Consider the following 57,671-nt stretch of genomic DNA (forward strand, 5'->3'; position numbering starts at 1 on the left):
AAAACACTCGACTGGGACACCCCCGCCGAACGCCTCACTACACTCCTCACCCACACCAACTAACCACCCGCGTTGCAACCACCCCTCGAATCCGCCCTGCTTCCGTGAGGGTTCCCTTCACGGACGGTTGCCGAGGAGACCCTAGTGTCCGGTGATGATCCGATGGGTGGTCGTCAGGTGCTTGCCGATCGCCGCCACCGCGCGGGGCGCGTCGCCTGCGTCCACGGCCGACAGGATCTCCCGGTGTTCCGCCACCACCTCCGCCTGCCGGCCGCGCGCCGTCAGCACCGCGGCCAGCCCCGAACGCAGCTGCCGGGTCCGCAGTCCCCGGTACGCCTTGGCGATCAGCGAGTTTCCCGCCGCCTCGACCAGTGCCGTGTGGAAAAGCACGTCCTGCGCGAGGAATTCGTCGGGCTCGGACCGGTCGACCAGCTTCTCCTGTACGGAAATCGCCTCGTGCATGTCCGGTACCGGGGCGCGATCCTGCTCGATCACGACGCGGGCGGCGTGCGTTTCGAGCAGCTCGCGGAAGGTCATCAGCTCCGCGATGTCGCGGCCGGTCAGCGGCGCCAGGTACGCCCCACGGCGAGGGATCAGCTCGACCAGGTCCTCGGCGGCCAGGATCAGCAGCGCCTCGCGCACCGGCGTCCGGGACACGCCGACCTTCGCCGCGATTTCCCGTTCGTCCATGAACTGGCCGACCGACGCCGGGTTGGAAATCACCGAATCCCGTACGTAGGCGTAAACCTTGTCGCGCTCGCTCATCACTGCCCTCCGAGGTGGATACCGCCGGTATATCACGCACGGCGACCGCACCGGCACCGTCGACGCTTGCAACATTTCCTGATATGTTGCATGACATGAAGAGCAAGGAATGGCTGCTGGTGTCGCGGCCGGTCGGCGAACCGGTCGCGGCGGACTTCGAGCTGCGGGAGGTCGACGTCCGCGAGCCGGGGCCGGGTGAGGTCGTGGTGCGCAACGAGTGGATGTCGGTGGACCCGGGGATGCGGGGGCGGATGCGCGGCGTGCGCACGTACATCGCGCCGTTCGAGCTCGGCGAGCCGATGGAGGCCGGCGCGACCGGGACCGTCGTGGCGTCGAACGCGGATTCCGTACCGGTCGGCGCGACGGTGCAGCACGTTCTCGGCTGGCGCGAGTACGCCGTGCTGCCCGCGGACCAGGTCCGGATCGTGCCGGAGACGCTCGATGACCCGTCCGACATCCTCAGCGCCGTCGGCCTCACCGGGTACACCGCTTACCTCGCGCTTGCCGAAATCGCGCCGGTGAAACCGGGTTCGGTCGTGTTCGTGTCCGGGGCCGCAGGCGCGGTCGGTACCACGGCCGCCGGAATCGCTCGGCAGCTCGGCGCCGCGACGGTGATCGGGTCGGCGGGCGGGCCGGAGAAATGCCGGATCCTCGTCGAGGAACTGGGTTACGACCACGCCATCGACTACCGCGCCGGTACGTTGAAACAGGATCTCGCCGCCGCCGCACCGGACGGGATCGACATCTACCTCGACAACGTCGGCGGCGAACACCTCCAAGTCGCCATCGGCGCCATGCGGCCCCACGGCCGGATCGCGCTGTGCGGCGCGGTTTCGCAGTACAACGCCGTCGAACCGCAGCCGGGGCCGAACAATCTCGCGGCCGCAGTGGGAAAACGGCTGGGGCTGCAGGGTTTCATCGTCTATGATCACCTCGCCGGGTACGACGACTACTTCACCAAAGCCTCCGGCTGGGTACGCGACGGCCTGCTCGCCAACCGCAAAACCGTGGTGGACGGCATCGAAAACGCGACCGGCGCGTTCATCGGCCAGCTGCGCGGCGACAACGTCGGCAAGATGCTGGTGCGGATCTCCGCGCCTGCCTAGGTGTGCAGCAAGGCGGCGATCGCGGCCCGGACCTTGTCCGGGTCGGGTTCCTCGCCGATGATCATGTCCGCGTACACGAACGATTCGATGATCCGGACGATCAGGTACGCGAGGTCGTGCAGCGCCATCGGATGGGTCAGCTGCTCCTCCTCCAGCAGCCGCTCGAACCAGCTCACGACGTATCCCTGCATCGGGCTCGCCCGCGAGGTCAGCAGCCGCAGCGACCGTTCGGCCTCCCGGCGCACGAAAGTGTGAAAGAAGTCCGCCTCGACGAGCGTCCGGGCATACTCACCCGCGACGTCCGCGATCCGCGCGCCGCCGGAACCCGCCGCCTTGTCCACGGCGAGCTTGAGCGTGGGGTCGGTGAGCGAGATGAGGATGTCGACCACCAGCTTGTCGCGGTTGCCGACCCAGCGGAACAGCGTGCTGCGGTCCACCCCGAGATCGGCCGCGAGCACTTGCATGTCGATCCGCTCGCCCGCGACGAACCGGCGCCGCGCGAGCCGGAACGCGGTGGTCGCGCCGGGGCGGTCGTCCGTGGACTTCGGCGTGTTCATGTCCGGCATCCTAGTGATCCCTTCCGGAGCAGGGGGTTGCCATTACCCGGCCGAGAGTGCACCATTTTGGTAAACGTTGCATCTGCCGGGAGTGCCAGTGTCGAATGTGGTCAGTGCCGTGTGGGAACACGAGCCGGGGAAAATCGCTGTCCGGGCCGGGGGAACGGCACTGTCCTATCGGGACCTCACCGCCCGGGCCGGGGCTTTCGGCGAGCTGCTCACCGAGCGGGGCATCCGGCCGGGTGACCGGGTTCTCCTCGTCGCGCCGACCGGGCTCGAGTTCACCGTCGCGTACCTCGGCGCGCTCGCCGTCGGCGCCACCGTGGTCACGGTGAACCCGCTGTGCGCGGTACCCGAATTCGAGTACTTTCTCACTGATTCCGGCTGCAGTCTCGTTGTCACGCAAGAGGATTGCGCCGAACGCCCGGGGAAGGCAGCGGAAAAAACCGGGGTCGGCGTGCTCGTGATCCCTGCAGATCTCGGCAGCGCAAGGGATTTCCGGCCACTCCCCCGCGCGGACACCGACGTCGCCGTGCTGCTCTACACGTCGGGTACCACCGGACGGCCGAAGGGCGCGATGCTGACGCACGGCAACATTGCCGCGGCAGTGACGGCCTACCACGAGCTCCTCACGATCACCAGCGCCGAGCGGTTCGGCACCGCGCTGCCGCTCTTCCACGTCTTCGGTCAGGTGGCGGTCCTGATGTCGGCGTTGCGGGCGGGCGCCTCGGTTTCGCTGGTCACGAAGTTCTCCGGCGAGGCGCTGCTGGACCTGGCCGCGGAGCACCGCCTGACCATCCTGTGCGGCGTACCCACGATGTGGATCGGAATGCTGCACGCAACATCGGCGGCGGAGCTGTCCGACCTTCGGCTCGCGGCGTCGGGCGGGGCCGGGTTGCCGGCGGAAGTCGCCCGGACGTTCGAAGACCGGTTCGGAGTCACCGTGCTCGACGGGTACGGGCTGAGCGAAACCGCGTCGGCCGGATCGTTCGCGCGGCCGGGCCGTCCGGCAAAGGAAGGCAGCGCGGGACAACCGTTGCCCGGGCTCACGATTCGCGTCCTCGATGACGACGGCGACCCGGTGCCGGTCGGCGAAGTCGGCGAGGTGACCATCAGCGGACCGGTGGTGTTCGCCGGATACTGGGGCCGCGAGAGTAACGGAAACGTCGTGCACACCGGCGACCTCGGCCGGATGGACGACGACGGCTACCTCTGGATCGTCGACCGCAAGAAAGACCTGATCATCCGCGGCGGCTACAACGTGTACCCGCGGGAGATCGAGGAACAGCTCTACGCGTACCCGGGGGTGCAGGAGGCCGCGGTGGTCGGCGTCCCCGACGCGCGGCTGGGTGAGGAAATCGCCGCGGTGGTCGTACCGGCCGCCAATGCTCGGATCGATCCCGCCGAGCTGCGCGGCTGGCTGGCGGAACGGGTGGCCGCGTACAAGGTGCCGCGGCTGTACCAGCTGGTCGAGGAGCTTCCCCGCGGTTCGACGGGGAAGCTCCTCAAACGCGAGATCGACCGGGACGCGGTGGCCCGGAACGCCGTGCGGGCGCGGTGAATCAGCCAACAGCGCGGTGGATGGCGTCGAAGTACGCGGCGGTGCGGTCAGAGCCGACGAGGCCCGGGCCCATGGCGTTCATCGTGTAGCCGACCGTCATCCGGCGGTCCGGGTACATCGCGACCGCCGAACCGCCCCAGCCGCACCAGAAACAGACCTTCTCGCGGGGAATGAACGGCACCGTTTCCGGTTGCGGCAGACCGAATCCGAGGCCCCAGCGCAACGGGACGCCGAGGACGAGGTCGACCCCGTCGGCGTGCACGTCGAAAATCCGCTCGACGGTTTCGGGCCGCAGCAACCGGACCCCGCCCGCCACGCCACCGCGCGACACCGCCGACATGAGCCGGATCAGCCCGCGTGCGTTGGTGTGCGCGTTGACCGCGCCCATGTCCGCGCGCCGCCAGGCCTCGTCGTTCGCCTTGGTTGCGTCGGTCGGCGCGGTCGAGAACGTCTTGACCATCGGCGAATCCGGGTCCATTTGCGAGAAATCGACCGCGTCCCCTGGCGGCGGCAGAATCTCCGCGCGCCGCTGGTCATCGGCCGGGGCAAGGCCGATCTGAACGTCCGCGCCCGTCGGCTCGGCGAGCTCGGTCCGCACGAACTCCCGCAGCGGCCGCCCGGTGATCCGCCGGACGACCTCGCCGACCAGATGCCCCTGGTTGCTCGCGTGGTACCCGGACGCGGTACCCGGCGGCCACCACGGCGCCTGCCGGGCGAGCGCGGCGGTCGAGCGGTCCCAGTCGTAGTACTCCTCGATCGACCAGGGCTTTTCCCAGCTCGACACCCCGGACGTGTGGCTCATCAGGTGCGCGACGGTGACGTCTTCCTTGCCGTTCTGCGCGAACTCCGGCCAGTACCGGGCGACCGGCGCGGCGGGGTCGAGCAGGCCCCGGTCGATGAGCACCAGCGCAGCGAGGCTGGTGATGGTCTTGCTGACCGACCACACGTTGACCACGGTGTCGCGCTCCCACGGCCGGGTACGCGCGGCGTCGGCATGCCCACCCCAGAGGTCGACGACGGTCTCCCCATCGAGGTCGACCGCAAGCGACGCCCCGACCTCCTGCCCGCTGGCGAGGTGCTTCTCGAAGACGTCGCGCACGGGAGCAAACCGATCGTCGACGTGGCCCTGCACGGCATCCGGCATGTGTCCTCCTTGAGCGAACCCCCGGCCGGATCTACTGTGCAACGAATTCGAGAATGATGCAAGGGTCAGCGGCGAAGACTGACCGGCGGCACAGTGGCCCCCCGCAGCGTGAGTGCATCGATCGTCTCCGGGCGGTACCGCAGCGCCGGCAGACGATCCTCAAGAGAAGGCACCGGCGACTCGGTACCGAAGAAAAACGCCCACTCGTGCTCAGCCGAGCCGAAATACACCGGCGCCGGGAAGACCTCCGTGAACCGCCGCCAGCACTTCACCAGCGTCGAGTTGCGCCACAGGGTCGGGCAGCCACCCTGGTACGCGACCACCCCGCCGGGAGTCAGCAAAGCCCGGCACGAACGCAGGAAATCCGCACCGTACAAGCGGTTGTGCTGCGCCTCGGTACCGTCCTGTTCGTCCGGCAGATCGACCAGGACGATGTCGTACTTCTCCGCGCAAGTGCGGACGTATTCCCAGCCGTCGGTGTAATGCACCCGGATCGGGCCGTCGCCGCGTTCAGCGCGGACCAGTTCCTCGGGAGAGTAGCCATAGGGAAGATGCTCGGCGCACAGCCGAACCGCGGCGGTGTCGATGTCCACGTGGTCCACCGAAGCGCCTGCAGCGGCAGCGATCTGGCACACCACACCTTCACTCGACCCGACCACCAGCACGCGGTCCACAGTGGACGCCAGCAGCAGCGCGGGAACCAGCAACGCCTCGTGGTACACGAGCTGGCTGAACTCGGTACTCTGCCGTTCGTTGTCACAGAAAAGCGAAATCCCCTGCGCGGTCTTGCCGATCACCAGATGCTGGTACGGCGTATGGGTGTCCACCAGCACGTCCGACACTTGCCACACCCTGGTCAGCCCAGCGCCGACGGGTTCCTCGATGTTCAACCGTCTTCCTGTCCTCTGTGGATGGTGGTGATCCGCGAAACGCTGGCCCCGAGCAGGTCGCGCAACAGCTGCACGGCCAGTTCCGGGTCAGCCCGGCGGCCGCAGGTGAACACGTCCACGAAGACCGACCCGCGTTCCGGGTACGAATGGATCGAAGCATGCGACTCCGAAAGCAACGCAACCACCGTGACACCATGCGGCTCGAATTGCTTGGACGTGATCTCGCATACCGTCGCGCCTGCCTTGTCCAGCGCGCGTTCCAAGCTCTCGCACAGGAAAGCTTCGTCGTCGAGCAGGTCGGGCCGCACGCCGGAGAACTCGGCCAGCACGTGCCGTCCGGCGAATTCGCCTACCCCGCCGGATTCTCCGCCGACGAAGTAAGTCCGAAGTGGAGGGAAGCCGTTGAACGACACCGAAGAATAGCTTTGCGTATAAGCACCAGCGCTCAGCAAGTCCACGTGATCTCCGGCCCGCAGCGCCAGCGGTAACCGATACGGAGTGCGTTGGTACAGCACATCGTCGCCGTCGCAAGTCGGTCCGGCGATGATCACGGGGCCGTCGGGAGTGCCGTCGTACGCGGTTTCCAGGCGGTACGCGATGGCCTCGTTTTCCGTCTCGGCCAGCCCGCCGTACCGCCCGATGTCCAGGTATACCCAGCGCTTCTCGTCCGCCGCGGATTTCCGCGACACCAGCACGACCTCGCTCCGGATCACTCCCGCGTCGGCAACCAACGCACGCCCCGGTTCGAACGACAGCTCCGGCGCGACCGGGAAATGCCGCCGGACCGACGCGCGAATGGCTGCCGCATAATCGGCCAGCGGCGGCGGATCGACCAAGTACCTCCCCGGCAATCCGCCCCCGATGTTCAATCCCCGCAACGAAACCCCCCGCTCGGCCACCAGACCGCCGACCCGGGCAGCGAGCGCGATCCCGGCATCCCACGCCTGCGGGTCGAGATGCTGGGACCCGACGTGAAACGCGACCCCCTCCGGATCCAGCCCGAGCGCGGCAGCCCGGACCAGCAGGTCCACCGCCATCTCGGGCGCACACCCGAACTTGCGCCCGAACGGCGTCTGCGAACCGGAACTGTCCACGAGAATCCGGCACGACACCGTCGCCCCCGGCGCGTGCACAGCGATGTTCTCGAGGTCCTCGACGCTGTCGAAAGTGAACCGGCGCACCCCGACGCGATGCGCGAAGGCGATGTCCCGCGCCTTCTTCACCGTGTTGCCGTACGAGAGCACCGCCGGGTCCGCACCCGCACCCAGGCAGAGCTCGATCTCCTCGCGCCCGGCGACGTCGAAACCCGCACCTGCGCGCACCAGCAGCCGCACGACCTCCGGCGCCGGATTCGCCTTCACCGCGTAGTACATCCGCGCCTCGGGCAGGGCATTCCGCAGCCGGACACAGTTTTCCCGCACCGCGTCGAGGTCGATGACCAGACACGGGGTCGGCGGGCTTCGGTCGTCCAGGAACGCACGGCTGGCTTCGGTCACGACGCCCAAGTATAGGTTCGCTCCCGATCAGGACATCCCGGACACCGCCAGCGGGTCATAACCCTCGGTGGCGAACAGGCCGTGCAGCTGGCGACGGCGGACCCCGGTGTTGCTGCCCTCGATGATCGGGTACGCGAGCGCGTCGGCCAGGTACCGCAGGATCGGGAAGCGCTCGTCGTACGCCGTCACGCCGACGATCTTCACCAGGTCGTTCACCACGCTGACCCCGGTTTCCGAGCCGAACACCTTGGCGTGCAAGGCCAATTCGGGCGCGGCCGGGTCCTGCGCGAGCACCGCGTCGAGCGCCCGCCACGACAGCAGCCGGACCGCCTCGATCTTGCCTTTGGTGTCGGCGAGCACATCCGAAACCGCCTGATGCTCGATGATCGGCACCGCTCCCCCGCGCTTCTCGGCGACGGCGAAGCGATACGCGATATCCCACGCCTGCCGCATCGCCGCCACCGCGAAACTGCCGATCGACGCCCCGCTCGCAAAGAATGCGTTACGCGTCAACCGCGCACCGTCACCTTCCGAACCGAGCAGGTTCGCCTTCGGCACGCGGACGTCGGTCAGCTTGACCCGGGTGGTGAGGCAGCCTTTCAGGCCGTGCAGGTCGTAGTACTCCTCGACCTCGAGATGCCCGGCGAGCTGTGCCCGCTCGGCCACGATCAGTGAGATCCCGCTGGGAGTGCGGCAGACGATGGTCATGAGGTCAGGACCGTCCCCGTCCCAGCCGGACAGGTGCGACGCCCACGCCTTACGCCCATTGATCACCCACTCGTCGCCGTCCGGCACCGCGGTCGTGAGCAGGCCCGCAGCCGGCGGCGGGGCGTCGAAGTTCGCGCTGCCTTCCGGTTCGCTGTACGCCATCGCGGCGACCGGCGCGCCCGCGTCGGCCAGGAACGGCGCGACGAACCGCTGGATCTGCTCGGGCGTGCCCACCTCGTACACCGGCGCCAGCGCAATCAGCGGACCGGCGAACGAGATGGTGAAGTCCGGCGATTCGGCCGCCCATTCCTCCACGAAAATCGCCGCGTCGATGCCGCTGGACGCGGCACCGCCGAACGGGACCGGGATGAGGCCGCGGAGGAATCCCGCCGCGACAGCCTTCTCGAAGGTCGGGCGCAGCAGGTCGGCGCGGGCTTTCGGGTCGGCTTCCGCCCGCACGCGCGCCATCAATCCGGGGAACTCGCTCCGCGCGAACCCGCGGACAGCCTGCTTCAGCTGCTCTTGCTCGGGGGTGAGGGTGAACGAAACAGTCACGGTGGTCCTCTTTCCAGGCCGGGGTTCTCCCCAGAATCCCGCCGGACCGGCCCGGCCACCAGACCCGTTGTGCTCAGCTGCTGTGCATTTCGCGCCTTCGATACTCATGCGGGCTGACGCCGTGATGGCGCCGGAACGCGCGGGCGAACGAACTCGGGTCCGGCATTCCCACCGCCTCCCCCACGTTCGCCACGGGACGCCGCGGGTCGGCCAGCAGCTCGGCCGCCTCCTCCAGCCGCAGCCGCCGGACGGTGGCGGCGAAAGTCTCGTCGCTCCCGGCGAAGATCTTGTGCAGGGACCGCGGCGAGATGGCGAACTCGGCACACACGCTGTCCACCGACAACTCGTCCGCGAGATGCTCCCGGACGTACGCCAGCACGATCGTCCGGCTGACCGGGCCCGCGATCTCCTCCGCCAACGGCATCGCCGTGAGCGCGGCGGCGACCGCGGACCCGAACGCCTGCTCCAGTTCCCGTGCAGCCCCGATCGGTGCCGAGGTGTTCCACAACGCGGTCATCAGCGCGACCGCCGCCGACCCGACCCCGGTCCCGCGGATCGGCACCCCCAGCTCGGGGCGGTACCCGGCCAGCTTGCGGTCGAGGTCCCGGTGCGGCACGCGGAACGACAGCATCCGCCAGGAGCGGTCGAAATCGAGGTAGTACGGCCGGGTCGTGTCGAGGACAACGAACTGCCCCGGCTCGACGAGCGAGTCCTTACCGCTGTGCTGCACCCGGCACCTACCGTCAACCTGCAGGTTCACGAAGTAGAACGGGTCCGCGGTGGCCGCGACCTCCTTCGGCCCGTGCCGCGTCAGCTGCGCTTGGGAGGAGATGAGCGCCCGGTTCATCGCCACCATCGGCCGGGTCTCGACGGTGGCCGGGAAATCCGGCCGGACCTCGCCGAGCACCGGCGTGAGCGGGACGAACGCCTGGCAGATCACCTCGTGCCAGTACCCGAACTGCTCCCGGCCGGGCACGGCGGCGGTGTCCCATTGCGTCATCCCGCTCACCTCCCGCCACTCCAGGATAAGGCGCTTACCAGGTCACCGGGAGCCGGTGGACGCCGTAGATGTTCTGGTGGTCCGGCCGCAGCGGGACCTCCCCGGCAGGCACCGCGAGCCGCAGCGCCGGGAACCGTGTGACGAGCGCCGGGAACGCCACCCGCATTTCCACCCTGGCCAGCTGCTGCCCGAGGCACTGGTGGATGCCGTGCCCGAAGCCGACGTGCCCGGCCGCGTGCCGGGTGACGTCGAGCGCGTCCGGGTCGGCGAACCGCGCCGGGTCCCGGTTGGCGGCCTGCAGCGACACCGTCACCGACTCCCCCGCCTTGATCACCTGCCCGCCGATTTCGACGTCCTCCAGCGCGGCCCGCATCCCGGTGTGCGCGATGGTCAGGTACCGCATCAGCTCCTCGACGGCCTGGTCCGCGATTCCCGGATCATCCCGGAGCGTGGCGAGCTGGGCCGGGTTGTTCAGCAGCGCGAATGCGCCCAGCGCCAGCATGTTCGCCGTCGTGTCGAGACCGGCGGCCAGCAGGAAGGTGCCCAGCCCGGTCAACTCCTCGTCGGTGAGGTCGCTGCCGGTGAGGTCGCTGAGCAGGTCGTCGGTCGGCTCAGCGCGTTTGGCCGAGACGAGCTGGGCGACGTAATCCTGGAGTGCCATGTACGCGGCGAACCGCTCTTCCTCGGGCAGGTCCACCCGCGTGGTCGCGGCAGCCTGGTCCTGGAAGGAATCGCGATCCTCGTACGGCACCCCGAGCAGCTCGCAGATCGTGACCGCCGGAATGGGATGGGCGAAGGCCTGCACGAGGTCCGCGTCCGGGCCCTGCCGTTCCATCCGGTCGAGGTACTCCGCCGCGATCTGCTCGACCCGCTCGGTGAGCAGCCGCATCCGGCGGACGGTGAACTTGCCGGTGAGCAGTTTCCGGTACCGCGTGTGCTCCGGCGCGTCCATCCCGGTCATGTCGCCGACCGGGGCGGGCGGCAGCTCGGGCACGTTTTCCATCCCGGGCAAGGGATAGTGCGCCAGCTCGTACCGCGAGCTGAACCGCTGGTCGGCGAGCACCGCGCGGGTCTGCTCGTACCCGGTGACGAGCCAGCCCACGTGCCCGTCCGGATAGGTCATCCGGACCAGCGGGTGCTGCTCGCGGATTTCGGTGAGCTCCCGCGGCGGGTCGAACGGGCAGCCGTTCGGACGGGCGAGCGGAAGACTGTCGAGAATCGGTTCCATTACGCACGCCCCTTTCAGCGGGAGTACTCGCGGTTGAAGAGCTTCTTCGACCAGAGGTAGCCGCCCAGCGCGATCAGCGCGCACCAGCCGAGCGCGAACCACAGGTTGCTGCCGAGCGGCTTGTCCATCAGCAGCGCGCGCAGGGTTTCGATGATCGGCGTGAACGGCTGGTACTCGGCGAACCACCGCAGCCCGGCGGGCATCGAGTCGGTGGGGACGAACCCGCTGCCGAAGAACGGCAGGAACAGCAGCGGCATCGGGATGTTGCTCGCGGTTTCGACGCTCTTGCTCACCTGGCCGAGCGCGACGCACAGCCACACGAGCGCAAACGTCACCAGCGCCAGGAATCCGGCCGTGGCAAACCAGCCGCCGACACTGGCCTGCGGACGGAAGCCGACCAGCAAGGCCACGCCGACCACGATGCTCAGGCTGAACAACCCTTGCAGCACACTGCCGAGCACGTGTCCGGTGAGCACCGAAACGCGGGCGATATGCATGGTGCGGAACCGGGCGATGACGCCTTCGGTGAGGTCCATCGCGACCGAGATCGCGGTGCCCTGCACGGTGGCGGTGATGGTCATGAAGATGATCGCCGGGGCGACGTAGTTGACGTACTCGCTGCGTCCGCCACCTGCCCCGCCGAGGCCGGCGCCGAGCGTGCCGCCGAAGACGTAGACGAACAACAGCAGGAACACCACCGGCATCCCGACGAGCATCACGGTGAGCGACGGGTACCGCAGCATGTGTTTCAGGTTGCGGCGCAACATGGTCACCGAATCGCGCAGTGGGTGGAACCGCAGATCCGGGGCGGTCAGGGTACTCATGACGTGGTCACCTTCTGGTCGGTGTCGGTGTCGGTGCCGGCAGGGCTGCCGGTGAGAGCCAGGAAGACGTCGTCGAGGTCGGGGGTGTGCACGGACAGCTCGTCGACCTCGATGGCCTGCTGGTCGAGCCGGTCGATCAGCGATTTGAGCGAATGCAGGCTGCCGTCGCTTGGCACCCGCAGGGCGAGCGTGTCGTTCTCGCGCGACGCGTGGCCCAGTGCGAGCATTGCGGTGTCGAGGTGCTCGGCGTCGGCGAAACGCAGCCGGACGTGCCCGCCGGGGATGCGCCGCTTGAGCTCCTCGGCAGTGCCCTCGGCGACGATCTTGCCGTGGTCGAGCACCGCGATACGGTCGGCGAGCTCGTCGGCCTCGTCGAGGTACTGCGTGGTGAGGAAAATCGTGACGCCGGACGCCACCAGGTCACGCACGATCTGCCACATCGCGCGGCGGCTGCGCGGGTCGAGCCCGGTGGTCGGCTCGTCGAGGAAGATCACCTGCGGGCTGCCGACCAGGGTCAACGCCAGGTCGAGCCGCCGCCGCATGCCGCCGGAGTACGTCGACACGGGCTTCTTCGCGGCTTCGACGAGATCGAACTGCTCGAGCAGCTGCCGGGTGCGGCTGCGCCGTTCAGCACGGCCGAGATGGTGCAGATCCGCCATCAGCAGCAGGTTTTCCTCGCCGGTGAGCAGATTGTCGACCGCGGAGAACTGGCCGGTGACGCCGATCGACGCCCGCACCGCGTCGGCTTCCCCGGCGACGTCGTACCCGGCGACCTGCCCGGTACCGGAATCGCCGTTGATCAACGTGGACAGGATTTTCACGGTGGTGGTCTTGCCCGCGCCGTTCGCGCCGAGCAGCGAGAAGACCGTGCCACGCGGGACGGTGAGGTCGATCCCGTCGAGCACGACGTGGTCGCCGAACGACTTCCGCAGTCCGCGGACCGCGATCGCCGGCGCGGAATGGTTGCTGGTCATGGGTTTTCTCCAGGTTCAGGAACGGTGGATGGTGATGTCGCCGTAAGAAGTGCGGCCGCGGACCTCGACGGTTTCGTCGGACGCGCCGGGGCTGCCCGCGGTGTCCAGCTGGTTGTGGACGTGCCCGAAGCTCGTGTTCACCTCGAGCCACGCGGCGGTGCCCTCGGCGATGCCGACGTTCAGGTCACCCATCGACGTCGCGAGCACGACCGAGCCGCGGACGACCTCGCCCACCCGGATGGCGCCGTTGGACGACTTCGCGTCGACTCCGGCCCCGGCGCGCCCGACGGTGATGTCGCCGTTGGCCGAGCGCACCCGCACGTCGCCGGTGGCCGCGTCGACCGTGGTGTCCCCGTTGGAGTTCTTGACCACCACGGTGCCCTCGACCTCGCCGAGCCGGACCTTCCCGGACCCGGTCGAGATGTCGGCGCTGCCCGCGACGGTGTCGGCGGTGATGTGCCCGGCGGAGGTGTCGACGCGCAGCGTGCCGGTGCGGGCGAGCCGGACGTTCCCGGCGGAGGTCTTGAACTGGCTGTCCCCCAGCCGTCCTTCGCTGCGGAAGTCGCCCGCCTGCAGGTCACCGGACACGCGAGACCCGGCGGGGAGGCTGATCGAAACGTCGACCGACCTGGTCTTGCGCGAGAAGTCGAACGCGCGCTGCCGCGGCCCGATGACGTGCAGCGTGCCATTGGTGTAGTCGACGCGGACTTGCTGCGCTGCCTTCACGTCGGACTCGTCGGATTCGTCGCTGGGCCGGACCTCGACGACCGTGTCAGTACGGTCCCCCGCGACGATCCGCACGCGCCCGGCACCGAGCTCGACGGTGGCGGAAATCGGTTCTGATGTCTCGAAATTGGGCATGGTTGTCCCCTCAGTTCTGGTACGTGGTTTTGGTGGCTAGCGGACCCAGCCGGTGAAGCGCTGTTTGCTGCGCTTGCCACTGTCGGAAGGTTCGGTGCGCTGATCGCGATCGGACCGCTGCAGTGCTCCTGCGGCCGCGCGGACGAGCCACGCGTTGACGGACCGGCCCTCCTTGGCCGCGGCCTCCTCGACCGCGGCTTTGAGCTGCTCGGGCAACCGCACGTTGATCCGCGCGGACGGCCCGTCTTCGGCAATCAGCAGCTCACTGTCGGGCGCGGCCGGGCTTTCTTCCGTGGCCGGGGCCGCTTCCGCGGACGGCGTGTTCACCACGAAGCTCGGGTCGCGTCCGCGCAACCGCAGCTCGACCGAACCCGGGGCAAGGTCCCGGGTGATTTCGTCGGCGGCCCCGGAGAGCGCGTCGAGCAAGGTCATCCGGATCGCCGATTCGAGCGATCCGGTCAGGCGCTCGACCAGTTCGCGCCCCTCTTCACCGCCGGTTTCGGCCAGGGTGGCGAACTCCCGGCCGAGGTTGCTCACATACGAGGTCAAGTCCATGGCACCACTATGGCACACGGTTGGCACCATGGCAAGCCATGTTGGCTCAACTTGGCACCACGATAGCTCATTGAGGTGAGAATCAACAGGTCAGAGCGTGGTGCCAGAGTGGCCCGGGTAGCATCAGCCGATGCAGGCCGAGGACCAGATCACCGGCTTCATCGACAAGTTCGCCCCCGCGAAGCGGGAGCGCATCCGCGCCTGCCGGGCACGGCTGGCCGCGCGGTTCCCGGACGCGGTGCAGCTCGTCTACGACAACTACAACTTCTTCGTCATCGGCTTCGGCCCCACCGATCGGACGTCCGACGCGGTGTTCTCGCTGGCCTGCCACAAGAACGGGATCAACCTGTTCTTCCTCCAGCGCGGCCCGGAACTGCCGGATCCGGCCGGGATGCTGCGCGGCAGCGGGAAGGTCGTCCGCCACTTGCCGGTATCCGCGCCCGAAGACCTTGATGCGCCCGAGGTGACGGCGTTGATCGAAGCCGCCCTCGCGATTGCCCGAATTCCCCTGGACGCGAGCGCTGGGCGGCAGGTGATCGTGAAGTCGGTGTCGGAGAAGCAGCGGCCGCGACGGTAGGCTATTTCGCCACGTTGACCAGCGGAAGGTCGACCGCCGCGCGGAAGTGCGGGCATTCGTCGAGTGCGCCTTCGTGGCGGCAGGTCATCAGGTGGTCGAGGTACGCGCGCGCCGTGAGCAGGTCCGACACCTGCGCCTCGATTGCCTCGATCCGGGCGGTCACCGTGGCCCGCCAGTCCCGGGGCTTGCCGTCGCCGTTCAGCAGGGCGGCGATGTCGTCGAGGCTCAGCCGTCCCATTGCACGCCAGGTGCGGATCAGCGCGATGCGGTACAGCTGGTCGGTGTCGTAATACCGGCGCCCCGACCTGCGGTACGGCTCGATCAGGCCGCAGCTTTCCCAGTAGTGCAGGGTCGAGACGGGTACCCCCAGGCTCGCCGCCACCTCGCCGATCGAGTGCAACTCCATTCCGCTATTGCACCTCAGCGCGGTCGCCGATGCAAGGTTAGGCTAACCTATTCTCTCGGGAACCGTTCGTCCAGCCAGCGGCCCATTTCCGCCCCGGCCAAGGTGGCGCCGGAGGTCATGCCGTCGTGGAGGGGGGCGCCGAAGTGCCGTCCGGGCACCCGGACGTGGGTCACGTCGCCGGCGCCGCTGATCTCGCTGAACCGCTTGGCGTCGGCCGGAAAACAGGCCTGATCACCGGTGAGTTCGACGAGCTGGGTCGGCACCGTGACGTCCGGCAGGCAGGCGGCCAGATCGGCGTTGCCGGAGATCGCCGACCACGTCGACAGCCACGAATCCGGGGTCGTCAGGCGGCCGAAACCGAGGACCCCGTAGTTGGTGAGGTCCGGGCGGCGGCCGAACAGCGAACCGTACGGGCGGTCGTTCGGGTCGAGCGACAAGTCGACCGAACGCAGGTCCGCGTCGGTGCGGTAGACGGTGAGGACGCCGGTGGCCAAGGCCGTCCGACGGTCCGCCGGATCGTTGGTTTCGCGGTAGCGGCGACGGGCGGCTGCGGATTCCGCCGCGAGTTCGCGCGCTCGGGCGTCGATCCGCGCGATGCGGTCGTACTGCGCCTGTCGGTACTCGGCGATGAACTCCTCGTCGTACTTCGAGGATCCCGGCGGTTCGGCGAACCCGTTACCCGGGTGGTACGGGTCGAGTTCTTGCGTGGCCGAGCGCGGATCTCGCTCATCGACGACCGACGGGTCGATCAGCCGCAGCAACAGGGCGCCCTGCCCAGGGTGCGGGGCCATCATGAGGAAACCGTCCGCCATCGGCATTTCCGCCTTGCCGAGCTCGACCGGCTTGCCGCTGGGTGCGCGGCTGAGGCGCTGCTCCGGGGTCCGCGCGGCTTGCTGGAGGTAGAAGGCGCCCAGCGCGGCACCGCCGGAGTGTCCGATGAGGACTACGTGCGCGAAACCCTTGTCGCGTAAGTAAACGTGTCCGGCAGCCAGGTCCAGGAGGGCTTGCTCGTGCAGCAAGGTCAGGTCGTTGCCGACGCTTCTCGTACCCTGCGTCCACACCGCGTACCCCTGGCTCAGCAGCTCCGGCACCAGCACGTGGTGCGAGAAATCCTGACGCGGATGCATGAGGAAGGCGACCGTCGTCGCGCCGGGGACTGTCCTCAATAGACCGTTGACCGTCGCGCCGTCGCTCGTGGTGAGCTGGTGCGCGGTCGTGGTGGTCTTCGCGGGCACCGCAGCGGGGGCGAGGTACCGACCGGCGCCGAGGCCGTCATCCGGCATGTGCCCGCCTTTCGACCCGCAGCGCGTTCTTGTCGTGCTGAGTGATCACGGAACCTTCCAGCCCGGCGATCGCGCTGTACCAGACGGCGTGCCGGCAGCCGGTCGCCCGGCGATCGATCACGATCGCGTCCGGCGCGCTGATCCGGAAATACGGTCCGAGCCGGTCGACGGTGTTTTGCTCGTTGTTCCGGGCCACCTCGATCACCCCGACATTCTCCGGCACATCGAGAACGTAGAACCTCGCCACGTCAGACCAGCTCCTCCCACACCGCGGCGCGCTCGACGATCAGTTCCGCCTTACGCGTCAGCAGTTTGTCCATCGACGGCGTCTCTCCGGAGGCGACATCGCACAACGCCTGCAGGGTCAATTCGGCGTCGAGGTCTTCCTGCGGGGTGACGGGACGCAGGGCACGGGTGATCTCGACCATGTAGCCGTTGGGGTCGTGGGTGTAGATGGATTCGATGGTTTCGTGCATCACCTGCATTTCCACCGGCCATTCGGAATCGTCGAGCCGACGACGGTACTCGAGCAGATCTTCCTCGTCGGCGACATTGATGGCGAGATGCCTGCTGTCGGCGAAGAACTTCGGGGTGTCGTGCGGCAACCGCGCCCACGCATCCCCCGGCGCGGTCTGGTCCCCGGCCGGTTCCCAGCCGAAGTAGTAGAAGAACGCGAGCCGGTCGCCGCCGCCGATGTCGAAGAAGAAGTGGATGAAGTCCGGATGCCGTTCCGGGCCCCAGCCGGCCGCGCAAATCGAATGGACGATGGGGAACTTCAGGACGTCGCGATAGAACCGGACGGTGGCGACCGGGTCGAAGGTCGGAAATGCGGCGTGGTCGACTCCACGCACGCGATGCGTCGGCTTGTCCGTCATAGTTTCATTCCTTTCAGGCTTGGACCTTGGCGTCCGCGCGCAGCAGCGAACCGGCGCCCGGCAGGTCGACGGGGAGGCCGAGACTGCGCAGGATCGAATACGCACCTGCGGTGGCGGCGGAAAGCACGGGCAGACCGAATTCGTCTTCCGCGGGCTGCACCAGGTCAAGAGAAGGCATTTGCACGCAACAGGAAATGACGAGCGCGTCGGAGCCGCTCAGGTCGAGTTCGCGGGCAGCCTTCATTACATTCTCGCCCGGGATACAGCCGACCTCCGTATTGTCGGCAACCCCCAGCGCCCGCCAGCCGGTGATCGTGAAACCCTCGGCTTCGAGGTAATCGACCACCGTGCGCGCAACGGATTCGGTGTACGGCATCACCAGCGCGACCCGTTTCGCTTCGAGATCATTCAACGCGCGTACCAAAGCACCGGCACTGGACAGAACCTTGGTGTCCGAACCGCCGAGCGCCAGTTGTTCGGCAATCCGCAATTCGGTGTCGCGGTGCGCACCGGGTCCGGTGGCCATCACTGCGACGAGACAGGCGTAAAGCAGCACGTCCGTTTGCGCGTCCCCGATTTCCAGCACGCATCGCTCGCGCTGGGCGTTCATGGCCCGCAACTGTTCGGGCGTAACCGAATGCATCCGCATCCGGCTGGAGTGGAAGGAAAACCCGCCGAGCAGCCGGGGCAGTTCCGTTTCCACGGTGACGTTCGAACTCGGCACGATCAACCCGATGCGCCGGGAATTGCTGGTCACGAATCCTCCTGGAAGTCAGTTCAGTACGGCGAAATCGGCGCGTCCGGCCCCGATCGAGGTCGCCGCGAATGCGCGGGCGGACTGCGGGAGCTCCACCCCGACACAGCGGCGGGTCTGCAGGCGAAGCCGCTCGGCGAGGTCGACGCGGGCCCAGAACTCGTCCGCCGACCCGGTGAGCAGCAGCGGACCGGCCCCGGCACCGACTTCGGTGGCACCCCACACGTCCGGATCGGACCACGCGAACTCCTCGACCGGACCGAGTCCCGCCCGGGTGGTGATCCGCGACCGTAGCTGTAAATCGTTGTGCTGCAACGGTTGCGCAAGCACCCATTCGTCCAGGTCGCCGGACGGAGCGGTACCCAGCCACTCCAACGCGGTGCGGACGACTGTGGGTTCCGAACGGGCGTAATCGGCCATCGTCAGGTTTCCCGAGCGGGTCATATAGGACAGGCCCAGCCGCTCGGCCGGCCAATCCGCACGCCAGCGGTAGGAGTCCCACCACCGCTGGCTGCGTCCGGCGAGCTGCTTGAACCGCTCGACCGCCGGACGGCGCGCCTGCTCGTACGCGGCAAACGCGGCACTCGGCGAACTCTCCCCCGCCAGCGCGCCGGCCAGCGCAATCGCGTCCTCCAGCGCCAGTTTGGTTCCGGAGCCGAGCGTGTAATGCGCGGTGTGCGCGGCATCGCCGAGCAGCACGACGTTCCCGGAATGCCACCGGTCGAGGCCGAGGTTGACGAACCGGCTCCACCGCGTGCGGTTCGTGAGCAGTTCGCCGCCGCGCAACTGGTCCGCAAGCACTTTTTCCAGCAGCTGCACGCTTTGCTCATCGGTCTCGCCGGGACCGGTCGCCGCGTCGAACCCGCCGAGACCGGCGCTTTCCCACGTCTCGTCGTCGACCTCGATCAGGAAAGTGCTGCGGTCTTCGGCGTACGGATAAGCATGCGTGACAAACAGTTCCCGCTCCCGTTGCGCCGCCGCGAAGAACGCCGAAGACACGGCAAACGGGGCGCCGCACCACATGTACCGGGTCCGCCCGAGACTGGTGCGGACGCCGAGTTCGGCGCTGAGCTTGGTACGCGTCGCGCTGCCGACGCCGTCCGCGGCAATCACGACATCGCCGGTCACCGTGCCCAGATCCGCGCGCGACCCAGCTCGGTAGTCCACGCCGACCTCGGTCGCCGCCTCCCCGAGAACGCGCAGCAGCTCCGCCCGGCCGACCGCGAGGTTGCGCGCGCCGTGCAGGCACACCGACCGGTCGGGCGCGGCAAACCGCAGCTCATGGCCCACGTAACTGACCTCCCGGACGCGCTCCGCGGTCTCCGGGTCAGCCTGTTCGAGGTTGCGCATCGTGGCCTCGGTGAGGCCGACGCCGAAGCCGAACGTCGCCTGCGAACCGTCCATCCGCTCGTGGACGACGACCTCCAGGCCCGGGTCGTGCAGCTTCAGCAGCCGCGCGACGTACAGCCCGCCGGGCCCGCCGCCGATCACGTTCACCCGCCTGGTCATCGGGCCTCCAGTTTCGCTTGGACGTCCTCGCGCAGCCGGTTTTTCGCGACCTTGCCGACGTTCGTCAGCGGCAACGCCGGAACGACCTCGACACGTTCGGGCAGCTTGTACTTCGCCAGCCCGCGGCCCAGCAGGTGCGCGCCGAGGGTTTCGACGGTCAGCGGGGACGCGCCGTCCTCCATCACGAGGTACGCGCAGGCTCGCTCGCCGAGCACCGGGTCGGGCATCGCGACGAGCGCGGCGGTGACGACATCCGGATGCTGGACAATGATTTCCTCCACCTCCTCGGCGAAGATCTTTTCGACGCCGCGGTTGATCACGTCCTTGATCCGGCCCTCGATCGAGTAGCACACCCCCGCCGCGGTCACGTGCCGCCGGGCGAGATCACCGGTACGGTAGAAACCGTCGGGGGTGAATGCATTCCGGTTGTGCTCGGCCGCGCGGTAATAGCCGCGGATGGTGTACGGCCCGCGCGCGGCGAATTCGCCGACCTCACCGTCCGGCACCTCGTCCTCCGAAACCGGGTCGAGGATCCGCACCTCGTCGGCGGCGGAGATCGGCGCGCCGACGGTGTGGTGCCGCACGGCTTCGTCGGCGCCGTCGGGGGTGAGCAGGAACATCCCTTCCGCCATGCCGAACATCTGCCGGAGGCGGATGCCCAGCTCGTCCCGCAGCCGCTCGGCCACCTCGACCGGCAGCCGCTGCCCGCCCACGACGAAGTCCCTCAAGCAGGACAGGTCTTCCGTTCGCGGCGCTTCGAGCAACCGGACGGCCAGCGCAGGTGGCACGAGCGGCAGCACGTCCGGCCGGTGCTCGGCGATGAGGTCGAGCACGACATCGACGTCCGCGGATGGGGCGAGGATCAGCGTCGCACCGGCGAAGATCGCGGGCTGCAGGGCAAGGGAAATCCCCGCGTTGTGCATGAGCGGCAACGGATACAGCAGCCGGGTGTGCTCGTGCATTCTGAGGGCGGTCGCCCACGCGCGAGCGTTGTAGGCGTACTCCTCGTGCAGCCGGGGCGCGACCTTCGGGAGTCCGGTAGTTCCCCCGGAGAGCTGGAAAACCGCCGGTTGGGCGGAATCGAAGTCTTTGCAGGGTTCCTGCGGCTCTTCTTTCAGGAGCGCTTCATACGTCGGTGTCGCGCCGAGTGCCTCCCCGCGACACACCACGACGTCCGCGATCGCCCCTTCTGCCAGCAACTGCTCGGCCTGCTTGCGGAGCCGCCCGTCGCGGAAATCGGCCTGCGTGATGAGCGTCCGCGCACCGACGTGCCGCGCCAGCAGCCCGATCTCCCGCGTGCCGTGCTGCGGCAACGTACACACGGGCGGCGCTCCCGCAGCCAAACACCCGAGGTACGCGACGACCGTCTCGGCCACGTTCCCCGTCTGGAACATCACCGGCTCCCCCGCCCGCACGACCTCACGCAGCCCGGCCGCGAACCGGGCCGCGGTGCCGAACAGCTCGTCGTACGTCCAGGTCGTGCCCTCGGAGATGAGGGCGGTCCGCCTCCCGTGCCTGCGCGCCGCAGACCACAGCTCGGCAGGCAGCGACCGCCCCGTCCAGAACCTGGCCCGCCGATAGGCAAGCACGCTGACCTCGTCATACGGGACCACCGGGGCGGCAGGGGTAGGCAACGTCATGCCCTCACGGTAGGCCGTTTGCCTGGGGAATTCAATAGGTGTGTCGATGTTTCGACGTCAGTGTCACACTTGGCTGGGAAGACGCCGTCGATGGCAGCAGCGCGACTCGGCGATCGCACCACCCCGAGCACGACATGTCACGGGGCACCAACACGGCACACGGCCACGACGACAGTGCGGCTCGGTGATCACCGAGCCGCCCGCGCCGGTCACCGCTCGGACGTCAGCCCTCGAGACGGTCCAGCAGCGCGCGGATCTCGCCGATCGTCTTGGCGTCCTGCCGTCCCCGCCCGGTGTGGTCGCCCGCGGCGAGCATTGCGGCGGCCAGGCCGGTGATCGTCGCGACGACCGGCTCGACGTCCGAGCCCGAGCGGAACCACCACGCGACCCAGTTGCACATCCCCAGCAACGACAACGCCGTCGTCCTGGCGTCGACCGGACGGAACTCGCCCGTCTCGATCCCGGCTTCCACCAGCGCCGTGAGTTCGCGCAGGATTTTGCGTTTCGCCGCGAGGTGCTCGGTCGCGAGGGGTTCGGGCAGGATCGGCTCGGACCGGTCGAGGATGCGGAACTGGTCGGAATGCACGGCCCGCTGCCGCACCATGAGCCCGACGACGTCGGCGATCTTCTCCGGCGGCGTGAGGTCGTCGCGGGCCTTCAGCTGCGCGAGCACCTCGGCGAACCCGTTCGTGACCTGCTCGACGAGCATCGCGAGCAGGTCGTCCTTCTTGCTGACGTAATGGTAGAGCGCGGGCCGGGAGATGTTCAGCGCGTTCGCGATGTCCAGCAGGCTGGTGGCCTCGTAGCCCTTTTCCGCGAACAGGCGCGTCGCGGTGTCCAGGAGTTCCGACGTCATCAGCGTGCGGCGCAGCCCGCTGCGTGATCCCTTACCCCGCTCTGCCGTGGACATACGCCGCAGCTTACCGATGCGCGCGTCACCGCACCCCGTGGATACCACGAGCGGCGAGCCAGCCGACGATCTCGTTCAGGTAGTCGACCCCGCCGTAGCCCAGCAGCGTCGCGTGCCCGGTGTTCTGCACGATGTGTTTCGTGAACACGCCGGGGCGGTAGTAATTGGCTTCGTCGGCGGACATCGGATCGGTGTTGCAGTCGTCCGTCGTACCGCACCAGATCTTGTCGTACTGCCCTGGCGACCACAGAATCGGCACGTCGATGTTCTTGGTCTGGTCGGTGTAAGTGCGCAGGGTGATGTCCGCGAGCTCGGTGGCCGACATGGTGTCCTTCGTCGCTTCTTCCACGTTCAGCTGCTGCGGATCGAACGTCGATTGCGGACCGTGGAACAAGTCCCGCTTGCCCGGAATGCTGGTCAGGTACGCCGGGTCGAGCAGCTTGCCCGCGAACTTCGGGTCCAGCGCTGCCGGGTACGCGAAGGTGCCCAGCCGCAACGTGGACCTCGGGGTGAGCAGCCCGTGCCCGACCGCGTGCACCATCAACGCGTCGACGTCGTGGTACTTCCCCGCTTCGACCTGCGCGGTGAGGCCACCCATCGAGTAACCGTTGACAGTAATGGTGTCGAATGATTTCCCCAGCGCGCCCTGCCTCAAGTATTGCACGATTTGATGCGTGGTGTCGGCGGCGACGTCGAAGTTCATGCTTGCACCCAGCGGGTGATCGCTGTGGCCGTAACCGATCCGGTCGAGGTTCAGGGTGGTGAAGCCGCGCTGGGTCATGTAGCGGACGTAGTTGTAGCGTTCCGGTTGGTACGGCCAGTCGTAGTAGGTGTGATCGTAAGTCCCGCCGTGAATCAGGATCTGCACCGGCTGTTTGCCGAGCAACGCCGGGTCGGCGGTGCACAATTGGCCGAATTCCTTGAGGACAGCGGAACTTCCCGGCGTTTCGGTGACGGGGAAGAAGTAGTTCTGGCAGTGCGCTCCACTGGCCGAGGTGACGTCGGACAGGTCCGCCGGGATCGGTTTGTCCTGTTCGGCTGCCGTCGCGGTCCCGGCGAATGCGAGCAGGGCAGCCGACAATATCGCCAACACCCGAGAAGTACGTCGTCCAACGCTACGCACGGCGGTCTCCCTCCATTGGGCAGGACTCACATCCACCCGCGGTTACATTCGCGTCATGTTATCGACGTGTCTGTCGAAGTCAAGACTCGGTCCCTCACCCGGGTGAACGCGCCCCACTGCTACCCCGCCACCCTCGACCGCTCTCCACTCGCTCGCCGCTCGCCGCTCGCCGCCTTCCGCTCGCCGCTCGCCCGCCGCTCTCCGCCCGCTCTCCGCCCGCCGCCCGCCGCCCGCCGCCTTTGGATTGTCCACTGTGGACTTCCCGCGCAGTGGCGGACTAAGCCAGCTGGTCGAGTTTCGCCATGAGGTCAGGAATCCAGCCTTCATGCTCCGGTTTCATGAGCACCGAACGGAGAATCGTGACGGTTTCCGCATCGCGTTCGACGTCTGGGTGCAGGGTGGCGAAGGCGTCCGCGTTGACGCGCAACGTCGAGAGATAGACCGGATCTGCCGCGTCGGCCATCCCCTTCTGCAGGATCTCGTTCGCCGCAACGGAAATCTCACTCATCCGGGCGCGACGCGGCCAGTAGGTGACGATGTCGAGCGTCGGCTCAAGGTGGACGGCGTAGCGGTCGGACTCCTTGATCCGGCCCGCGAATTCCGTTGCCGCCCGGCGGCAAGCGGCAAGAATCTCGCCGAGGCCACGGTCTCGTTCGAGCGGAAATGCTTGCAGCGTAAGCCACAACGCACCGGCCGCCGCCCCGGCGCGGGAACATTCGAGTGAAATTTCGCCGAGATGCAGTTCGTCGGAGGTGAAGTAGGTGTAGGGTGAATCGTGTACATAGAAACGTCCCACCGCCGGGTCGGCGAACAGCACCGCACCGCATCCGTATGGCTGAAGCCCGTGCTTGTGCGGGTCCACCACCACGGAGTCGCATGCGCCGATTGCGCGGTACGCGTCATGCTCGCCGAGTAGCGTGAAGAAGCCGCCGTACGCGCCGTCCACGTGCAGGCGGACTCCGTAGCGTTCCTTCAGCGCGAGGGCATGCTGGATGTCGTCAACGGCGCCGAGGCCGGTGGTCCCCGGGGTCAACACGACCGTGCCGACATTTCCGCGCTGCAGCTCGGTTTCCACGGCATCGAGGTCGATGCGCCCGTCCGGAAGTGCCCGTACCGCACGGGATTCGACGCCGAGGACCTGGCACATGCGGCCGTGCGTGTAATGCGCGTCCTGCGAATGGACCACGGCCTGGCCCGGCGCAAGTTCGCGCGCGACCCACAGGGCTTCGAGGTTCGCGATGGTCCCGCTGGAAGTGAGGTGCCCCAGCGACGGCTCGGCGAGGCCGAACATCCGCGCAAGATCCGCCATCACCTCGACCTCCATCGGCGACGTGGCCTGCGACGCGTCGAGCGCATGGTTGTTGGGATTGACGACCATCGCAGCGAGATACGCGGCAACCGCGACCGGATGCGGAGGTTTCAGCATCTGGCCTGCGTAGCGGGGGTGAAAGAAGGGAAAGGACGCATCCATGCGGGCGGCGTAGGTGTCGAGAAGCGCCGCGAGGTCGATGTCCGGCCTGCTCGCCGGAGACGGGCTGAAGGCGCCCCACCTGCGCTCCCACGCCTCGACCCCACGCAAAGCCCGGTCGACCAGCTCGCGACGTTCCATGCCTCACCCCGTCCACGCGTTCCCCTCGCTGCACCCTACCGCCTGGTCATGCCGTGGTTTCCGGTTCTTTTACGGGCAAGGTTTTCCGGGGAGAGTCCACAATGGATCCCGCCCCGCGGCGCTGGTACCCCGACACGACGATCCAGGATGTACCGCCCCGACCGCGCCCTTCGAGGAACCCGCGTCCCCTCTCTCTGAGCTGTCCCTGGCGGGGCCGCATTCCGCACCCCGCCGCCCCGCCGCTACCCGTCACCAACCCGCTACCCCAGATCACCAGCCAGCCGACCCCGCGGTACCAGGCACACTCCGCCCACCAGCGGCGACCCGCCCCGGCAGGCTGGCCCACGTCGGCACCGTCGAAGGGCGCAGGGTTGGCCTTCGCGACAGTCATCGCCGACTGCAACCTCCACCGCGCAGCCTAACGGACACCCTCCACAACAAAGGCCGAAACACCGTGACAGTCGAACAACAACACGACGAGTCAACCGCTTCAAGGATGCATCGCGGGAACTGGTCGACGCTCAAGGTGCCGGAAGTGTCCGAGTCCTCCTGACCACCTACCCGGGTGAAGATCGCCCGCTCGTTCTGCCAAGAGCAGAACCACTGTCATTCCGGCGGGGAGAGATGCCAAGGTGGAAGCTATGGCGGACATCCTCCCTTTCCACCAGCCCGACAGCCCAGCCCCGCCCGACGAGCGGGACCCGCTGTGGCGCGAAGCGCTGGGCCGAACCCTGCGAACGACAAGAGAAAACCAAGGCGACCGTCTGGTCGACATCGCCCAGCGGGCAGGTATCTCACCGCAATACCTGTCCGAAATCGAACGCGGCCGCAAGGAACCGTCGAGCGAAATGATCGCCGCAGTGACGGGCGCACTGGGCGTCGACTTGGCAGGCTTGCTGAGCAACATCGCGGGCAACGTCCGAAGGGTTTCGGTCGTAGGCCCAGCTCCGAAACGCCGTCCGGCAAGCCCGCTGCTGATGGCCGCTTGAGGCATGGGGTTCGCCTGGTTGGGCTGGGTTGGGCTGGGCTGGGGTTGGGTTGGGCTGGGGTTGGGTTGGGCTGGGGTTGGGTTGGGTTGGGTTCGCCTGATTGAGTTGGGCTGGGTCGGGTTCGCCTGATTGAGTTGGGCTGGGTCGGGTTCGCCTGCGTGAGTTGAGTTGGGCTGGGTTCGCCCAGTTGAGTTGAGCTGAGCTGGGTTCGCCTGCTTGGGTTGGGTTCGCCGAGCTGCGCCGGGCCGGGTGCGGTTGAGCCGTGCCCTGGCGGGTAGCCCCATGCTGGACCGGGGTCGGGAAAGTTCGGTCTGAAGCCGGACTCGCCCGGGTGGTCTCTGAGCCACGGCGAGCCCGGGCAGGTTCAGTTCTGGTCGGGCTGGCTTCGGGCCGAGCGGGAGTGACTCGGCGAGTCCAGGTTGAGCTCGGGGCGGGGACGGGCTGGCTGCGCTGCACTGGCTCGGATCGCCGTGTCCAGGCGAGGTCGGCTCCAGCCGGACGGCCGGAGGCCAAGCGGGTTCGGATCCGCCGGATCAGCTCGGAGCAGGCCGGGGCGAGCGATGTTCAGCCCACAGCGTTCAGCCCCACGGTGTCCAGCCCCAGCAGTGTCCAGCCCCACGGCGTCCAGCCCCACGACGCTCGGCCGCACGACGCTCGGCCCCACGGTGTTCAGCCCCACGATGTTGAGCTCGACAAGGGTCGGCTCGGCTGGGCCAGCTCGGAGTGGCACGGACGCGTTTCGCGTCGGCGGGGCCAGACCGGAGGTGGGCTGGCCAACCTCCGAGTGAGGTCGGCACCCCAGAAGCCGGTCACCTCGATCCGCGCCAGCCCGCACCCCACCCAGTCCACGCAACCAGCGGCCCGCCAACCGACACCCCACCAATCACCTCACGGGCGGTACTCGATCACCTGATCCGCCAACCCGTACTCCACCGCCCCCGCGGCGTCGAAGACTCGGTCCCGGTCGGTGTCGTGGCGTAGTTCGGACGGGGGGTGGCCCGTGTGGTTCGACACGATCTCCTCGAGTTGAGTTCGTACGCGCACGACCTCATCCGCCTGCAGGATCAGGTCCGGGATCGTGCCGCGGCCTTGCGCGGCCGGTTGGTGGAGGACCACTCGCGCGTGCGGCAGCACCGAACGGCGGCCTGCGGCGCCAGCGGCGAGCAGAACTGCGCCCGTCGCTACTGCTTGGCCTACGCACGTCGTTGCGACCGGGGCCTTGATGAAGCGCATCGTGTCGTACAGCGCAAGCATTGCGGACGGGTCGCCGCCCTCCGAGTTGATGTACAGGTTGATCTCCTGTTCCGGGTTGTCCGACTCCAGGAACAGCAGCTGCGCGATCAACGCGTTCGCGACGCCCGAGTCGATTGCCGTGCCCAGGTACACAATGCGTTCCGACAGCAGGTGCGAGTAGACGTCCATGATCCGCTCGCCGCCGGCGTTTCGGGTGATGACGTTCGGAATCGTGTACGTGCTCATGCGCGGACCCCCAGCCCCATCGCGTGCGTGCGCACCGGCACGACCTGTTCCAGCCTCTCGACGATCCGGTCGACGAACCCGTACTCCTGCGCTTGCGTAGCCGTGAACCACCTGTCGTGCAAGGAATCCGCGAAGATGCGGTCCAGCGGCTGACCGGTGTCCTCCGCGATCAGGCCCAGTACGGTGTCGCGGGTGTACCGGAGATCGTCCGCCTGCACTTCCACCTCGACCGCCGAACCGCCGATCCCCGCTGAACCCTGGTGCATCAGGATCCGCGCGTGCGGCAGCGCGAACCGCTTGCCCGGCGTCCCCGCGGACAGCAGGAACTGGCCCGCACTGCAGGCGAGCCCCAGCGCGAGCGTCGCGACATCGCACGGGACCAGGCGCATCACGTCGCGAATCGCGAGCATCGACGGAACCGAGCCGCCCGGCGAATGGATCCACAACGCGATGTCCTTGACCGGGTCCTCCCCCGCGAGAGACAGCATCTGCGTGGCGAGGACTGTCCCGTTGTCGTCGTCGAGTGCCCCGTCCAGCACCAGGACCCGCTGGCTCAGGAACCGTTCCCGGAGCCGGTGGTCGAACATCGGCTGAGTCGATTCGTTGGTCATGCTTCCGACAATGCCGCCGTACCCACCGCTTTGTCCGCTCGTTCTGCCCACAGCAGATCTGCTCACAGCAGCGTGGCTACCTGCGCGGCCGGGGCCTGCGCGAACGCTCCGTCAGTGACGCCCGGTCGGGCGCCCGGTCAAGCCCGGTCAAGCCCGGTTGGGTGCCCGGTCAAGCCCAGTTGAGTGCCCGGTGAAGGCCGGTTGAGTGCCCGGCGAAGCCCGGTCGAGCCAGGTGGAGCCCGGTCGAGCCAGGTGGAGCACCCGGTCGAGCCCGGTCGAGGGCCAGGTCGAGCCCCGGGTTCCGCGGGGTCGAGCGACTGCCCGCCGCGGAACAAATACCCGATCGGTGACTCCCACACCTCCGCATCGCGTTTCGCACGCCACCGCACCGGTGTGCTCACAACGGCCGCCATGGCAAAAGCACCGAGCATCGGCGGTACTCCAACCACCTGAGGAACCCCAGTTCGGCCACCATCGGCAACGACCGCTTGACGTTCGCCAATCCCCGCACAGATTCCGCCCCGAAGCCGCGCATTCTCTCCCGCAATTCGGTCTGTCGAGTAGTCATCCGGCGCTACCCCTCGACCCGCAGGTGGTCCCCGATCATCGCCCGGCCCCGCACGTCCAGCGCGGCCAATTCACCCTGCTCCGCGGCATACCGGCGAACCGCCCGGAGCCCGGACCTCGACGATCTACTCCACCGCGACGCCGTCGAGATCCGCCGACACGGCGGTTACGAACCCCAGCAAACAAACGCTCGACCGGACCGGCCCGCGAAACGTGCGTTCTATCGCGATGGGCGACCGGCTACCGACCGAATTGCGCCCCACCCGACGTTGCCTGGATGGGATGTCGACCGGCTTGCGTCGGTGTTTCTCCGCAAACCGCCCACCGAGCCGGAATTCCGGCCTGAGCAGCGGACGGCCGACCAGCCCAGTTCAGCACGCAGGACCCGGCCGACGTCGGAGACCGGGTACCCGGTCGAACGCAGGCGCCGCATGCCAGGCCAGTCCGGCACCGGAATCGGGCTGCTGCCACCCACGGTTGCCGACCGGCGTCTCCGGAACCCGATCAGCTCACCGCGACCCGCGGTGGCTCGAACTCCATTGTCGACGCGGTGAACGGCGATTCCCGGAGGCGGAACTTCTCGATTTTTCCGGTGGGAGTCACGGGAAGTGCGGCGACGATTTCCACATACCGCGGCACCTGGAAACGTGCCATTGTGTCCAGGCTGAACTGCCAAATCTCCTCAGCCGACGCGTCGTGGCCTTCCTTGAGTACGACGGCGATTTTGATCTCCTCCTCGGTGAGGTCGGAGGGAACTCCGAAGGCTGCGCAGTCCAGCACCGCGGCATGTTGCCGGATTCCTTCCTCGACCTCGAATGCCGAAATGTTCTCTCCACGGCGCCGGATTGCCTCCTTTTTCCGGCCGACGAAATAGAAATTGCCGTCCTCGTCCACCCGTGCGAGGTCGCCGCTGTGGAACCACAGGTTTCGGGTCGCTGCGACGGTCGCAGCGGGATCGCAGTGGTAGCCGGAGAACATGAGGTCGGGCGATTTCGCGCGGACGAGCAGCTCGCCGACCTCACCGGCGGGCACTTCGTGGTCGTTCTCATCGGCGATGCGGACCTCGAAGCCGGACGTGACCCGCCCGCACGAGCCGGGTACGCGTGGCTGGTCCCACCGCTGGGTGATCGGGATGCTGGCTTCCACCGAACCGTACAGCTCGACGATGGTGAGCCCGAACCGTCTCTCGAACTCCGGTGCCCACTCCGGAACCGGCACACCCCACGCAAGGCGGACGGAATTGTCCGCGTCGTCGGGGCGCGGGTCCGCTTTCCACAGGATCGACAGGGTTGCGCCCATGAAATCGAAGACGGTCGCGCCGGTGTCCCGCACCTCCTGCCAGAACCGGGAAGCGCTGAACCGGCGGCCGATCGCACCGGTCGCGCCCAGGAGCAACGCCGGGACGGTGGTGAGGGCGGTGGCGTCGGCGTGGAAAAGCGGGAACGGGCAGTACAGGACGTCATCGGCGGTCAACCCGAAGTCTTGCACGGCAATGGCCGCCTGGGAAACGAAATACCGGTGCGACAGCATGCACGCCTTGGACCGGCCAGTGGTACCTGAGGTGTAGAGCAGCGCGGACAGATCGGAGCCGGAAACCTCGACCGGCGGCACCGGCTCGTCGAGGTAGAGGTCTTCGGCTTGCAGCGCGGCGGCCGCACCGTTGACGACGACAGTGGCGTCGGATCCGCACCGGGCCAGGGATTCTTCGAGCGGAGCCCGCAGGTCCGCGTCGACGAAGAACACCCGGGCGTCGGCAAGGCGCACTGCCGTTTCGAGACCCAGCCCGCGGAATTCGGTGTTGATCGGAACCCAGGTCGCGCCAAGCCGGTTCGCGGCGAACCAGGTGTGCTCGCACAACAACGAATTCCGCAGGAAAACCGCCACCCGGTCGCCGCGGCCGACCCCGCAGCGGGCGCGCAGCCCGGCCGCGAGCCTGCCGACGCCTTCGTCGAATTCGGCGAACGTGACGTCGGTGCCGTCGATCCGCAAGAAGGTCCGGTTTCCCCAGCGGGACACTGCGTTCCGGAGTGCCGAGGTGAGGGTGAGGCCGGCCGTGCTGGCCGGCGACACGGTCGTGTGGTCCATCCGATTTCCTTCCGATGGGGTCAGGGCCGGCCTTCGGCGCCGAACCGGACGAAACTCTCCGCGGTTTCCGGAGATTGGAAGCAGTAGGTAGCTGTTTCGACCTCGAGCCGGAGATTCGTGTCGAGCGTCGGCGCGGCGGCCAGTTCGATCGCGCGTTTCACGGCGGTCTGCGATCGGCGCGGCCCTTTCGCATAAGCGGTGGCGACTTCGAGCGCGCGGGCGATCGGGTCCTCGTGAAACTCCGTGTACAGCCCGATCCGGCCGCCTTCCTCGGGCTCGACCCAACGTCCGCTCAGGAGAAGTTCCTTGGCGCGCAACAATCCCACCATCGCGGGCAACCGCGACGTGATCCCTCCGGTTGGCGCGTGCCCGATCGCGGCCTCGGGAAACTTGAGCCGCGCCTGCGGACCGGCGACCACGTGGTCGGCTGCGAGCGCGATCTCGGCCCCGCCGCCGACGGCGTAGCCATGCACCGCGCTGACCACCACCCCCGGCCCCGACACCATCAGCCGGGTGATGTCCTGCAGCAGCTCGAACGACTCGCGCAGTTCCTCGACGGACCCGGTTTCCGGGGCCAGCGTCTCGCGGAGGTCTTCCCCCGCGCAGAACGCACGGCCGGCGCCGCGGATCACGATCGCGCCGGCTCCTCGACCGGCGCGGAGGGCGTCCACGAGTCCGGTCAAGAGGGCGACGTTGATGGCATTGAGTGACGATGGGCGGTTGAGGGTGATCAGAGCGACGTCGCCTTCGCGCTCTAGGAGAACTGGGTCTTCCGCTGACACTGTTATTGCTCCTTTTACTGGCCTTACCTCTATGGAGGTCAGACAGGTGGCGAGTTGATGATGGACTTCGTGGTCGGGTTGCCGGTGGCTAGGCCGGGCTCGGGACTCGGGGAGCGACGCGGCGCTGGTGGGCAGTCGGCGAACGGGTAGGTGCGGTTTCCGGGAGCGGACCCGATGTGACCAGACGACTGACGGCTGGACAGTTAGTGGTCAGACGGCTGGCAGTCGGGCAGTTAGCGGTCAGACGGCTGGCAGTCGGGCAGTTGGTGGCTGGGCAGTTGGCGGCCGGGCAGTTGGTGGCCGGGCAGTTGGTGGCCGGACAGCTGGCGGCTTGGCAGTTGGTGGTCGGACAGCTGGCGGCTGAACGACTGGTGGACTGGTGGACTGGCCGAGCACAGGCCAGGTGGGCTAGCGGCCGGACAGCTGGCGGCCTGACGGTTGGCGACCGGGCGACTGGCCGGACCGCTGGTGGACTAGCCAGTCCGAGCTGACGGCGCACAGGGGTGAGCGTCGGGTTGTCGGTGGGCCTCGGGTTGTCGCTGGGCCTCGGGTTGTCGGTGGGCGGCAGGTCAGCGGAGGTGCGAGACAAGCCCGCGGCAGAACTGACGGGGCAGCGCGCGGGTGCAGACCAGAGGGTCAGAGCAGCGGGTCAGAGCAAGACGGTCAGAGCATCGGCGGGGTGTGGGAAGCGAACTCCCGCAATCGGGTGGCTCGGTCTTCCGGCAGAAAACGGGCGAAGTGGTCCACCATGTCCTCCTTGGCGAGCCTTGCGGCGGTTTCGCCGTCTCGCTTGGCTATTGCGGCCAGTACTCGTTCGTGGCGGGTGCAGCTGTCCTGCATCAGGCGTTCGCGGTCTTCGGTGAACGACAGTTTCGACTCGATCAGGTTGGCGACCACCCCGCGTACGACCTCGTTGCACGCTCGCAGCAAGCCGCTGTGTGAGGCGTCCGCGATGGTCTGGTGGAACTCGACGTCCATGCGCGAGAAGACTTCGTACCCGCGCGCGATGCTGGCCGTCAGGCGTTCGTGGGCTTCGAAGATCCGGGCCAGTTCCTCGTCGGTGTGCTCGGTGGCGGCGAGGTACGTGGTGGAGCCCTCGATGATCATCCGGAACTGCACGACGTCCGCGAGATCCGAATGTTCCAGGTGCACCAGCGCGGTCATCGCGCGCTGGAGGTTGTCCGGCGAGAAGGGCTGTACCTCGGCGCCCCCCGTCGCGTCGCCTTGGCGCGAGCGGATCAGGCCGGAGCTCTCGAGCACCCGCAGCGCTTCGCGGACGGTCGGCCGGCTGACCGCGAACTGGGTGACCATCTCCCGTTCGCTCGGCAGTCGCTGGCCTGGCCGCAGCTCACCACGGTAGATCGCGTCCTCGATCTGGCGCACGATGATCTCGTACGCCCGCACCGGGCGCGCGGGCGTGAACGTGGGCCTCGCGGACGCGTCGTGCTGCACCGGATCACTCCTCACTGGGGCGAGTCGGTGAACAACGCCCTCGCAATGTCGGGGAGCGGCGTGAGGTCTTCGATCACCGCAGCCGCACTGTGAGTATCCCTCCCCTCCGGTTCGCGCTCGACATACACCGCCGGAGCCCCGTGCCGGATCGCCGGCTCGACGTCGTGGAACCAGCTGCAGGCGACGTGCACCCAGCGACCCGGCTCGACGTCGGACCGCTGCGCGAACGTCGTGAAATGCCCGGCCGCTGGCTTGTAGGAACCGACGTCCGCACTGGTCACCAGTAGGTCGACGGGTACCGGGAACCCGCGGATCGTCACCTCGATCAGCTCGCGGTCGACGTTCGACAGGATCCCGATCTTGAACCCCGTCCTGGCCAGCTCGAGCAGGACGTCGTCGGTTTCAGGAAAACGTGGCCACGTGGTCAGGCCACTGCCGAGTACCTGGTCACCGTCCGGTGGAAGGCGGATTCCGGTCGCGGCGGCGGCGCGCCGCAATGCTTCCGCCAGTACGTCGCGGTAGGTCGCACCCGGCTGTTCCTGCTGGACCACGGGCTCGTGCCGGTGGTACTCGGCCAGCAGCTCGGCTGCCCGATCGCCAGCGACCGGGCGCAGGTCGGCGAGCATGCCGGAGCGCCAGTCGACCAGGGTTCCGTAGCAGTCGAAGGTGAGCCAGTCGCTGCTCATGGCGTCCTCATTTCCGGCCGGGTCATCGGGCCAGTTTCCCGGCCAGCCGGGCAGTCGAGGCGACCGCCCGGCCGTGCCGGATGCGCGCGCACAGCCGGTCGCCGTCGTAAATCTCGACGTCGAACGTCAAGCGGCGGCCGTCGCGCTCCACCACCTGGGCCCGAGCTACCAGCCGGGCGCCGACCGGGCTGGGCAGGAGGTGCTCGATAGCCGCCGAAACCCCGACGGTCACCTCGCCCGGCCCGAGCTCGCCGGCGACGGCGTTGTGACAGGCAACCTCGGCAAGCCCGAGGACGAACGGCGTCGACGCCGCGGGCGGGAAATGCGCGCCGAACGCCGCTGCAGTGTCATCTGGTCCGACCTCTTGCTCCAGGACTGCACTGGCACCACTGGCACCACCACTGGCGCCACTGACCCTGTTGACCACGTTGACACCGCTGACACTGCTGGCATCGCTGACATCCCCGGCAGCACCGGCAGCACCGGCAAGACCACCATCACCGCCTCCGCTGGCCTCATTGGTCATAGAACCTCCTTAGTTCACTGGCCTGACCACTAGCAGAGCTCACCGCCGCCGCAAATGTCAAGCCAGAGATTTGCGTCTTGACAGGCGGCGGGAGATAGCTCACAGTTCCCTCCTATCACTGGCTAGACCAGTAACCCACTGTGATTACCTGTCGGACCGTCGTTCTCCGGCAAACCCGCTGACGACGGTCACGTGGGCGCCCGCTCATGCCCACCGTGCGGACGTCCCATGCCCTCGGCGCTCGCTCAACTCCCCCGATGCCCACAAGGAGAGTCATCATGAGCTCGCATGCACTGGACGACGCACCACTGTCCGGTTTCCACAAACGCCTCGCGCTCTACGCCGGAGGCGGCCCGTTCCTCGACGGCTATCTGCTGAGCATCGTCGGCGTCGCGCTCGCTCAGCTTGCTCCGAGCCTCGGCGCTTCCGCCGCACAGCAGGGTCTTCTCGGGGCCGCCACGCTGATCGGCATGCTGGCCGGTGGCCTCGTCTTCGGCTGGCTCACCGACCGGTTCGGACGCCAGGTCATGTACACAGTGGACCTGGGTGCGATCGCCGTGTTGTCCGTCCTCCAGTTCTTCGTCACCGACGTGTCCCAGCTGCTGATCCTCCGGCTGTTGCTCGGGGTGTTCGTCGCCGGTGATTACCCGATGGCGTCGTCGCTGGTCACCGAGTTCATGCCGCGTCGATACCGAGGTCCGATGCTGAGCGGTCTGGTGTGCATGTTCTTCGTCGGCGCCGCCGCGGCGTACCTCGTCGGCAACGCGCTCACTGCACTCGGCCCGGACGGCTGGCGCTGGATGCTGATCAGCTCCGCCGCGCCGGCCGCAATCCTCCTGCTGCTGCGGCTGGGTACGCCGGAATCGCCGCGGTGGCTGCTGTCCCGGGGCCGCGTCGACGATGCCGCACGCGTCCTCCGCACGGTGTACGGCGAGCACGTCACCACCGACGACATCGCCGCCCCGGACACGACAGTCGTCAAGGCGAAAGACTTGCTGCGCGGCGGATATCTCGGCCGGCTGCTGTACGTCGTCACGTTCTACACGTGCTCGAACATCCCGGTCTTCGCGATTTACGCCTTCGGGCCACAGATTCTCGACGCGCTCGGGCTCGGGGAGGCCAACGCCAACATCGGCTCCGCCGTGCTGAGTGTGCTGTTCCTCGTCGGAGTCGTGGTGGCGCTGCTCGTCCTCAACCGGACCGGACGGCGGCCGATGGTCGTGTGGGGATCGCTTGCCGCCGGGGTGATGTTGCTGGTGATGGGCGTCTTCCCGCACGCGCCGACCTGGATCATCGTACTGGCGTTCGCCGGGTTCTCGGTGTTCAACGGCGGCCCGCAGGTGCTCACGTGGGTGTACCCGAACGAGCTGTTCCCGACGAGCGTGCGCGGCACCGCGGTCGGGCTGGTCACTGCGATCACTCGCATCGGCTCAGCGGTCGGCGTGTACCTCGTGCCGATCGCGCTGGATTCCCTCGGCATCGGCCCGACGATGGTGCTCGCCGCCGCGATCCTGGGGGTGGGGTTCCTCGCTTCCCTGCGCTGGGCACCCGAAACCGGCGGGCTCGGCCTCGACGACGCCAGCGCGGTCGGACCCGGTGCAGTCACACTGAAAACCAAGGTCCGGTAAGGAAAGTCAGCCGGTCTTGCGGATCAGGTTCGTGTACCCCGCCAAGGCCAGCGTCGCCAAGCCCCACACCGCGATCTGCACTCCCCAGATCGCGATCGTGAACACCTGACCGGCTGCGGAGGCGGTGTCGAGATCGCATCGGCTCCGCAAGCCGGTCGGGGCGAAGGGCAGGCCGCGGTCGAGGCCGAGGCCGACCAGTTCGACCGGGGAGCACGAAACCCCTTGCTGCGCAACGCGTTCAGCCGCGTGGTGGCCCGGCCGGGTTTCCGTGACACCGGCCCACCAGCCGAGCGCACCCGCGACGACCAGGGCGAGCAGCAGCGCCGCCGCCGTGCGCCGGGCTCGGTAGCCGTATCCGGCCAGTGCGCCCCAGATTCGGTGGAATACCCGGGACAACCGGCCGCCGAGTGCGTGTGGCGAGCGGCGGCGGAGGTCGTCTTGCTGGGCGATCAGGACGGTGCGCGCGTTGCCGTCGTGGCCTGCGGTGCGTTCGATCGACGCCAGCTGCTGGTAGCCGGTCGCGTCGTAGAACGGGGTGTGGCAACGGAGCAGGTGAAGCCACCGCCGCCAGCCGAAACCCGCGTCGATGGCGGCGTAGGCGAATCCTTCGAGCCACACTTTCCCCGGGTGCGCGCAGGTGTCCCCGTCGCTGCCGTCCGGACAGACGAGGTCGGTCGCCATGAACACCATCGTGCCGACCTTCGCCTCCGACAACCCGAGCAACCGGTGCCGCGGCGACGTCACGCGAGCGGTCGCGGCGAATTCCAGCTGACCGGCGATCCGTGCGCCTTGCAGTCGTACTGCACCGATGTCGCCGTCCCCGGTCAGTTCCGAGTCCCGGACCAGGAAACCGCCGCCGACCTGCAGGTTGTCCGCGTCGATGGCCGGACCACGTTCGTTGCTGATCAGAATGCTCTGGCATTCGACCGTTCCGCCGATGCGCGTACCGGACAGGTGGAAGGCGCCTTCGTCGGAGTCGCCGGTGATGCGGGTTCCGTCGCGCAGGAACACGTTGCTTCCGATTTCCGCCGTGCTCGCCTCCACCGCGACCCCGTGCGGATTGGTGATTTCCGCGCCGAGACAAGCGAAACTGCCGCCGATGCGCGCGCCGATCAGCCGTACCGCACCTTCCTCGCCGGACCCGGTGATCCGCACGCCGTTGGCCAGGTACAGGTCACCCTCGATCCGCACTCGCGATGCCTGGATCCCCGCGAGGCGCCCGCCGAGCAGCAGCAGGTGCGGCAGTGTCGCCTGCCGTAGCAGGACGGACTCGTCGAGCACGCAGTTCAGCAGCGCGAGACCGGCTTGGGCGGTGGCGCAGTCGAGGTCCAGCTCGCCGGTGATGCGCGCGCGGGCGAGGGTGATCCCGCGCGGGTCGAGGTCGCCGTGCCTGCCGAGGAGGAGTTCGCGGATCACCTCGGCGCGTACGACGTGTTCCGGATCCTCGCTGACGGCCAGGTCGTCGAGACTGATTTGCGCGCAACCGAGCGGGGTGCCGCTGCGGGCGGCGTCGGTCAGGCGTCGTTCGAGGTCGCTGAGGTCGGTCACCCGGGGCGTCGTCACGCCGGAGATGATGCCGGGTCGCAGGTTCAGGGCGAAACCGAGACCAGCCGATCCGCCAGCTCGGCCAAGCCGCCCACCTGCAGATCGAACCGATCACCGGGCGCGGGCGGATCGCCGACCGGACGGCCGACGTACGCGGTGCGCAACCCGGCAGCTTGTGCACCACGCAGGTCCCAGGCGTGCGCGGCGACCATGAGCATCCGCTCCGGTGGACGGCCCGCGACGGTGGCGGCGAGGCGGTAGACGTCCGGCGCGGGCTTGTACGTCCTCGCCTCCTCGACCGACAACGCCGTGTGCCAGCGCAGACCTGCGTTCGCGCTCAGTTCGAGGAGCACCGTGCGGCTCGCGTTGGACAGCCCGATCAGCGGGAACCGTTCCGCGAGACGCGCCAGCCCGTCGACGGTGTCCGGCCACGGCGGCAGCCGACGTGCTGCCAGCGCCAGCTCGGCCGGGTCGCCGTGTCCGACGGTCTCCGCTGCTTCGCGGTCGAGGACATCGCTGGTGACGTACGGACGTTCCCCGGCCACGATCCGGGCCTGTTCCCGCTCGACGTGTTCCTGCCAGCCCGAGAGGAGCCGGTCGACCTCGGGGTCGGCCAGATCCGGTGCCACCGCGCGGATTCCGGCGCGAATTCCCGCCGGTTCGTCGACGAGCGTGCCGAGCACATCGAACACGAGTACGTCGATTTCCAGCTGTGCCATGCGAATTCCCCCCGGACGACTGATCCGAACGTAGCGGGCCACGGGCATCCGGAGCAAGCCATTACCGGACCAGCGCGTGCAACGCCTCGCGCAGCCAAGGTCCGTACTGCGCCGCGGACCAGCCGTACACGCGGCGCAAGTGCACCATCGTGTCGGCGCAGACCAGTGCGTCGGTAGTCAAGGACAGTGGCCTGACCTCTACCTCGCTACCCAGCAAACCGTCTTTCTTCGCCAGGTGCCAGAACTCACCGCACATTCGCGCGGTTTCCTCTCGACCTGCCTGTGCGGCGTCCGCGATTTCCGGCTCGGCGCCTTCGGCTTGCGCGGCGACCTCGAACAACGCGCCGGCCCGGTCGGCGATGCCGATCGAGATGTCGGCGAGCGCGTCGAGTCGTTCTCGCAGCGTCGGGGCTGTCATCGCGTACTGCGCCTGCGGTCGGTGTGCGACGTCGATCGGTTCCGCGTCGCCGGCGAGCGCTTCGTCGACCACGCGCCGGAACAGCGCTGCCTTCGTGCCGAAGCGGACGTACACCGTGCGCGGCGCAACACCCGCTCGCTCCGCGACTTCCGTCAGCGCCGTCGCCACGTAGCCGCGTTCCAGGAACAACTCACGGGCAGCGTCGACGACGAGTGCCTCGGTCCGCGCAATCCGCGCGGCACCGGCCTCGGCACGGGCATCAGCCTTGACCTCACGCTCCATGAGATGCATTCTAACTGCATTGCAGTAATACTGCATCAACGGAGGTGCGAGATGGTTCCGACGCTGGACGGGGTACATCACCTGAAGCTGCCGGTGACCGACCTGGACAGATCGATTGCCTGGTACGGCGACGTGCTCGGCTACGAGGTCGTCGTCGAGTTCCGTGAGCACGGCCGACGCACCGGCGTGTCGATGGACCATCCGCGCGGCGGGCCCGGGCTCGCACTCACGCTCGCGCCGGAGCTCGCCCGCGCCGCGGCGGGGTTCGACTACTTCTCCATCGGCGTCCCCGACCGCGCGCGGATCACCGAACTGGCCGACGAGCTGACCCGCCGCGGCGAACGTCACGCCGGGGTCCACTTCGCGACCATCGGCTGGATCCTGCCCGGCCTGCACGACCCGGACGGGCACGAAGTCCGTTTCTACACCACGGAATCCCACCACACGCCCACCCCGGCCGCGCCCCTGGTCGTCGATGATGCGGTCGCTTCCGCCCGGGCCGCGGAGCTGGTTTGGCTCACCGAGCGTGGTCTCGCTCCGGAACCGGACAGTTCGGTCCACGCCTGAGCTACCGGAACGCGCGGTCCGCGAAGGCCAGCAGGTAGGGCAGCGAGGCACGCGCGGTGTGCCAGGTGTGGTTGTAACCGCGTTCCAGATGGACGGTGACGGGCTGACCGCGGGCGCGGAGTGCGTCGGCGATGCGGTGCGCGGTCGCGATGTCGCCGGGGGCGCCGGTGCCGGCGGTGAGGATTGTCGATACGGGGTAAGGGAAAGGCATCGTACGCACGTAGTCCCGCGGTGTGTTCGCGACGATCAGGTCCCGGTTTCCGGCGAGCAGTTTTTCGTTGGTGAGCGCGTCGTACGGCAGGGTCAGCAGGAGCACGCTGAACCGGTCGAGGTGCTGCAGGCCGGTGTTCAGCGCGGCGAACGCGCCGCCGGACATGCCGCCGAGCGCACGGTGGCCGCGGTCGGCGAGGGTGCGGTACTGCCGGTCGATGGTGGACACGACGGTGTTCGCCAGGTAGCTGCCGAGACGGGGGCCGCCGGGGAGGTCGAGGCCGTCGTTCTCGCGGCCGGACTGGCCCGCGGTGAGGTCCACGGACACCACGATCATCGGCGAGATGGCGCGGTGCAGGTACGACATCCGCAGGGTGCCGGGCGCGTCACCGGGGCCGAGCCAGTCCTCGGGGACGCTCGGGTAGCCGTGCACGAGGTAGGTGACGGGATAGCGGCGGTTGCGGTTGGCGGGATCGTGGTAGCCCGGGGGCAGGAGGACGTAAGTGCGGCCGGACGGGACCGCGTTCGCCGGGTCGGGCAGGTCGAACTGCTCGACGATCGGGGTGAAGGCGTCGACCGGGACTCGCCGCGTGCCGGGGTTGCGGTCGCCGGTGCCGATGAGACGTCCGACGGCGGCCAGCGGACCACCGGCCCGGTCGAGCAGGAGCGCGAGGTCTTTCGGGGTGCGGACGTAGCCGACGTAGCTGTTCGCAGCGGTGACAGTGCCGAGGAACGCGCACGACACCATCGCGGCGACGGCCCAGCGGCGGACGGTGGTGCGCCGCCGGTAACGGAAGGCAACCGCCGCGGCGACTACCACCAGCAGCGCGAAACCGGCCCAGATCCAGGGGGATTCGAGCGGCCCGGTGGTCTGCGCATGCCGGACGACCGCATCGGGGACCGCAGGCACGGTGAGATTCACGGCGGTCCCTTCGTCCGGCACCGGCGGCGGGCCTGTGGGGGCCAGGCCCGCCGCCGATGGTCTTTGCGGACCGGTGGTGAGTCACCATCGGTCGGCGCGGGGGTGGTAACGGGGTGCCATCGGGCTGCGTGGGCCGGTGGCAGGGTGCCGCCGGTCGGTGCAGGCCAGTGGGTCGGTGCACGCCGGTGGCAGGGTGCCGCCGGTCAGTGCAGGCCGGTGCAGGCCCGTGGGGCGGTGCACGCCGGTGACGTGGTGCCACCGGTCGACACCAGGCCGGTGGCAGGGTGCCGCTGGTCGGTGCAGGTCCGTCGGGCGGTGCACCCCGGTGACGTGGTGCGCCGGTCGGCGCAGGCCGGTGGCGCGGTGCCATCGGTCGACGCAGGCCGGTGGCGCGGTGCCTCCGGTCGACGCAGGCCGGTGGCGTGGCACCACGCGGTGGCGGCGTGGTCGACGCGGAGCCGGTGGCTTGGCACCACTGGCCTCGCGACGCCGGTGGCCTGGCGCCGCCGGTCGGTGCCGGTGTGGTGCCGGTGTGGTGCCGGTGTGGTGCCGTGGTGCCGCCCGTCAGCGCGGGACCGGTGGCGTGATGCCACCGATCAGCGCGGAACCAGCCGACGTAATCGCCAGCCGACATCGCGCCACACCAGTCGGTGCGGAGGCGGTGGTGCGTCACCAACCAACGCGACGCCTAGGCCATGTGCGTCACCAACCAACGCGACGCCTAGGCCATGTGCGTCACCAACCAACGCGACGCCTAGGCCATGTGCGTCACCAACCAACGCGACGCCAAGCCCCTGGTGCGTCACCACCACCGAGTGCCAGCCGGGTCCTGCGTCACCAGCGGTCGTCGGCTTGGTCGTCGAAGCCGACTGCTTCGCCGTACCCCTCGCCGCCGCCATGTGAGGCGCCGTGCGAGTCGTGCGAGTCGTGCGAGTCGCTGAAGCCGCCGGTCAGGCCGTGTAGCAGGAGGCCGCCTCCGGCGACTCCGGCTGCGGCTACTGCCGCTGTCTTCAGGAACCCGCCGCCGCCGGACCCACCTGCCGGCGACGGCGGGGGGCCGTAACCTCCGGCGGGGCCCGGTGGAGGTGCGGCCGCCTCCCTGCCGCGGCCGAACATCCCGGACAGGAAGCCGCCCTGCTGGGGTGGGGCCTGTTCCAGTTCCGCGATCCGGTCCTGTGCCGTCCGCAGTGCCTCCTCCTGTACGAGAACCGCTTGCACCAGCAGGTACAGCACATCCGGCTGGCGCGCGATCTCCTGGTCGATCAGCTGCGCCGCCTCCGGTTCCTTCCGGACCGGCTGGGCCTGCCGGAGCCGGTCCGCGAGCCCGGTGATGAGCCGGCGGTCGGTGGTGTCCATCGTCGGATCTCCCTTCCTCGCTTCCATCGTTCGCGCGGGCGGCTCGCGGCGGCATCGGCGGACCGGCCGGACCTGGCCGCCGGGTGGCTGGTGCCACCCGGCCGGTCGGCGGGGTTCACAGGACGCCTTCCTCGACCTCCCCGTCCGGAACCGGCAGCCGCGCCGCCACGCCGCGGACGGTCGGGTCCGCGAAGAAGCCCGGCAGTTCGATCTCGTACCGCAGTTCGCGCGCGGCCTGTTCGATGAACCGGATCGCCCGGACGCTGTCGCCGCCGAGGGTGAAGAAGCTGTCGTCCCGGCCTACCTCGCGGAGGTCCAGCACCGAACGCCACAGCGCGGCGATGCGGTTCTCGACGGCTCCACATGGCGGCTCACCCGTGGGTCCGCGGGTATCGTCCAGCAACGCAGCAACCTGCGCACGGTCGACTTTTCCGTTGGCGCTGAGCGGAATCCGGTCGAGTACGAGCAGCTGATCCGGGACCATATGGCCCGGAAGGACCGTCGAGGCATGGGCGAGCACCTCGCCGGCCGGCACCGGACCCACCACGGCGGCCGCGAGCCGTCCGCCTGCCACGACCGCCGTCGCACCGGAGACCGCCGGGTGACTGGTCAGCGCCGCTTCGACCTCGCCGAGCTCGATCCGGTACCCGCGGATCTTCACCTGGTCGTCAGTGCGCCCCAGGAACTCCAGCAGCCCGCCCGGCCGATACCGGCCCTGGTCGCCGGTGCGGTACCAGCGCATCCCGTCGTGCTCGACGAAGCGGGCCGTGGTCAGCTGAGCCGCGCCGGCGTAACCACGGGCGACGCCGGTACCGCCGATCCACAGCTCGCCGGGAACCCAGTCGGGGCAGTCCCGGCCGGACGCGTCCACCACGCGGTACCGCTGGTTGCGCAGCGGGAGTCCATAAGGGACAGACGGCCACGCGGGGTCGAGATCCGCAGTGTCGAAGGCGTTGGACCAGATCGACGCTTCGGTGGCACCGCCGAGCGCAATCATCCGCGCGGCGGGCCGCAGGTCAGCGAGCCGGGCGGGCAGGTCGAGCCCCACCCAGTCGCCGGACACCAGCACGAGACGGAGGTCCGGCGGATCGGGTACCAGCAAGAGCATTTCGAGCAATGCCGGTACGGAATTCCACACGGTTACCCGGTGCCGGTGCGCCAATTCGGCCCAGGCACGCGGATCTCGGCGAAGGGACTCGCCGATCGTCACCACCGCACCTCCGGCGCCGAGCAGGCCGAAGATGTCGAAGACGGACAGGTCGAAGTCCAGCGCGGACACCGCCAGTACCCGGTCCGCCGCGCCGATCCGGTAGCGCGCAACGATGTCTTCCACGGTGTTGGCCGCGGCCCGGTGGGTGATCTCCACGCCTTTCGGCTCTCCGGTCGAACCTGAGGTGAAGATGAGGTACGCCAACGCGTCCGGCGAGACCGGCACCGGCTCGGGCACCGGGTCCGCCCCATTGGTGACGGCGAGGTCGTCGAGCACGAGACGCACGCCAGCGATGGCGAAGATGCGGTCGCGGCGAGCGGCGGGCTGGTCGACACCCACGGGCACATAGGCGGCGCCCGCAGCGAGGACCCCGAGCACGGCGACGATCTGGTCCGGGCCTTTCGGCAGGCAGACCGCGACGGTGTCACCCGGCCCGATACCTTGTGCGCTCAGCCATCCGGCGACGCGCAGGGCCCGGCCGGCGACCTCGCGGTAAGTGAGCCCCGCGCCGAGGATTGCGGGCGCGTCCGGAGTTTCGCGCGCCCGCTGGAAAAACGGCAGGTGCAGCACAGCCTCGCCTTGCTTTGCTGCAGTATCGTTGGCAATGCGCCGCTCCGCGGCTTGTGCGGCGGGAAGTTCCATCCGCGGCGCCGCCGACCAAGTGCCGTCCGCCAGCGTGCGCACCAGTTCCTGGTAGGCCTCGAACATCGCATCCAGAAGTCCGGCCGGGAACAGTTCCTCGACCGCGTCCCAGTTGAGCTCGACCCCACCGCGATACTCGACGACCTGGTGGTCCAGCCACACCTGGGGAGTCTGCGAAACACCCCAGACCTGCTCGGTGAACGGGTACCCCGGCCCCTCGTCCGCGCCGACCCCGAGCGCGCTGGTGAACACGACCGGGATGCCGGTGCTGCCGGACCCGGTGCGCTGGGCCAGTTCACGCAGTACCCGCACCGCCGAGAAGTCGCGGTGATCGAGGGATTCCCACAGCTGTCCCTGCACCGCGCGCATCCGCTCGGACCACGGCTGCCCGGCGTCCGGCTGGTACCCGACCAGCAGCAGCGACGTGAAATCGCCGAGTACCCGGCCGATCTCCGGGTGCACGTCCTTCCGGTCGAACAACGTCAGCACCAGGGTCAGCTCCGGCTGGGCGCTCCAGCGGCCCAGCACCTCGGCGAAGGCCGTCAGCAGCACCGCCGACGGAGTGACCCCGTGCGCCCTGGCCTGTGCGGTGATCCGCCGCCACTGCGAAGCGTCCACTACCGCGCGGCGCCGGGTAAAGACCGGCCGGACGATCGCCGGATCCACCGCGAGCGGCAGCTGCGGCGCTGGAGGCAACGCCCGCTCCAGCCAGAAGCGGCGGTCTTCTTCGAGGGGCGGCGTGGCGGTCGCGACGACGTAGTCGCGAAAGGACGGTCCCGGTGCGGGAAGCTCGGCGTTGAGGTAGGCGCGGGACAGCTCCGAATAGAAGGTGAGAATGCTGAGCGCGTCGAGAGCCAGGTTGTCGATGCCGACGGCCAGTCTCGTGCGAGTGCCGTCGCGGACCGCCCCGATCGCGAACAACGGCCACTTCGCTGGGTCGAAAACCTGATGGGACAACGCTTCCCGCTGCGCAGCGAACGCGCCGTCGGGGTCGTCACCGGCCTCGGTCACCTCGATGCGGAACCTCGGCACCTCCGGCAGGATCCGTTGCTCGCCCTGCGCGTCGAAGACCACCCGCAGCATCTCGTGTCGGGCGACCAAAAGGTTCACCGCGTCCTCCAGCCGCGACAGGTCTAGGTCCTCGATGTCGTACTCACGATAGAAATGGCATCCGATTCCGCCGAGGGTGAACTCCTCGTTCCGGCCTAGCCAGTAGGCCTGCTGGACGTCGGTGGGCGGGAACGGCCGGTGCCGGTCGGCGGGGTTGGCGGCGAGGACGGCCAACGCCGCGGGGGCACCTCGATGCAGGGTCGTCGCGAAATCGGCCAGTACCGGATGACTGAACAAAGTGCCGAGCGCGACGCCGTCGAACCCGTCGGCCCGCAGCCGGGCGAGTACCCGCGTGGCGAGCAGGGAATCCCCGCCCAGGCGGAAGAAATCGTGCTCACGAAGCACTTCACCGGCGCCGAGGACATCTCGCCAGGCTGCGGCGACTGCCCGTTCCGCCTCGGTCTGCGGCGGACTGCCCGCGCTCTCCCCCACGGTACCCAGCATTGTGACGAGCGCCCGGCGGTCGATCTTTCCATTGCCGGTCAACGGAAATTCGCCCAAGTTGGCGATCCGGTCCGGGACCATCACGCTCGGCAGCAGCGTAGCCGCGAAGGCGCGCAACGCTTTTTCGTCCGGCGGCTGCGGTCCGCTCACCACGGCGCCGAGGCGGTGATCCGCAGTCAGCACGGCAGTCGCCCGGTTGACGCCGGGGTGTGCCTGCAGGGCCGCCTCCACCTCGCCGAGTTCGATCCGGTGTCCGCGGATCTTGACCTGGTAGTCGGCGCGGCCGAGGAATTCCAGGTTGCCGTCCGGGTGATAGCGGGCCCGATCGCCGGTGCGGTACCAGCGGATTCCGTCGTGCGTGACGAACCGGTCCGCCGTCCGCTCCGGATCCCCTCGATAACCGAGCGCGACCCCGGCGCCGCCTATCCACAGCTCGCCGGGGACCCAGTCCGGACAGTCCCGGCCGAGCGCGTCGACCACGCGGCAGCGGACCGCACCCAGCGGAGTGCCGTAGGGCACCGACGTCCACTGGGGATCGATCGTGGTCACTTCCCGTACGGTCGAATGGATCGCGGTCTCCGTGGTCCCGCCCAGCGCGACGAACCGGCAGCCGGGCACCTGCCGCGCCAGCCGTTCCGCCAGCTCCGGCCGTACCCAGTCGCCGCCGAGCAGCGCCAGCCGCAGCGGGACTGGTTGCGCGTCCAGCACGGTCAGCAGCATGTCGAGCAGCGCCGGTACACAGTTGAGCACCGTCGCCCGATGGGTGTGCAGCAACCGCGCCCACGCCAGCGCGTCGCGGCGGTCGGCTTCGGTCACGCATACGACTGCGCCGCCACTGTTCAGCGGAGCGAAGAGGTCGAATACCGACAGGTCGAATTCCAGCGCGGACAAGGCAAGCGTCGCGTCTGCCGGCCCGAGCCCGAATCGAGTGGTGAGATCGGCGATCGTGGCCATCGCGGCCGCATGGGGTACCTCGACTCCCTTCGGGGTGCCGGTCGACCCGGACGTGTAGAGCACGTAAGCCAGACTGTCCGCCGATCCCGGAACCGGCGCGGGCAACGGCGGGGCCTTGGTGGCAACGTCGGTCAGCACCACGCGCGCCCCGGCCGAAGACAGGATGCGCTCGCGACGGGCGGGCGGCTGGTCGACGCCGATCGGGAGGTACGCCGCCCCCGCGGCGAGCACCCCCAGGACCGCGACCACCTGGTCCGGCCCCTTGGGGAGGGAGACCGCGACCAGGTCTCCCGGCTGCACTCCGCGGGCGGCCAGGTCCCCGGCGACTGCCAGGGCGCGCTCGGCCAGCTCGCCGTAGCCGAGAATCCCGTCGGCACCCCACCGGAGCGCTACCGCGTCGGGATGTGTTGCCGCGTAGGCGAAAAACCCGTCGTGCAGCCGGGCGCCGACCGGCTCCGTGCCGGTGTCGTTGACCTCGGCCCGCACCGCTGCTTGATCGGCCGGAAGCAGGGTGGACACCGGGCCGGTCCAAGCGGCGGGTTCAGCGAGCAGCCGGTCGAGGAGTTCGCGGTAGGCCGTGAACATCGCGTCCAGCACGCCTGGCGCGAAGGCGTCCTCCCGCGCGTCCCAGTTGAGCAGCAGCCCGCCGTCGAACTCGGTCACCTGCGCGTCCAGCCAGACCTGCGGGCCCTGCGAGATGATCCAGGACGGTTCACCGAAACTGCGCCGGACGTCGTCGGCGAACAGCGGCCCCAGCCCGAGCGCACTGGTGTAGACCACTGGGGCCAGGATGCGTTCTCCGTGCAGGCGGGCGGCTTCCCGCAATACCTCGACGCCGGAACAAGCCGAATGTGCGACGTCGGCGTGGAAACGGTCCTGCAGCGCCTTCGCTCGGTCCGCGAACGAACCTGCCGTGGTGCCGTCCCAGGCGAGGAGGACTGACGACGTGAAGTCACCGACCAGACCGGCCACGTCGGGATGCAGCGGCTCCCGGTCGAACAGGGGCAGGTTGAGCAGGAACCGTGGATCCGCACTCCACGCAGTCAACACCTCGGCGAACACCGCGGCCAGCGCCATCGCCGGGGTCAGTCCGTGACGACGGCTTGCGCTTGCGAAAGCTTCGGTCGCGGCGGCATCGAGCAGCCGGTGCCGGCGGACGACGGTCGTTGCGTCGTCGGCCGGATTTGCTGCGGCGGGCAGCTGCGGTGCGCCGGGCAGATCGGGCAGGCGCCGGGTCCAGTACTCCCGATCGGCCGCGCTGCCGCCCCGGCGGCCGGCGTCCTCGGCGAGGTAACGCGGGTAGCTGTAAGACAACGGCGCTGGGTCGCGCCCGGTGTAGTACGCGGCGAGGTCGGCGAGCAGCACCCGGAGGCTCAAGGCGTCGGCCGCGATCATGTCGAGGTTGACGTGCACCCGGGTACCGGAGGGCAGCAGGGACAGCTGGACGTCGAAGACCTCGCCGGACCCGATGTCGAGCCGCCGGTGTGAGAGCTCGCGACGTAGACTGTCCACTTTAGACTCCGCGGCAGCTGGTTCGAGCGCCCGCAGGTCGTGTACCCGCAGGCCTGGCCAGGGGCTGCGGTCGAGGATCTGCTGGGTGCCGTCGTCGAGGACCTGGACGCGGAGCATGCCGTGCCGCGCGAACACCGCCCGTACCGCGTGCTCCAGCCGTTCCGGTTCCACCGCGACGCCGTCGAACTCGTGGTAGAAGTGCGCTGCGACTCCGCCCAGCTGCTGCCCGGGTGCCCGGCCCGCCCAGTACGCGTGCTGCATGAGGGCAAGCGGGAACGGGGCGGTTTCGTCGATTTCGGCCCGTCCGGCCGGACTTGCCGGACCCGCCGCGGCCAGCAATGCTTGCCAGGCACCGAGGGTCGGCTCCGCGGCGAGTTCCGCGAACGGGACGTGCCGTCCGGCGCTCCGCCAGGCTCCGGACAGTCGCATGATGGAGATCGAATCGAGGCCGAGGCCGATCAGGTCGGTACCCGGATCGAGGGTGTCCTCCGGAATGTCGAGCAGGTCGGCCAGTACCGCGGGCAGGGCCGCGGGATCGGTCGGATCGTGGGGCACAGCGGGAATTCCCTTCGGGGTCGAGGGTGTCACCAGGACACCGGAAGCGCGGCGGGACCGCGGAAGAAGGCGGCGGATTTCCAGTCGAACGCGCCGGAAATGCGGAGTCCGGGCAGCCGCCGGGCCAGGACCAGCAGGGTCTCCTGCAGTTCGGCCCTGGCCAGCGTGGCACCGAGGCAATGGTGGACCCCGTGGCCGAACGCGAGGTGGCCGCTGCTGTCGCGATCGGGATCGAGCAGACCCGGGCAGCCGTACCGGGCGGGATCCCGGTTCGCCGCGGCGAGAGCCACCAGGACCGGCTCGCCCGCGGGTACCACTTGACCGCCGACTTCGACGTCCTCCGCCGGGTACCGGGGCATTGCGGCGGCGACCGCCGTCGGCACGTACCGCAGCAGTTCCTCGACCAGCGGCCCGACGCGCTCCGGGTGCTCACGCAGCCCGGTCAGCTCGCCGGGAAGCTCGGCCAGCAGCACGAAGACGAAGTTGGCCAGCTGTGCGGCGGTGGTCTCGTAGCCGCCGACGAGAATGGCGATGCACAGCTCCACGAGCTCCTTCGGCGACGCACCCTCGCTGTTTTCGGTCAGCGCGCTGATCAGGTCGTCGGCCGGGGTCTCGCGGCGCATTGCGATCAGCTCGGCCATGTACCTGGCGAGCCGGGCAGTCGCCGCCGCGCCGGGGGTCCGGTCGCTGGTGGAGAGCAGGGCCTCGCTCCAGCTCCGGAATCGCCGCCGATCGGCTGCGGGTACCCCGAGCAGCTCGCAGATCACCTCGATGGGCACCGGAAGCGCGACGTACTGCACGAAATCCGCCGGTGCCCCCGCTCCGGCCAGCGCCGTCACGGCGGATTCGGCGAGGTCCCGGATCCGCGGGCGCAGCCGCTCGACCCGCGCCCGGGTGAACGCGCCCGTGACCAGCCGCCGCAGCCGCGGATGGTCAGGCGGATCCATGGCCACGATGCCGAGCGGCTTCTGCGGGGTCACCCGTGGCGAATCACGTTCGAGCGACGCGGCCCGGCCGAACCGGGGATCGGACAGCACGAAACGCACGTCGGCATGCCGGGTCGCGAGCCACGCCGGTTCGCCATAAGGCAACTGGACACGGACGAGCCCCGGCGCGTTCTGTGCTTCGGCATAAGCATCCGCAAGTTCAAGACCGGCCGATGAATTGAACGGGTACGTTTCAGACACCGGAATTCCCTCCTGCCGCCAGCATCGCGAGTGCGGCTTTGTCGACCTTCCCGAGCCCAGTGCGCGGGAAATCCCCCAGCACGCGAACGCGGTCCGGCAGTTTGAACGCGGCCACGCCGATCCGCCGCAGGTGGGCGACTAGATCGGCCCGGCCGGGTGGCTCGCCGGGTGCTAGTACGAAGGCGCAGGTGCGCTCCCCCAGCAGCTGGTCGGGGTAGCCGACGATGGCGACGTCGCGTACGTCCGGATGGGTCAGCAGCAGGTTTTCCACCTCCTCGACCGGGACCTTGTCTCCGCCACGGTTGATCACGTCCTTGCACCGGCCTTCCACCACCAGGTGGCCGGTGGGCAGCCGGCGGACGAGGTCGCCGCTGCGGTAGAACCCTTCCGGGGTGAACGCCCGGCGGTTCTCGTCCGGCGCACCGAAATAACCGCGGAGCGTGTACGGTCCGCGGACCAGGAGTTCGCCCGGCGCTCCCGCGGGTACCGGGCTTCCGTCCGGGCCGACCAGCAAGACCTCGTCGTCCTCGGACAGCGGAATGCCCTGGGTGCCGGTGACCAGGTCGTCGGGATCGTCGAGCCGGGTGAAGTTCAGCAGGCCTTCGGCCATGCCGTAGACCTGCTGGAGCGCCGCCCCCAGTTCCGGCCGGACCCGCCGTGCTGCCTCCTGTTTCAGCCGCGCGCCACCCGCCTGGACCAGGCGGAGACTGCTCAGGTCCGGTGCCAGCGACGGCACCGCGTCCAGCCACACCAGCACCAACGGGGGAACCAGGGCGACGGTCGTGACCCGCTCCTGTGCGATGAGCGGGAACGCCGTCTCGGGGTCTGCGCTCGTCGCGAGCACCACCGTGCCGCCTGCCCACAGCGTGCCGAGCAGGCCGGGGCAGGCGAGCGGGAAGTTGTGCGCGGCAGGCAATGCGACCAGGTAGACCGTCGTTGCGTCGAGCCCGGCGACCTCGGCGCTCGCTCTCAGGTTGTAGCTGTAGTCGTCGTGCGTGCGCGGGATGAGTTTCGGCAGGCCGGTCGTGCCGCCGGACAGGAGCAGCACCGCCACGTCCGACGGGTCCGCTTCGTCGACCTCATCGTCCACTTCGGACAGAAGATCGGCGAAACCTCGGTGTGGCCCCGGATCGTCGCCCACCACGAACACCAGCGGCAGGTCGAGCAGACCAGCCCGGTCGGTCACGAATGCCACCGATCCGGATGCCGCGGCCAGGTGGGTCAGCTCGCTCTCCCGATGCGCGGGCAACGCGAGCACCGGCACGATCCCCGCCCGGAAACAGCCGAAAAGCAGCAGCACGAACTCCGCGACATTGGGCAGGTGCACCAAGATCCGGTCTCCGGGCCGCAAGCCGCAGGCACGCAGACCCGCCGCGATCCGGTCGGCGTCCCGGTCGAGTTCGCGGTAACTCCAGCGCCGGTCGCGGTCCACCAGCGCGGTGGCAGACGGGGTGCGCCGGGCGCTCTCTCGCAGCAGGCTGCCGAGAGTCCGGCCTTGCCAGTACCCACGTTCCCGGTATCGCCGCGCGAACTCCGGTGGCCAGCCGGTCATGCGCCGACTCGCAGCGGCAAGGTCTGCAATCCGTGCATCGCGGTGCTGAACCGCCAGCTCAGTTCTTCCGGCGGCACCGCGAGTTCGATGCGCGGGAACCGCTCCAGCAGCTTGCCGAACGCGATCTCCCCTTCGAGCCGCGCGAGCGGGGCGCCGAGGCAGTAGTGGATGCCGTGCCCGAAAGCCAGGTGTCCACCGGCGCGACGGGTCACGTCGAGCCGGGCGGGCTCGGTGAACCGCGCGTCCCGGTTGGCCGCGAGCCACGACACCATCACGAACTGCCCGGCCGGGATCTCGACCCCGCCGAGCCGCACCGGTTCGGTGGTGTACCGGGGCGAGGACAGGTTGTTCGGCGTCTCATAGCGGAGGAACTCCTCGATCGCGCCGGGCAGCAGCGACCGGTCTGCCCGCAGCAGCGCCAGCTGGTCCGGATGCTGAAGCAGGGCGAGCAGGCCGCTGCTGATCAGGTTGACCGTGGTTTCGAAGCCACCGGTGAGCAGCACCACCGCGGTTGAGATCAGCTCCGGCCGGGAAAGCCGGTCACCGTCCTCGGTCACGTGTACCAGCCGGGACAGCAGATCGTCGCCCGGCTCTGCACGTTTGGCCTCGACCAGCTCGCCGAGGTAGGCGGCCATCCGCATCGAGGCGGCGCCGACCTCCTCCGGGCCGGTCGCCGCGACCATCGTGTGCGACCAGGCGGTGAACTCGTCCCGGTCGGAGAACGGGATGCCGAGCAGTTCGCAGATCACCCTGATCGGCAGCGGGTACGCGAACGCCGGCAGCAGGTCGACGACGTCCGGTCCGGCCATCTCGTCGAGCAGGTCACCGGCGATCTGCTCGATCCGGGGCCGCAACGGGGCGACCGTGCGAGTGGTGAACGCCGTCGCGACCAGCTTGCGGATCCGGGTGTGGTCCGGCGGGTCCAGGTTCAGCAGGTTTTTCGCCAGGTCCGGGGAAAACGCGCTTTCGGCGTCCTCGCCGAGGCGCAGCCGTTCGAGCCGGTCGTAGACGCCGTCGCTGGACAGCCGCGGGTCGGTCATCGCCGCGCGGGCTTCGGCGTAGCCGGTCACCAGCCACACCGGAAATCCGCCCGGGAGCACGACGAACCGCACCGGCGAGCCTTCGCGCAGCGAAGTGCCCACGGTGTGCGCGTCCTGGATGAACTCCGTGCCGAGCGGCAACGGGTGCAGATCGGTTTCCGTCATGGGTACTCCAGTCAGGCCAGGGACAGTTCAGGGCCGTAGCAGTCGGCCCAGTGGTGGAAGTCGAGGACGCGTTCCAGGCCGGTGCGCACCCCGCCGGTCACGGTTTCCGGCGGCCTGGCCACCGCGGCACGGACCCAGGCGGGGTCGAATACCTCGAACGCCGCAGTGCTGCGCTCGGCCAGTACTGCGCGAGCTTGGTCCTGCAGCGCGGCCGGGTACGCAGTGTCCTGAGTGGACGGATACGGGCTCTTCACCCGTTCGGCCACCGAGGACGGCAGCAGCCCGCCGACGGCTTGGCGCAACAGCCCCTTTTCCCGCCCGCCAAGGGTTTTGACCGGCCAAGGTGCGTTGTAGACGTACTCGACCAGCCGGTGGTCCGCGAAGGGGACCCGGACCTCCAGCCCGACCGCCATCGACATCCGGTCCTTGCGGTCGAGCATCGCGCGGACCAAGCGGGTGAGATGCAGGTGGCTGCTGGTCCGCATGCGCCGCTCGTGCTCGTCGTCGGAGTCGAGGTGCGACACCTTCGCGACAGCCGTGGCGTACTCGTCGGCGACGTAGGTGCCGATGTCCAGCGCCGTGCGTAATTCGGGGCGCAATGGGGCGGCGCGGTCGGCGGTGTAGGTGTTCTGGAACGCCAGCCACGGGAAGGTGTCCGCGTCCCGGGCGGCTGGATGGTGGAACCAGGCGTAGCCGCCGAACAGCTCGTCGGCGAACTCGCCGGACAGCGCGACCGTGGACTCCGCGCGGATCGCCTGGAACAGCAGGTACATCGAGCTGTCGATGTCACCGAGGCCGATCGGCATGTCGCGGGCGCCGACCACGGCCCGGCGCAACGCCGGGTCCACCAACGCGGCCGAGCCGAGGACCACATCGCGATGCATCGATCCGACGTGCGCGGTCACGTCCCGGATGAACGGCGAATCGGGGGTCTCCCGCAGTTCGTCGGGCCGGAAGTTCTCTTCGTAACCGGCGAAATCGACCGAGAACGACCGCAGTTTCCCGCCGTGTGCCGCCAGTTCGCGGGCCGCCAGCGCGGTGACGGCACTGGAGTCGAGGCCGCCGGAGAGCAGCACGCACTGCGGCACGTCGGCGACCAGCTGGCGGGACACGATGTCGTCCAGGAGCTCGGCGACGTGCGCCACCGCGGTCGCTTCGTCATCGGTGTGTGCCGTGGTTTCCAGCTGCCAGTACGTGCGGGTGCGGAGCCCGGCCCGGTCGACAGTCACCACAGAGCCCGGCTCGACCTCGGTCAGGTCCTTCCACAGTGACCAGCCGGGTGCCTTGGTGAACCCGACGAGCTCGCGCAGGCATCCGGTGTCGACGCGGCGGCGAAACGCCGGGTTGGCCAGGATCGCCTTCGGCTCGGAGCCGAACAGCACCCCGTCGGAAGTCCGGTGGCAGTACAGGGGTTTGACGCCCATCCGATCGCGCACGAGCACGAGCCGCGCGACCCGGTCGTCCCAGATCGCGAACGCGTACATGCCGTTGAGCCGCTCGGCGACCCCGTCTCCCCATTCCAGATAACCGCGCAGCACGACTTCGGTGTCGCTGTTCGTGGTGAACCGGTGCCCACCGGCGGCGAGTTCTGCGCGCAGCTCGGGGAAGTTGTACGTCTCTCCTGAATAGACGATCACCACCGGACCGTCCGGAGTGGACACTTCCATCGGCTGGCGCCCGCCCGGCACATCGATGACCGCGAGCCGGCGGTGCCCCAGCGCGACGTGCGGGCGGACCCACGTCCCGCCGCCGTCCGGGCCGCGCGCGGACATCGTCGCGGTCATCGCCTCCACCACGTCACGGCGTTCGGTCAGATCGGCGCCGAAGGCGACCCACCCGGTGATCCCGCACATCTCGAGTCCTTTCGTCAGGGCAATTGCGCGCCGAAGACGCGGTGCCCGAGGGTTTCCAGCGGATGTCCCGGCGGCGGCAGCTCCAGGCGGCGGACGACCCCGGCGCCGTCCAGCACGGCGTTCCACTGCGGCAAGGTCAGGAAGGTCGCTCCGGCTTCCGCGCGCGCGTCGTGCGGGCCGGTGAGCAGAAACGCCTGCGAGATGAGCACCCAGTGCTCCTCGGCAGTCGGCTCGGTGAGCAGCAGCCAGCCGCCCGGGGCCAGCAGCCGCACCAGCCGTGCGACCGACGCCGCGGTGTCCGTTGCCGCATTGAGTGCTCCGCCTGCCACCACCACGTCGAACGAGCCCGGCCGGTAGCCCTGGCCCTCCGGCTCGGCGTCGAAGTCGAGCAGGCCGTACTCCAGCCGGGTCCCGAACTCCGCCCGCGCTTGGTCGAGGAAGTACCGCGAGACGTCGGTGAAGACGTAGGTCACCGGGCGTCCGGCGAGTGCGGCGAGCACGGCTTCGGTGGTCGCCCCGGTTCCGGCACCGGCCTCCAAGACCCGCAGCGGCGCGTCGGCCAGTCCGGCGATCATCGCGGCTACCGCGCGGTGTTGGTAGCGGGCCGTGAGTCCTTCGCGGTAGACCGCGCGCGCCGCGTCCGGGCGACCTTGCGGAAACAGCAGCGACACCGGATCGCAGGTACCGCGAAGCAGCTCCGGCAGCCGGGTGGCGCAGGATTGCGCGTAATCCACCGTGCCGGTGGTGCCGAAGGCTTTCGACCAGGCTCGCCGGACCTCGTCCCATCGCGCTTCGAGCGCGCGGTATTCCTCCGGTGCCACGGTGACCCGCAACGCGCCTGCGTCCTCGTGCAGCAAGCCCTCCCGGCAGAGAGTGACCAGCCACCGGTCCAGCAGCGGCCGATACCTGGCGAGTGGCTGTGTCGCAGCGACGATCTCTGCGAAGGGGTGCCGGTCGCCGGGCTTGGCGAAGCATCCGACGCGGTGGAATGCGTTCAGCATCGACAGCAGTGCCACGCGACCGACGGCGACGGTCGCCGCCAGTTCCGCGTCGAGCGCGGCAATTTCGGTTTCTGCCGCACGGGTTGCGTCGGCGACGAGATCCCGGTCCTGTTCGAGCACTACCGGTTCCTGGCCGAGGTCGCGCCACGCTGCCCGTTCCGTTTCGGTGAGCGGCCCTTGGCAGACGACCTTGGTGAGCGCGCTCAGGTCGGTGAGGGCAGCGGCCGGGGTGAAGGGAATCGTGCGCGCGAGAGACGGCGAAAGCACCGCGGTGGTGACAGCTTCTTTCTCCAGCTGGGCCAGCACTTTCGCCGGGTGGGCATCGGGGTTACCGCGGACGACGATCTGCCCTCTTTCCCGCGCTGCTCGGGCCATTGTTTCGCCGTCTGGATCGGCGACGAAGACTGCAGTGGTCCCGATCGCGTCGCGTAGTTTGGCGCGGAACACCTGCTGCCCGCCGATGGCGTCCCCCGGCTCCACGATGAACCCGGCTGCCGAAAGCTCGGTACGCCAGGCGGTTTCGTCGAGGAAGAACCTTCCCTCCCGCGGAACCGGCTTACCCGGCTCCGGCGAAAGCAGGAACTGCATACCGGTGAGCACGGCCGGGTCCTCGGCGACGGATTCGGTGAACACCAGCTCCCCGCCGGGCGCGAGCAGGTCGCGGATCCGGCCCAGTGACTGTCCGATGTGGACGGCGTTGTGCAGCGCATGTCCGGCCAGCACGACGTCGGCCGAGCCGGGCGGGAACCCCTGTTCCGGGAACGGGCGGTTCAGGTCGAGGAGGCCGGTCCGCACCCCGAACCGTTCCGCGGCTCGGGTGAACAGCCGCGACACGTCGGTGAAGCAGTAGTCCGCGCCGGCGAGCTCTGGCAGCACCGCGGCGGTCAGGCGTCCGGTACCGCCGCCGATCTCCACCACCCGGGCCGGAGCGGCGGCGCGGACCAGGTCCGCGACGGTCGCGTTCAGCCGGTCGGTGATCACGTTGGTCTGGTAGGCCGCCAGCGCAGTGAGCACGTCGGTGCCGGAGAACAGGACGTCTTGGATCCGTACCTCGTCCCGAAGCAGCTCGGGAAGGCGTTCGAGCGCGCTTCGGTGCAGCGGCGCCATCTCCGGCGGAAAGCCGAGACTTGCATACAGCCCAGGGAGTTCCGCGAGATCAGGTTTTCCGTTCGGGGTGGACACCCCGGCGTCAGCGAGGACCTCCAGCCAGCGTTCCAGCAACCACCGGTGCCGTGGGGCGACTCGCAACGCCTCGGTGGCCGTGCCGGGAAGCACCACGTCGGCCATCGCGCCGAGGCACAGGAGACGGAGCCGGTGCAGGGCGTCGATCACAGTGCTCCTTCCTCGACCATCTCGGTCACCGGCCCGACCCGGCGCACGCGGACCGCGCCGACGCTCACCAGCCACTCCAAGGCCCAGCCCGGCTCGAGGATTTCGGCGGCGTAGTGCACTCCGGCGGGAATCCGGCCCTGCACCACGGCCAGCACCGCACAGGCCGCGACCGCACCGGTCACCTCGGCGTTCCCTGGCCCGGTGAGCACACTGGTGTCCCGCACCGGTACCCGTCCGCAGTGCCCTTCGACCTGCGCGACGACCGTGACCAGCGGCTTCCGCCCGGCGAGATCCAGGCGGCTGGCGCGGCAGAGCAGGTCGACTGCTTCGCTGGAACCAACTGCGTGCACCCGGTCGAACGCAGCGCGAACGTGATCGCCGCCAGCCACCGAGTACCACTCACCACGGACGAGCCCGAGGGCCCGCGCGAGCCGTTCGTCCTCCGTGCTGAGCAACGGGGTGACGGTGACCTCGCCGGGAAAGAAGGGCAGATCGGTCGCCGTCGTGCGAGTGAGCGCGCCCTCCCGCGGCCCACCCCGCCACGCCGCGAGCGGACGGATGCCGGTGGCCTGGAGGTAGTCCGCCGCGGCGGTCGGGGTGAAGCGGTCACGCAGCCCGAAGGAGACGGTGAGGGTACGGACGTCGACCCCGGATTCGGCCAGCACGCGGGGGAACAGGCCGGTCAGCCCAGGTCGCAGCCCGGCCGACAACACCACCCGCTGTCCCGGAGCGGCGTCCAGCCTGCGGTACAGCGGATCGTCGCCTGCCACGTCCACGTAGTCGGCACCGGCCCGAGCTGCCGCCCTGGCAATCCGGTCCCCGACGGCGTGGGCGGGCCCGGCACAGTTCAACACCACCCGGCAGCCACTGGCGAAATGGTCCACAGTGGACTCGTCACGGAAGTCGACCCTGCGGTAGTCCGCGCCGAGTGTGGCCGCCAATGCTTCTGCGGCTACCGGGTCACGACCGCCCACCCGCACCGGCAATCCGGCCGCCACCAACCGACGACACGCCGGGGTACCCACATCCCCGTACCCGCCGACAACCCCGATCACCGGCCCACCTCCGGCACCAACCGCCAGCCCCGGCCACGCCTCCGCTCGGCCCAGAAACCGGCGTACCGGCCGCCCGCCGCGAGCAGTTCCTCGTGCGTACCCCGTTCGGCGATGCCACCCTCGTCGAGGACCACGATCTGGTCCGCGGCCACGACCGTGGGCAACTGGTGCGCGATCACGAGCAACGTCGAGGTCTGCATCAGACTGCGCAGCGCGTTCTGCACATACCGTTCGTTCTCCGGGTCGAGCGCGGCCGTCGCCTCGTCCAGCAGCACGATCGGGGCGCGTTTCAGCACTGCCCGCGCCACCGAGACCCGCTGCCGCT

At 69.0% G+C, this 57,671-nt stretch carries 48 protein-coding genes and 1 pseudogene (1 of these 49 running past the window's edge); 6 read left to right on the forward strand and 43 right to left on the reverse strand.

The window, feature by feature from the left end:
• Window positions 1-141 precede the first annotated feature (141 nt).
• Window positions 142-765, reverse strand: a complete 624-nt coding sequence (locus OO71_RS13685) for a GntR family transcriptional regulator (RefSeq protein WP_051791524.1) — start codon at window positions 763-765, stop codon at window positions 142-144.
• Window positions 766-860: 95 nt separating this feature from the next.
• Here OO71_RS13685 and OO71_RS13690 point away from each other — a divergent pair, with 95 nt between their 5' ends.
• Window positions 861-1,871 (forward strand): NADP-dependent oxidoreductase, encoded by a 1,011-nt coding sequence (locus OO71_RS13690; RefSeq protein ID WP_033290151.1) that lies wholly within the window; start codon window positions 861-863, stop codon window positions 1,869-1,871.
• On the opposite strand, the gene OO71_RS13695 is transcribed toward OO71_RS13690, so the two are convergent.
• A complete protein-coding gene (locus OO71_RS13695; protein ID WP_033290371.1) occupies window positions 1,868-2,428 on the reverse strand; it encodes a QsdR family transcriptional regulator in 561 nt (186 codons plus the stop codon). The two genes, OO71_RS13690 and OO71_RS13695, sit on opposite strands and share 4 nt — an antisense overlap.
• A 97-nt stretch (window positions 2,429-2,525) precedes the next feature.
• On the opposite strand from OO71_RS13695, the gene OO71_RS13700 reads away from it, so the two are divergent.
• On the forward strand, window positions 2,526-3,989 hold the full coding sequence (locus OO71_RS13700) for an AMP-binding protein (RefSeq protein WP_033290152.1): 1,464 nt from the start codon (window positions 2,526-2,528) through the stop codon (window positions 3,987-3,989).
• 1 nt (window position 3,990) lies between these two features.
• On the opposite strand, the gene OO71_RS13705 is transcribed toward OO71_RS13700, so the two are convergent.
• The 11 genes and pseudogenes from OO71_RS13705 to OO71_RS13750 form a co-directional block, all read right to left on the reverse strand.
• On the reverse strand, window positions 3,991-5,133 hold the full coding sequence (locus tag OO71_RS13705) for an EstA family serine hydrolase (protein ID WP_033290153.1): 1,143 nt from the start codon (window positions 5,131-5,133) through the stop codon (window positions 3,991-3,993).
• Window positions 5,134-5,198: 65 nt separating this feature from the next.
• Window positions 5,199-6,023: a spermidine synthase gene (locus OO71_RS13710; protein WP_033290154.1), complete on the reverse strand. Its 825-nt coding sequence runs from the start codon at window positions 6,021-6,023 to the stop codon at window positions 5,199-5,201.
• Window positions 6,020-6,436 (reverse strand): adenosylmethionine decarboxylase, encoded by a 417-nt coding sequence (speD, locus tag OO71_RS52170; RefSeq protein ID WP_281178420.1) that lies wholly within the window; start codon window positions 6,434-6,436, stop codon window positions 6,020-6,022. Before speD ends, OO71_RS13710 begins: the two co-directional genes overlap by 4 nt.
• A 36-nt stretch (window positions 6,437-6,472) precedes the next feature.
• Window positions 6,473-7,519: pseudogene (locus OO71_RS13715) on the reverse strand (type III PLP-dependent enzyme); the annotation flags it as partial.
• Window positions 7,520-7,546: 27 nt separating this feature from the next.
• Complete coding sequence (locus tag OO71_RS13720; protein ID WP_033290156.1) at window positions 7,547-8,782, reverse strand: acyl-CoA dehydrogenase family protein; 1,236 nt, start codon at window positions 8,780-8,782, stop codon at window positions 7,547-7,549.
• 73 nt (window positions 8,783-8,855) lie between these two features.
• Entirely contained in the window at window positions 8,856-9,782 is a 927-nt protein-coding gene (locus tag OO71_RS13725; protein WP_033290157.1) for a helix-turn-helix transcriptional regulator, read from the reverse strand.
• Window positions 9,783-9,816: 34 nt separating this feature from the next.
• Window positions 9,817-11,010, reverse strand: coding sequence for a cytochrome P450 (locus OO71_RS13730; RefSeq protein ID WP_033290158.1), 1,194 nt, complete (start codon window positions 11,008-11,010; stop codon window positions 9,817-9,819).
• A gap of 14 nt (window positions 11,011-11,024) precedes the next feature.
• Window positions 11,025-11,834, reverse strand: a complete 810-nt coding sequence (locus OO71_RS13735) for an ABC transporter permease (protein ID WP_033290159.1) — start codon at window positions 11,832-11,834, stop codon at window positions 11,025-11,027.
• A complete protein-coding gene (locus tag OO71_RS13740) occupies window positions 11,831-12,808 on the reverse strand; it encodes a daunorubicin resistance protein DrrA family ABC transporter ATP-binding protein (protein WP_033290160.1) in 978 nt (325 codons plus the stop codon). Before OO71_RS13740 ends, OO71_RS13735 begins: the two co-directional genes overlap by 4 nt.
• 15 nt (window positions 12,809-12,823) lie before the next feature.
• On the reverse strand, window positions 12,824-13,669 hold the full coding sequence (locus OO71_RS13745; RefSeq protein ID WP_033290161.1) for a DUF4097 family beta strand repeat-containing protein: 846 nt from the start codon (window positions 13,667-13,669) through the stop codon (window positions 12,824-12,826).
• Between the two features lie 36 nt (window positions 13,670-13,705).
• Window positions 13,706-14,224 carry a YlcI/YnfO family protein gene (locus tag OO71_RS13750; protein ID WP_033290162.1) on the reverse strand — a complete coding sequence of 173 codons (519 nt, stop codon included), beginning with the start codon at window positions 14,222-14,224 and terminating at the stop codon, window positions 13,706-13,708.
• Between the two features lie 130 nt (window positions 14,225-14,354).
• Between OO71_RS13750 and OO71_RS47340 the strand changes: the two genes are divergently transcribed.
• Window positions 14,355-14,801 carry a DUF1801 domain-containing protein gene (locus OO71_RS47340; protein WP_051791525.1) on the forward strand — a complete coding sequence of 149 codons (447 nt, stop codon included), beginning with the start codon at window positions 14,355-14,357 and terminating at the stop codon, window positions 14,799-14,801.
• A gap of 1 nt (window position 14,802) precedes the next feature.
• Here OO71_RS47340 and OO71_RS13760 read toward each other — a convergent pair whose 3' ends face one another.
• From OO71_RS13760 to OO71_RS13805, 10 genes are all read right to left on the reverse strand, one after another.
• Window positions 14,803-15,207, reverse strand: a complete 405-nt coding sequence (locus tag OO71_RS13760) for a MerR family transcriptional regulator (protein WP_033290163.1) — start codon at window positions 15,205-15,207, stop codon at window positions 14,803-14,805.
• Between the two features lie 47 nt (window positions 15,208-15,254).
• A complete protein-coding gene (locus OO71_RS13765) occupies window positions 15,255-16,490 on the reverse strand; it encodes an alpha/beta fold hydrolase (protein WP_033290164.1) in 1,236 nt (411 codons plus the stop codon).
• The gene (locus tag OO71_RS13770) at window positions 16,480-16,737 is read right to left on the reverse strand and encodes a hypothetical protein (protein WP_033290165.1); all 258 of its coding nucleotides are present in this window, start codon (window positions 16,735-16,737) and stop codon (window positions 16,480-16,482) included. The genes OO71_RS13765 and OO71_RS13770 overlap by 11 nt, the downstream gene beginning before the upstream one ends.
• Window position 16,738: 1 nt before the next feature.
• On the reverse strand, window positions 16,739-17,365 hold the full coding sequence (locus OO71_RS13775) for a VOC family protein (protein WP_033290166.1): 627 nt from the start codon (window positions 17,363-17,365) through the stop codon (window positions 16,739-16,741).
• A gap of 13 nt (window positions 17,366-17,378) precedes the next feature.
• Window positions 17,379-18,122: a maleate cis-trans isomerase family protein gene (locus OO71_RS13780; RefSeq protein WP_033290167.1), complete on the reverse strand. Its 744-nt coding sequence runs from the start codon at window positions 18,120-18,122 to the stop codon at window positions 17,379-17,381.
• A gap of 15 nt (window positions 18,123-18,137) precedes the next feature.
• Window positions 18,138-19,628: an FAD-dependent monooxygenase gene (locus OO71_RS13785; RefSeq protein WP_033290168.1), complete on the reverse strand. Its 1,491-nt coding sequence runs from the start codon at window positions 19,626-19,628 to the stop codon at window positions 18,138-18,140.
• Complete coding sequence (locus tag OO71_RS13790) at window positions 19,625-21,268, reverse strand: (2,3-dihydroxybenzoyl)adenylate synthase (RefSeq protein ID WP_245633657.1); 1,644 nt, start codon at window positions 21,266-21,268, stop codon at window positions 19,625-19,627. The genes OO71_RS13785 and OO71_RS13790 overlap by 4 nt, the downstream gene beginning before the upstream one ends.
• A gap of 223 nt (window positions 21,269-21,491) precedes the next feature.
• A complete protein-coding gene (locus tag OO71_RS13795; RefSeq protein WP_033290169.1) occupies window positions 21,492-22,178 on the reverse strand; it encodes a TetR/AcrR family transcriptional regulator in 687 nt (228 codons plus the stop codon).
• Window positions 22,179-22,203: 25 nt separating this feature from the next.
• A complete protein-coding gene (locus OO71_RS13800) occupies window positions 22,204-23,271 on the reverse strand; it encodes an alpha/beta hydrolase (RefSeq protein ID WP_245633658.1) in 1,068 nt (355 codons plus the stop codon).
• A gap of 307 nt (window positions 23,272-23,578) precedes the next feature.
• On the reverse strand, window positions 23,579-24,910 hold the full coding sequence (locus OO71_RS13805; protein WP_033290171.1) for a pyridoxal phosphate-dependent decarboxylase family protein: 1,332 nt from the start codon (window positions 24,908-24,910) through the stop codon (window positions 23,579-23,581).
• Window positions 24,911-25,551: 641 nt separating this feature from the next.
• Between OO71_RS13805 and OO71_RS13810 the strand changes: the two genes are divergently transcribed.
• Complete coding sequence (locus OO71_RS13810) at window positions 25,552-25,899, forward strand: helix-turn-helix domain-containing protein (RefSeq protein ID WP_033290172.1); 348 nt, start codon at window positions 25,552-25,554, stop codon at window positions 25,897-25,899.
• An 888-nt stretch (window positions 25,900-26,787) separates the two neighbouring features.
• On the opposite strand, the gene OO71_RS13815 is transcribed toward OO71_RS13810, so the two are convergent.
• The 7 genes from OO71_RS13815 to OO71_RS13845 all read right to left on the reverse strand — a co-directional run bounded on the left by OO71_RS13815 (window position 26,788) and on the right by OO71_RS13845 (window position 34,087).
• Window positions 26,788-27,378 carry a ClpP family protease gene (locus OO71_RS13815; RefSeq protein ID WP_033290173.1) on the reverse strand — a complete coding sequence of 197 codons (591 nt, stop codon included), beginning with the start codon at window positions 27,376-27,378 and terminating at the stop codon, window positions 26,788-26,790.
• The gene (locus tag OO71_RS13820; protein WP_033290174.1) at window positions 27,375-27,989 is read right to left on the reverse strand and encodes a ClpP family protease; all 615 of its coding nucleotides are present in this window, start codon (window positions 27,987-27,989) and stop codon (window positions 27,375-27,377) included. Before OO71_RS13820 ends, OO71_RS13815 begins: the two co-directional genes overlap by 4 nt.
• Before the next feature lie 1,071 nt (window positions 27,990-29,060).
• Window positions 29,061-30,641: an AMP-binding protein gene (locus OO71_RS13825; RefSeq protein WP_051791526.1), complete on the reverse strand. Its 1,581-nt coding sequence runs from the start codon at window positions 30,639-30,641 to the stop codon at window positions 29,061-29,063.
• A 20-nt stretch (window positions 30,642-30,661) separates the two neighbouring features.
• Window positions 30,662-31,423: an enoyl-CoA hydratase/isomerase family protein gene (locus OO71_RS13830; RefSeq protein ID WP_033290175.1), complete on the reverse strand. Its 762-nt coding sequence runs from the start codon at window positions 31,421-31,423 to the stop codon at window positions 30,662-30,664.
• A gap of 663 nt (window positions 31,424-32,086) precedes the next feature.
• The gene (locus OO71_RS13835) at window positions 32,087-32,875 is read right to left on the reverse strand and encodes a FadR/GntR family transcriptional regulator (protein WP_033290176.1); all 789 of its coding nucleotides are present in this window, start codon (window positions 32,873-32,875) and stop codon (window positions 32,087-32,089) included.
• 11 nt (window positions 32,876-32,886) lie between these two features.
• Window positions 32,887-33,561, reverse strand: coding sequence for an HAD family hydrolase (locus OO71_RS13840; RefSeq protein WP_033290177.1), 675 nt, complete (start codon window positions 33,559-33,561; stop codon window positions 32,887-32,889).
• 22 nt (window positions 33,562-33,583) lie between these two features.
• Entirely contained in the window at window positions 33,584-34,087 is a 504-nt protein-coding gene (locus OO71_RS13845; protein WP_084144927.1) for a thioesterase family protein, read from the reverse strand.
• Between the two features lie 278 nt (window positions 34,088-34,365).
• Between OO71_RS13845 and OO71_RS13850 the strand changes: the two genes are divergently transcribed.
• Complete coding sequence (locus tag OO71_RS13850; RefSeq protein ID WP_033290376.1) at window positions 34,366-35,715, forward strand: MFS transporter; 1,350 nt, start codon at window positions 34,366-34,368, stop codon at window positions 35,713-35,715.
• Between the two features lie 6 nt (window positions 35,716-35,721).
• Here OO71_RS13850 and OO71_RS13855 read toward each other — a convergent pair whose 3' ends face one another.
• The 3 genes from OO71_RS13855 to OO71_RS13865 form a co-directional block, all read right to left on the reverse strand.
• Entirely contained in the window at window positions 35,722-37,278 is a 1,557-nt protein-coding gene (locus tag OO71_RS13855; protein ID WP_156096291.1) for a hypothetical protein, read from the reverse strand.
• A 26-nt stretch (window positions 37,279-37,304) separates the two neighbouring features.
• Entirely contained in the window at window positions 37,305-37,979 is a 675-nt protein-coding gene (locus OO71_RS13860; RefSeq protein WP_033290179.1) for a haloacid dehalogenase type II, read from the reverse strand.
• 61 nt (window positions 37,980-38,040) lie between these two features.
• Window positions 38,041-38,679, reverse strand: coding sequence for a TetR/AcrR family transcriptional regulator (locus OO71_RS13865; protein WP_033290377.1), 639 nt, complete (start codon window positions 38,677-38,679; stop codon window positions 38,041-38,043).
• A gap of 51 nt (window positions 38,680-38,730) precedes the next feature.
• Between OO71_RS13865 and OO71_RS13870 the strand changes: the two genes are divergently transcribed.
• Complete coding sequence (locus tag OO71_RS13870) at window positions 38,731-39,246, forward strand: VOC family protein (RefSeq protein ID WP_051791528.1); 516 nt, start codon at window positions 38,731-38,733, stop codon at window positions 39,244-39,246.
• A 1-nt stretch (window position 39,247) separates the two neighbouring features.
• On the opposite strand, the gene OO71_RS13875 is transcribed toward OO71_RS13870, so the two are convergent.
• The 10 genes from OO71_RS13875 to OO71_RS13925 form a co-directional block, all read right to left on the reverse strand.
• Window positions 39,248-40,378, reverse strand: a complete 1,131-nt coding sequence (locus OO71_RS13875; RefSeq protein ID WP_245633659.1) for an alpha/beta hydrolase — start codon at window positions 40,376-40,378, stop codon at window positions 39,248-39,250.
• 834 nt (window positions 40,379-41,212) lie between these two features.
• On the reverse strand, window positions 41,213-41,734 hold the full coding sequence (locus tag OO71_RS13880) for a DUF2076 domain-containing protein (RefSeq protein WP_051791529.1): 522 nt from the start codon (window positions 41,732-41,734) through the stop codon (window positions 41,213-41,215).
• A gap of 115 nt (window positions 41,735-41,849) precedes the next feature.
• Window positions 41,850-48,161: a non-ribosomal peptide synthetase gene (locus OO71_RS13885; protein WP_051791530.1), complete on the reverse strand. Its 6,312-nt coding sequence runs from the start codon at window positions 48,159-48,161 to the stop codon at window positions 41,850-41,852.
• A 29-nt stretch (window positions 48,162-48,190) separates the two neighbouring features.
• Window positions 48,191-49,348: a cytochrome P450 gene (locus tag OO71_RS13890; protein ID WP_245633660.1), complete on the reverse strand. Its 1,158-nt coding sequence runs from the start codon at window positions 49,346-49,348 to the stop codon at window positions 48,191-48,193.
• Window positions 49,341-50,900: a (2,3-dihydroxybenzoyl)adenylate synthase gene (locus OO71_RS13895; protein WP_033290182.1), complete on the reverse strand. Its 1,560-nt coding sequence runs from the start codon at window positions 50,898-50,900 to the stop codon at window positions 49,341-49,343. Before OO71_RS13895 ends, OO71_RS13890 begins: the two co-directional genes overlap by 8 nt.
• Window positions 50,897-52,105, reverse strand: a complete 1,209-nt coding sequence (locus OO71_RS13900; RefSeq protein ID WP_033290183.1) for a cytochrome P450 family protein — start codon at window positions 52,103-52,105, stop codon at window positions 50,897-50,899. Before OO71_RS13900 ends, OO71_RS13895 begins: the two co-directional genes overlap by 4 nt.
• 11 nt (window positions 52,106-52,116) lie before the next feature.
• Entirely contained in the window at window positions 52,117-53,958 is a 1,842-nt protein-coding gene (asnB, locus tag OO71_RS13905; protein ID WP_033290184.1) for an asparagine synthase (glutamine-hydrolyzing), read from the reverse strand.
• A 14-nt stretch (window positions 53,959-53,972) separates the two neighbouring features.
• Window positions 53,973-56,291, reverse strand: coding sequence for a class I SAM-dependent methyltransferase (locus OO71_RS47345; RefSeq protein ID WP_051791531.1), 2,319 nt, complete (start codon window positions 56,289-56,291; stop codon window positions 53,973-53,975).
• Complete coding sequence (locus OO71_RS13920; RefSeq protein WP_033290185.1) at window positions 56,288-57,346, reverse strand: saccharopine dehydrogenase NADP-binding domain-containing protein; 1,059 nt, start codon at window positions 57,344-57,346, stop codon at window positions 56,288-56,290. The genes OO71_RS47345 and OO71_RS13920 overlap by 4 nt, the downstream gene beginning before the upstream one ends.
• Window positions 57,343-57,671: the end of an ABC transporter ATP-binding protein gene (locus OO71_RS13925; RefSeq protein WP_033290186.1), read on the reverse strand. The gene runs 1,414 nt beyond the window's last position; only the last 329 of its 1,743 coding nucleotides appear in the window; its start codon lies beyond the right edge, outside the window; the stop codon is at window positions 57,343-57,345. Before OO71_RS13925 ends, OO71_RS13920 begins: the two co-directional genes overlap by 4 nt.

Source organism: Amycolatopsis jejuensis (assembly GCF_000717335.1).
GTDB lineage: Bacteria > Actinomycetota > Actinomycetes > Mycobacteriales > Pseudonocardiaceae > Amycolatopsis > Amycolatopsis jejuensis.

Excerpts from the sequence above, each read along its gene's own strand:
- OO71_RS13685 (WP_051791524.1), bottom strand. The coding sequence starts at position 765 with ATGAGCGAGCGCGACAAGGTTTACGCCTACGTACGGGATTCGGTGATT.
- OO71_RS13690 (WP_033290151.1), top strand. The coding sequence starts at position 861 with ATGAAGAGCAAGGAATGGCTGCTGGTGTCGCGGCCGGTCGGCGAACCG.
- OO71_RS13695 (WP_033290371.1), bottom strand. The coding sequence starts at position 2,428 with ATGAACACGCCGAAGTCCACGGACGACCGCCCCGGCGCGACCACCGCG.
- OO71_RS13705 (WP_033290153.1), bottom strand. The coding sequence starts at position 5,133 with ATGCCGGATGCCGTGCAGGGCCACGTCGACGATCGGTTTGCTCCCGTG.
- OO71_RS13725 (WP_033290157.1), bottom strand. The coding sequence starts at position 9,782 with ATGACGCAATGGGACACCGCCGCCGTGCCCGGCCGGGAGCAGTTCGGG.
- OO71_RS13730 (WP_033290158.1), bottom strand. The coding sequence starts at position 11,010 with ATGGAACCGATTCTCGACAGTCTTCCGCTCGCCCGTCCGAACGGCTGC.
- OO71_RS13735 (WP_033290159.1), bottom strand. The coding sequence starts at position 11,834 with ATGAGTACCCTGACCGCCCCGGATCTGCGGTTCCACCCACTGCGCGAT.
- OO71_RS13740 (WP_033290160.1), bottom strand. The coding sequence starts at position 12,808 with ATGACCAGCAACCATTCCGCGCCGGCGATCGCGGTCCGCGGACTGCGG.
- OO71_RS13745 (WP_033290161.1), bottom strand. The coding sequence starts at position 13,669 with ATGCCCAATTTCGAGACATCAGAACCGATTTCCGCCACCGTCGAGCTC.
- OO71_RS13750 (WP_033290162.1), bottom strand. The coding sequence starts at position 14,224 with ATGGACTTGACCTCGTATGTGAGCAACCTCGGCCGGGAGTTCGCCACC.
- OO71_RS47340 (WP_051791525.1), top strand. The coding sequence starts at position 14,355 with ATGCAGGCCGAGGACCAGATCACCGGCTTCATCGACAAGTTCGCCCCC.
- OO71_RS13760 (WP_033290163.1), bottom strand. The coding sequence starts at position 15,207 with ATGGAGTTGCACTCGATCGGCGAGGTGGCGGCGAGCCTGGGGGTACCC.
- OO71_RS13765 (WP_033290164.1), bottom strand. The coding sequence starts at position 16,490 with ATGCCGGATGACGGCCTCGGCGCCGGTCGGTACCTCGCCCCCGCTGCG.
- OO71_RS13775 (WP_033290166.1), bottom strand. The coding sequence starts at position 17,365 with ATGACGGACAAGCCGACGCATCGCGTGCGTGGAGTCGACCACGCCGCA.
- OO71_RS13785 (WP_033290168.1), bottom strand. The coding sequence starts at position 19,628 with ATGACCAGGCGGGTGAACGTGATCGGCGGCGGGCCCGGCGGGCTGTAC.
- OO71_RS13790 (WP_245633657.1), bottom strand. The coding sequence starts at position 21,268 with ATGACGTTGCCTACCCCTGCCGCCCCGGTGGTCCCGTATGACGAGGTC.
- OO71_RS13795 (WP_033290169.1), bottom strand. The coding sequence starts at position 22,178 with ATGTCCACGGCAGAGCGGGGTAAGGGATCACGCAGCGGGCTGCGCCGC.
- OO71_RS13805 (WP_033290171.1), bottom strand. The coding sequence starts at position 24,910 with ATGGAACGTCGCGAGCTGGTCGACCGGGCTTTGCGTGGGGTCGAGGCG.
- OO71_RS13810 (WP_033290172.1), top strand. The coding sequence starts at position 25,552 with ATGGCGGACATCCTCCCTTTCCACCAGCCCGACAGCCCAGCCCCGCCC.
- OO71_RS13815 (WP_033290173.1), bottom strand. The coding sequence starts at position 27,378 with ATGAGCACGTACACGATTCCGAACGTCATCACCCGAAACGCCGGCGGC.
- OO71_RS13820 (WP_033290174.1), bottom strand. The coding sequence starts at position 27,989 with ATGACCAACGAATCGACTCAGCCGATGTTCGACCACCGGCTCCGGGAA.
- OO71_RS13825 (WP_051791526.1), bottom strand. The coding sequence starts at position 30,641 with ATGGACCACACGACCGTGTCGCCGGCCAGCACGGCCGGCCTCACCCTC.
- OO71_RS13840 (WP_033290177.1), bottom strand. The coding sequence starts at position 33,561 with ATGAGCAGCGACTGGCTCACCTTCGACTGCTACGGAACCCTGGTCGAC.
- OO71_RS13845 (WP_084144927.1), bottom strand. The coding sequence starts at position 34,087 with ATGACCAATGAGGCCAGCGGAGGCGGTGATGGTGGTCTTGCCGGTGCT.
- OO71_RS13850 (WP_033290376.1), top strand. The coding sequence starts at position 34,366 with ATGAGCTCGCATGCACTGGACGACGCACCACTGTCCGGTTTCCACAAA.
- OO71_RS13860 (WP_033290179.1), bottom strand. The coding sequence starts at position 37,979 with ATGGCACAGCTGGAAATCGACGTACTCGTGTTCGATGTGCTCGGCACG.
- OO71_RS13865 (WP_033290377.1), bottom strand. The coding sequence starts at position 38,679 with ATGGAGCGTGAGGTCAAGGCTGATGCCCGTGCCGAGGCCGGTGCCGCG.
- OO71_RS13870 (WP_051791528.1), top strand. The coding sequence starts at position 38,731 with ATGGTTCCGACGCTGGACGGGGTACATCACCTGAAGCTGCCGGTGACC.
- OO71_RS13880 (WP_051791529.1), bottom strand. The coding sequence starts at position 41,734 with ATGGACACCACCGACCGCCGGCTCATCACCGGGCTCGCGGACCGGCTC.
- OO71_RS13895 (WP_033290182.1), bottom strand. The coding sequence starts at position 50,900 with ATGACCGGCTGGCCACCGGAGTTCGCGCGGCGATACCGGGAACGTGGG.
- OO71_RS13900 (WP_033290183.1), bottom strand. The coding sequence starts at position 52,105 with ATGACGGAAACCGATCTGCACCCGTTGCCGCTCGGCACGGAGTTCATC.
- asnB (WP_033290184.1), bottom strand. The coding sequence starts at position 53,958 with ATGTGCGGGATCACCGGGTGGGTCGCCTTCGGCGCCGATCTGACCGAA.